This is a genomic window from Paracoccus sp. (in: a-proteobacteria) (genome assembly GCF_030604785.1).
Classification (GTDB): Bacteria; Pseudomonadota; Alphaproteobacteria; order Rhodobacterales; family Rhodobacteraceae; genus Paracoccus.
Map to the genome: position 1 here is coordinate 55,129 of NZ_JAUVVF010000002.1, position 54,093 is coordinate 109,221.

Annotated in this window: 58 protein-coding genes (1 of these 58 only partly in view); 30 read left to right on the top strand and 28 right to left on the bottom strand. The window is 69.2% G+C overall.

The window, feature by feature from the left end:
* Positions 1-661: the 5' end (the start) of a DUF5928 domain-containing protein gene (locus QAR72_RS01090; protein WP_304615509.1), read on the bottom strand. Its footprint begins 917 nt before the window's first position; only the first 661 of its 1,578 coding nucleotides appear in the window; it begins with the start codon at positions 659-661; its stop codon lies off the left edge, out of view.
* Positions 662-814: 153 nt separating this feature from the next.
* Between QAR72_RS01090 and QAR72_RS01095 the strand changes: the two genes are divergently transcribed.
* Positions 815-1,633, top strand: a complete 819-nt coding sequence (locus QAR72_RS01095; protein WP_304615510.1) for a sulfotransferase family protein — start codon at positions 815-817, stop codon at positions 1,631-1,633.
* A 15-nt stretch (positions 1,634-1,648) separates the two neighbouring features.
* Here the strand turns inward: QAR72_RS01095 and dps are convergent, their stop codons facing one another.
* The 5 genes from dps to ndk all read right to left on the bottom strand — a co-directional run bounded on the left by dps (position 1,649) and on the right by ndk (position 4,964).
* The gene (dps, locus tag QAR72_RS01100; RefSeq protein WP_304615511.1) at positions 1,649-2,128 is read right to left on the bottom strand and encodes a DNA starvation/stationary phase protection protein Dps; all 480 of its coding nucleotides are present in this window, start codon (positions 2,126-2,128) and stop codon (positions 1,649-1,651) included.
* Between the two features lie 148 nt (positions 2,129-2,276).
* A complete protein-coding gene (locus QAR72_RS01105) occupies positions 2,277-2,510 on the bottom strand; it encodes an acyl carrier protein (RefSeq protein ID WP_111299847.1) in 234 nt (77 codons plus the stop codon).
* Positions 2,511-2,679: 169 nt separating this feature from the next.
* Positions 2,680-3,417: a 3-oxoacyl-ACP reductase FabG gene (gene fabG / locus QAR72_RS01110; protein WP_331497635.1), complete on the bottom strand. Its 738-nt coding sequence runs from the start codon at positions 3,415-3,417 to the stop codon at positions 2,680-2,682.
* A gap of 61 nt (positions 3,418-3,478) precedes the next feature.
* The gene (fabD, locus tag QAR72_RS01115) at positions 3,479-4,405 is read right to left on the bottom strand and encodes an ACP S-malonyltransferase (protein WP_304615512.1); all 927 of its coding nucleotides are present in this window, start codon (positions 4,403-4,405) and stop codon (positions 3,479-3,481) included.
* Between the two features lie 136 nt (positions 4,406-4,541).
* Positions 4,542-4,964 carry a nucleoside-diphosphate kinase gene (gene ndk / locus QAR72_RS01120; RefSeq protein WP_304615513.1) on the bottom strand — a complete coding sequence of 141 codons (423 nt, stop codon included), beginning with the start codon at positions 4,962-4,964 and terminating at the stop codon, positions 4,542-4,544.
* A 184-nt stretch (positions 4,965-5,148) separates the two neighbouring features.
* Here ndk and QAR72_RS01125 point away from each other — a divergent pair, with 184 nt between their 5' ends.
* From QAR72_RS01125 to urtE, 15 genes are all read left to right on the top strand, one after another.
* Positions 5,149-6,246: an AI-2E family transporter gene (locus tag QAR72_RS01125; protein WP_304615514.1), complete on the top strand. Its 1,098-nt coding sequence runs from the start codon at positions 5,149-5,151 to the stop codon at positions 6,244-6,246.
* A 99-nt stretch (positions 6,247-6,345) separates the two neighbouring features.
* On the top strand, positions 6,346-7,101 hold the full coding sequence (locus QAR72_RS01130) for a GNAT family N-acetyltransferase (RefSeq protein ID WP_304615515.1): 756 nt from the start codon (positions 6,346-6,348) through the stop codon (positions 7,099-7,101).
* Between the two features lie 141 nt (positions 7,102-7,242).
* On the top strand, positions 7,243-8,058 hold the full coding sequence (locus QAR72_RS01135) for an urease accessory protein UreD (protein WP_304615516.1): 816 nt from the start codon (positions 7,243-7,245) through the stop codon (positions 8,056-8,058).
* Position 8,059: 1 nt separating this feature from the next.
* Complete coding sequence (locus QAR72_RS01140) at positions 8,060-8,374, top strand: urease subunit gamma (protein ID WP_304615517.1); 315 nt, start codon at positions 8,060-8,062, stop codon at positions 8,372-8,374.
* Positions 8,371-8,928 carry a HupE/UreJ family protein gene (locus tag QAR72_RS01145; protein WP_304615518.1) on the top strand — a complete coding sequence of 186 codons (558 nt, stop codon included), beginning with the start codon at positions 8,371-8,373 and terminating at the stop codon, positions 8,926-8,928. The genes QAR72_RS01140 and QAR72_RS01145 overlap by 4 nt, the downstream gene beginning before the upstream one ends.
* 1 nt (position 8,929) lies before the next feature.
* A complete protein-coding gene (locus QAR72_RS01150; RefSeq protein WP_304615519.1) occupies positions 8,930-9,235 on the top strand; it encodes an urease subunit beta in 306 nt (101 codons plus the stop codon).
* A complete protein-coding gene (gene ureC, locus QAR72_RS01155; RefSeq protein ID WP_304615520.1) occupies positions 9,232-10,917 on the top strand; it encodes an urease subunit alpha in 1,686 nt (561 codons plus the stop codon). Before QAR72_RS01150 ends, ureC begins: the two co-directional genes overlap by 4 nt.
* A gap of 14 nt (positions 10,918-10,931) precedes the next feature.
* Positions 10,932-11,468: an urease accessory protein UreE gene (locus QAR72_RS01160; protein WP_304615522.1), complete on the top strand. Its 537-nt coding sequence runs from the start codon at positions 10,932-10,934 to the stop codon at positions 11,466-11,468.
* Entirely contained in the window at positions 11,383-12,096 is a 714-nt protein-coding gene (locus QAR72_RS01165) for an urease accessory UreF family protein (RefSeq protein ID WP_304615523.1), read from the top strand. The genes QAR72_RS01160 and QAR72_RS01165 overlap by 86 nt, the downstream gene beginning before the upstream one ends.
* Positions 12,093-12,716, top strand: coding sequence for an urease accessory protein UreG (gene ureG, locus QAR72_RS01170; RefSeq protein ID WP_304615524.1), 624 nt, complete (start codon positions 12,093-12,095; stop codon positions 12,714-12,716). The genes QAR72_RS01165 and ureG overlap by 4 nt, the downstream gene beginning before the upstream one ends.
* Before the next feature lie 209 nt (positions 12,717-12,925).
* On the top strand, positions 12,926-14,185 hold the full coding sequence (gene urtA / locus QAR72_RS01175) for an urea ABC transporter substrate-binding protein (RefSeq protein WP_304615525.1): 1,260 nt from the start codon (positions 12,926-12,928) through the stop codon (positions 14,183-14,185).
* A 90-nt stretch (positions 14,186-14,275) separates the two neighbouring features.
* Entirely contained in the window at positions 14,276-16,168 is a 1,893-nt protein-coding gene (gene urtB / locus QAR72_RS01180) for an urea ABC transporter permease subunit UrtB (protein ID WP_442953535.1), read from the top strand.
* Positions 16,169-16,172: 4 nt separating this feature from the next.
* Positions 16,173-17,408, top strand: coding sequence for an urea ABC transporter permease subunit UrtC (gene urtC / locus QAR72_RS01185; protein WP_304615526.1), 1,236 nt, complete (start codon positions 16,173-16,175; stop codon positions 17,406-17,408).
* A complete protein-coding gene (urtD, locus tag QAR72_RS01190; protein WP_304615527.1) occupies positions 17,405-18,145 on the top strand; it encodes an urea ABC transporter ATP-binding protein UrtD in 741 nt (246 codons plus the stop codon). The genes urtC and urtD overlap by 4 nt, the downstream gene beginning before the upstream one ends.
* Before the next feature lies 1 nt (position 18,146).
* A complete protein-coding gene (urtE, locus tag QAR72_RS01195; RefSeq protein WP_304615528.1) occupies positions 18,147-18,854 on the top strand; it encodes an urea ABC transporter ATP-binding subunit UrtE in 708 nt (235 codons plus the stop codon).
* Between the two features lie 105 nt (positions 18,855-18,959).
* Here the strand turns inward: urtE and QAR72_RS01200 are convergent, their stop codons facing one another.
* Together QAR72_RS01200 and QAR72_RS01205 are read right to left on the bottom strand one after the other, a co-directional pair.
* Positions 18,960-19,409 (bottom strand): DNA polymerase III subunit chi, encoded by a 450-nt coding sequence (locus QAR72_RS01200; protein WP_304615529.1) that lies wholly within the window; start codon positions 19,407-19,409, stop codon positions 18,960-18,962.
* 229 nt (positions 19,410-19,638) lie between these two features.
* Positions 19,639-21,129, bottom strand: a complete 1,491-nt coding sequence (locus QAR72_RS01205) for a leucyl aminopeptidase (RefSeq protein ID WP_304615530.1) — start codon at positions 21,127-21,129, stop codon at positions 19,639-19,641.
* 108 nt (positions 21,130-21,237) lie between these two features.
* Between QAR72_RS01205 and lptF the strand changes: the two genes are divergently transcribed.
* Genes lptF through rsmA form a run of 6 tightly spaced genes read left to right on the top strand, consistent with a single transcriptional unit; the run spans position 21,238 to position 28,932 of the window.
* Entirely contained in the window at positions 21,238-22,353 is a 1,116-nt protein-coding gene (gene lptF / locus QAR72_RS01210; RefSeq protein WP_304615531.1) for an LPS export ABC transporter permease LptF, read from the top strand.
* Entirely contained in the window at positions 22,350-23,450 is a 1,101-nt protein-coding gene (gene lptG, locus QAR72_RS01215; RefSeq protein ID WP_304615532.1) for an LPS export ABC transporter permease LptG, read from the top strand. Before lptF ends, lptG begins: the two co-directional genes overlap by 4 nt.
* Positions 23,447-25,807, top strand: coding sequence for an LPS-assembly protein LptD (locus QAR72_RS01220; RefSeq protein WP_304615533.1), 2,361 nt, complete (start codon positions 23,447-23,449; stop codon positions 25,805-25,807). Before lptG ends, QAR72_RS01220 begins: the two co-directional genes overlap by 4 nt.
* A gap of 34 nt (positions 25,808-25,841) precedes the next feature.
* On the top strand, positions 25,842-27,116 hold the full coding sequence (locus QAR72_RS01225; protein WP_304615534.1) for a peptidylprolyl isomerase: 1,275 nt from the start codon (positions 25,842-25,844) through the stop codon (positions 27,114-27,116).
* A complete protein-coding gene (pdxA, locus tag QAR72_RS01230) occupies positions 27,116-28,081 on the top strand; it encodes a 4-hydroxythreonine-4-phosphate dehydrogenase PdxA (protein WP_304615535.1) in 966 nt (321 codons plus the stop codon). Before QAR72_RS01225 ends, pdxA begins: the two co-directional genes overlap by 1 nt.
* A complete protein-coding gene (gene rsmA, locus QAR72_RS01235) occupies positions 28,078-28,932 on the top strand; it encodes a 16S rRNA (adenine(1518)-N(6)/adenine(1519)-N(6))-dimethyltransferase RsmA (protein WP_304615536.1) in 855 nt (284 codons plus the stop codon). Before pdxA ends, rsmA begins: the two co-directional genes overlap by 4 nt.
* A gap of 76 nt (positions 28,933-29,008) precedes the next feature.
* On the opposite strand, the gene QAR72_RS01240 is transcribed toward rsmA, so the two are convergent.
* The 4 genes from QAR72_RS01240 to speB all read right to left on the bottom strand — a co-directional run bounded on the left by QAR72_RS01240 (position 29,009) and on the right by speB (position 32,928).
* Complete coding sequence (locus tag QAR72_RS01240; RefSeq protein ID WP_304615537.1) at positions 29,009-29,722, bottom strand: DUF4167 domain-containing protein; 714 nt, start codon at positions 29,720-29,722, stop codon at positions 29,009-29,011.
* A gap of 265 nt (positions 29,723-29,987) precedes the next feature.
* Positions 29,988-30,812 carry a peptide chain release factor N(5)-glutamine methyltransferase gene (prmC, locus tag QAR72_RS01245; protein WP_304615538.1) on the bottom strand — a complete coding sequence of 275 codons (825 nt, stop codon included), beginning with the start codon at positions 30,810-30,812 and terminating at the stop codon, positions 29,988-29,990.
* Positions 30,809-31,861, bottom strand: a complete 1,053-nt coding sequence (gene prfA / locus QAR72_RS01250; RefSeq protein WP_304615539.1) for a peptide chain release factor 1 — start codon at positions 31,859-31,861, stop codon at positions 30,809-30,811. Before prfA ends, prmC begins: the two co-directional genes overlap by 4 nt.
* Before the next feature lie 107 nt (positions 31,862-31,968).
* The gene (speB, locus tag QAR72_RS01255; RefSeq protein WP_304615540.1) at positions 31,969-32,928 is read right to left on the bottom strand and encodes an agmatinase; all 960 of its coding nucleotides are present in this window, start codon (positions 32,926-32,928) and stop codon (positions 31,969-31,971) included.
* Between the two features lie 242 nt (positions 32,929-33,170).
* Here speB and rpsF point away from each other — a divergent pair, with 242 nt between their 5' ends.
* From rpsF to bmt, 4 genes are all read left to right on the top strand, one after another.
* On the top strand, positions 33,171-33,593 hold the full coding sequence (rpsF, locus tag QAR72_RS01260) for a 30S ribosomal protein S6 (protein ID WP_304615541.1): 423 nt from the start codon (positions 33,171-33,173) through the stop codon (positions 33,591-33,593).
* Positions 33,594-33,606: 13 nt separating this feature from the next.
* Positions 33,607-33,834: a 30S ribosomal protein S18 gene (gene rpsR / locus QAR72_RS01265; RefSeq protein WP_103173059.1), complete on the top strand. Its 228-nt coding sequence runs from the start codon at positions 33,607-33,609 to the stop codon at positions 33,832-33,834.
* A gap of 13 nt (positions 33,835-33,847) precedes the next feature.
* The gene (gene rplI / locus QAR72_RS01270) at positions 33,848-34,435 is read left to right on the top strand and encodes a 50S ribosomal protein L9 (protein ID WP_304615542.1); all 588 of its coding nucleotides are present in this window, start codon (positions 33,848-33,850) and stop codon (positions 34,433-34,435) included.
* A gap of 167 nt (positions 34,436-34,602) precedes the next feature.
* Positions 34,603-35,592: a betaine--homocysteine S-methyltransferase gene (gene bmt / locus QAR72_RS01275; RefSeq protein WP_304615598.1), complete on the top strand. Its 990-nt coding sequence runs from the start codon at positions 34,603-34,605 to the stop codon at positions 35,590-35,592.
* On the opposite strand, the gene QAR72_RS01280 is transcribed toward bmt, so the two are convergent.
* Positions 35,589-36,686 carry a PA0069 family radical SAM protein gene (locus QAR72_RS01280; RefSeq protein WP_304615543.1) on the bottom strand — a complete coding sequence of 366 codons (1,098 nt, stop codon included), beginning with the start codon at positions 36,684-36,686 and terminating at the stop codon, positions 35,589-35,591. The two genes, bmt and QAR72_RS01280, sit on opposite strands and share 4 nt — an antisense overlap.
* A gap of 83 nt (positions 36,687-36,769) precedes the next feature.
* On the opposite strand from QAR72_RS01280, the gene yghU reads away from it, so the two are divergent.
* Positions 36,770-37,645, top strand: coding sequence for a glutathione-dependent disulfide-bond oxidoreductase (gene yghU / locus QAR72_RS01285; protein WP_304615544.1), 876 nt, complete (start codon positions 36,770-36,772; stop codon positions 37,643-37,645).
* On the opposite strand, the gene QAR72_RS01290 is transcribed toward yghU, so the two are convergent.
* Positions 37,630-38,352, bottom strand: a complete 723-nt coding sequence (locus tag QAR72_RS01290; RefSeq protein ID WP_304615545.1) for a GNAT family N-acetyltransferase — start codon at positions 38,350-38,352, stop codon at positions 37,630-37,632. The genes yghU and QAR72_RS01290 overlap by 16 nt on opposite strands.
* Positions 38,349-39,089 carry a competence/damage-inducible protein A gene (locus QAR72_RS01295; RefSeq protein WP_304615546.1) on the bottom strand — a complete coding sequence of 247 codons (741 nt, stop codon included), beginning with the start codon at positions 39,087-39,089 and terminating at the stop codon, positions 38,349-38,351. The genes QAR72_RS01290 and QAR72_RS01295 overlap by 4 nt, the downstream gene beginning before the upstream one ends.
* Before the next feature lie 102 nt (positions 39,090-39,191).
* On the opposite strand from QAR72_RS01295, the gene map reads away from it, so the two are divergent.
* Positions 39,192-39,989 carry a type I methionyl aminopeptidase gene (map, locus tag QAR72_RS01300; protein WP_304615547.1) on the top strand — a complete coding sequence of 266 codons (798 nt, stop codon included), beginning with the start codon at positions 39,192-39,194 and terminating at the stop codon, positions 39,987-39,989.
* Between the two features lie 179 nt (positions 39,990-40,168).
* On the opposite strand, the gene QAR72_RS01305 is transcribed toward map, so the two are convergent.
* Positions 40,169-40,750 (bottom strand): YqgE/AlgH family protein, encoded by a 582-nt coding sequence (locus QAR72_RS01305; RefSeq protein ID WP_304615548.1) that lies wholly within the window; start codon positions 40,748-40,750, stop codon positions 40,169-40,171.
* A gap of 104 nt (positions 40,751-40,854) precedes the next feature.
* Between QAR72_RS01305 and QAR72_RS01310 the strand changes: the two genes are divergently transcribed.
* A complete protein-coding gene (locus tag QAR72_RS01310; protein ID WP_304615549.1) occupies positions 40,855-41,652 on the top strand; it encodes a protein-disulfide reductase DsbD domain-containing protein in 798 nt (265 codons plus the stop codon).
* On the opposite strand, the gene QAR72_RS01315 is transcribed toward QAR72_RS01310, so the two are convergent.
* The 5 genes from QAR72_RS01315 to QAR72_RS01335 are packed head-to-tail and all read right to left on the bottom strand — an operon-like array spanning position 41,642 to position 48,501.
* The gene (locus QAR72_RS01315; RefSeq protein ID WP_304615550.1) at positions 41,642-45,001 is read right to left on the bottom strand and encodes an efflux RND transporter permease subunit; all 3,360 of its coding nucleotides are present in this window, start codon (positions 44,999-45,001) and stop codon (positions 41,642-41,644) included. The genes QAR72_RS01310 and QAR72_RS01315 overlap by 11 nt on opposite strands.
* Complete coding sequence (locus QAR72_RS01320; protein ID WP_304615551.1) at positions 44,994-46,370, bottom strand: efflux RND transporter periplasmic adaptor subunit; 1,377 nt, start codon at positions 46,368-46,370, stop codon at positions 44,994-44,996. The genes QAR72_RS01315 and QAR72_RS01320 overlap by 8 nt, the downstream gene beginning before the upstream one ends.
* A 55-nt stretch (positions 46,371-46,425) precedes the next feature.
* On the bottom strand, positions 46,426-47,241 hold the full coding sequence (locus QAR72_RS01325; RefSeq protein ID WP_304615552.1) for a uracil-DNA glycosylase: 816 nt from the start codon (positions 47,239-47,241) through the stop codon (positions 46,426-46,428).
* A 30-nt stretch (positions 47,242-47,271) separates the two neighbouring features.
* Positions 47,272-47,976: a response regulator gene (locus QAR72_RS01330; protein ID WP_304615553.1), complete on the bottom strand. Its 705-nt coding sequence runs from the start codon at positions 47,974-47,976 to the stop codon at positions 47,272-47,274.
* 6 nt (positions 47,977-47,982) lie between these two features.
* A complete protein-coding gene (locus QAR72_RS01335) occupies positions 47,983-48,501 on the bottom strand; it encodes a MarR family winged helix-turn-helix transcriptional regulator (protein WP_304615599.1) in 519 nt (172 codons plus the stop codon).
* 156 nt (positions 48,502-48,657) lie between these two features.
* Between QAR72_RS01335 and QAR72_RS01340 the strand changes: the two genes are divergently transcribed.
* Positions 48,658-49,527: a branched-chain amino acid aminotransferase gene (locus QAR72_RS01340; RefSeq protein WP_304615554.1), complete on the top strand. Its 870-nt coding sequence runs from the start codon at positions 48,658-48,660 to the stop codon at positions 49,525-49,527.
* A gap of 166 nt (positions 49,528-49,693) precedes the next feature.
* Here the strand turns inward: QAR72_RS01340 and QAR72_RS01345 are convergent, their stop codons facing one another.
* The 7 genes from QAR72_RS01345 to QAR72_RS01375 all read right to left on the bottom strand — a co-directional run bounded on the left by QAR72_RS01345 (position 49,694) and on the right by QAR72_RS01375 (position 54,019).
* Complete coding sequence (locus tag QAR72_RS01345; RefSeq protein ID WP_304615555.1) at positions 49,694-49,879, bottom strand: hypothetical protein; 186 nt, start codon at positions 49,877-49,879, stop codon at positions 49,694-49,696.
* A 59-nt stretch (positions 49,880-49,938) separates the two neighbouring features.
* Positions 49,939-50,403, bottom strand: coding sequence for a PTS sugar transporter subunit IIA (locus QAR72_RS01350; RefSeq protein WP_304615556.1), 465 nt, complete (start codon positions 50,401-50,403; stop codon positions 49,939-49,941).
* Positions 50,404-50,481: 78 nt separating this feature from the next.
* Entirely contained in the window at positions 50,482-51,057 is a 576-nt protein-coding gene (gene hpf, locus QAR72_RS01355) for a ribosome hibernation-promoting factor, HPF/YfiA family (RefSeq protein WP_304615557.1), read from the bottom strand.
* Between the two features lie 188 nt (positions 51,058-51,245).
* On the bottom strand, positions 51,246-51,986 hold the full coding sequence (gene lptB / locus QAR72_RS01360) for an LPS export ABC transporter ATP-binding protein (protein ID WP_304615558.1): 741 nt from the start codon (positions 51,984-51,986) through the stop codon (positions 51,246-51,248).
* Entirely contained in the window at positions 51,986-52,474 is a 489-nt protein-coding gene (gene lptA, locus QAR72_RS01365; protein ID WP_304615559.1) for a lipopolysaccharide transport periplasmic protein LptA, read from the bottom strand. The genes lptB and lptA overlap by 1 nt, the downstream gene beginning before the upstream one ends.
* A gap of 21 nt (positions 52,475-52,495) precedes the next feature.
* The gene (locus QAR72_RS01370; RefSeq protein WP_304615560.1) at positions 52,496-53,071 is read right to left on the bottom strand and encodes a hypothetical protein; all 576 of its coding nucleotides are present in this window, start codon (positions 53,069-53,071) and stop codon (positions 52,496-52,498) included.
* Positions 53,072-53,074: 3 nt separating this feature from the next.
* Entirely contained in the window at positions 53,075-54,019 is a 945-nt protein-coding gene (locus QAR72_RS01375; protein WP_304615561.1) for a KpsF/GutQ family sugar-phosphate isomerase, read from the bottom strand.
* Between the last annotated feature and the right edge of the window lie 74 nt (positions 54,020-54,093).

Consider the following 54,093-nt stretch of genomic DNA (forward strand, 5'->3'; position numbering starts at 1 on the left):
AGAACGTCTCGTCGGGGATCCAGGTCGTCGCGAAGAACCGCGTGATCTCGGGGCGCTGACGCACCAGTTCCAGGATCGCCTCGACCGTCTGGCGGCGCAGGCACCACCATTGCGACCCGATCATGACCTGCACGTCCTCGGGGATGCTGCGGGTCAGGCCAAGACGCTGCTGGATGTTGAAGCTGGTATAGAACAGCCATTTCTGGGTACGTTCGTTGAACCAGTGCCGATAGATCAGCCGCTCTTCCTTGAAGCCGGTCTTGATCCAGTCGCTTTCGAAGAAGTCGAAGCTTTCGATATAGTCACAATCCTCGCCGTCGAGGAAACTGCGCGCGAATTCTGCCGATTTTATGGGCATGCAATCGCCCGACAGCATGTAGAAATGCGTGGCCTGGGGAAAGGCGGCCTCGGCCGCCCTCAGCGCCTCGAGACTGGCGGCGACCAGTGACCATTCGCCCCAGCCGCATTTCAGCCGCCGTGGCGCAAAGACAACACTGGGATGGTTGCCAAGCGCGTCCTGCAATTGCTGATACATCGCCTGTGGCGCGCGCTTGTCGAAATGGATCGCCACGAAATCCCCGGTCGCGGTCAGGCGCTTTGCCTGCTCGATCACGCCCTGCGGGTCCTTGTGGGTCAGAAGAATGAAGGCTATGCGCGCCATGGGGCAGACCGGGCTCTGGTGGTTTCGTTACAGATCGACGTAAGGCGTTGAAAAACTCGTCCGGTTTTGCTTTGTCTGTGTAAACGTTTTTGCCAACGGGGCAAGCGAGGCATGCGCCGCCGGCAGATCGCCTAGGTTCGGAGTGAGAGCAGGATGGGTTTTCCCGGCGTCTGGATGACGGAAAGCGAAAGCATGATCTATCGGGTGGTGCCGAAATGCGCCTGCTCGACCATCGGACAGATCATGTTCTACTCGGATCACGGCCGGTTCTTCGACGGTGACATCCATGACAGCACCGAAGGCCTGCACAAATGGGCGCAGGATTACAGCCACGGCCCGATCGAACGGGCCGTGCATGCGCGCGATGCGGTGACCTTCACCTGCGTGCGCAACCCCTATGCGCGCATCCTGTCGTCGTTCTTCGACAAGATCGCCGGCATCCAGCGCAATGGCCGCCGCTATCGCGGCAATCTCGTGCCGCAGCTCATCCAGCGCTACGGCATCGATGTCGGCAGCCCCGAGAACGGGTTCGAATTCGACCAGATCGCCAGCTTCCGCCGGTTCCTTCTGTTCGCGCGCGACACCATCCGCTTTCGCAAGCCGATGGAGCCGGACATCCATTGGTCGGCCATGTCGGGCCATATCTCGACCTTCATCGTGAATGGCGGGCGCTACGACCAGATCTTCTTCACCGAGGCCTTCAACGACGGGATGGCAAAGGTGCTTGCCGCCGCCGAGACGCCCGTCAGGATCGATCTGGCCGAAGTCCCCCGCTTCAACGAATCAGAGGGTCATGGCCCCAAGCGCGCCCACCGGGTCAGCGACTATTTCGACGACCTGTCGCGGCACCTGATCTGGGAAATCTACAAGGACGATTTCCAGCTGTTCCGCTACGATTTCGACAATCCCGACAACAAGATGCCGTTGGGCGAGGTCGATCTGGACGAGGTCCACGCGAAACTGGGCCGCTGATCCCGCTCGGCCGCGTCAGGCGGCCTCGAGATGGCTCTCCATGAACCACAGATCCTTGTCGGCGGTGCGCGAGGCCGCGGTCAGGATGTCGGCGCTGTCCTCGTCGCCCGCATCGCCCACGGCGTCGATGCCCTTGCGCAGATTGGCGCCATGCGCCCGCATCCGCGAGCAGATCTCGCGCAGATGGTCCTCGGCGGCGGTCAGGTCGGTCGGATAGGGCTCCAGCCCCGATGCCCCGGCCACGATCTCGGCCGTGCCGCGCGCGGTGCCGTCCAGCTGCTGCACGCGCTCGGCGAATTCGTCCAGATGCACGTCCAGATTGGCCCGCACCGTGTCGAACAATTCGTGGACGGCGATGAAGTTGCGGCCCTTCACGTTCCAGTGCGCCTGCTTGATCGCCAGGGCCAGCGCCAGCCCGTCGGCCAGACGCGCATTCAGCTCGTCGATCGCCGTCTTGCGGGCATTGTCGGAAAGTCCTTCCAGATTGACCGGCATGATTTGCCTCCTGATGCTGATGGAATCGCTTCATCAACACCGGCGCGGCAAGGCCGGTTCCGGCAGGGACCCCGGCCATGAAAAAACGGCGCCTCGCGATGCGGGCGCCGTTCAGGTCATCGCCGCCGAGGCAGCGACAGAGGCGGGATCAGACCGCGCCCTTGATGAAGTTCACCGCATCGCCGACGGTCTGGATGGTCTCGGCGGCGTCATCGGGAATCTCGATCCCGAACTCTTCCTCGAAAGCCATGACCAGCTCGACGGTGTCGAGGCTGTCGGCGCCCAGATCGTCGATGAACGAAGCGGATTCGACCACCTTGTCCTCATCGACACCCAGATGCTCGACCACGATCTTCTTCACGCGATCAGCGATATCGCTCATGTCATATCCTCATTGTCGCGGGCATCCGCCCAAGTTTTGCACGCCCCCGAGGGAACGCTTCAGCACAGGGCGGCTCCCCTGCTGCTAAGGGCCGGGATATAGCACCGGGCGACGTTCATGCAACCGCTTTTGCAACAGGGCATGGCGGCGGGGCTGCGCCCGGCCCGGCTCAGATCATCGCCATGCCGCCATTCACATGCAGGGTGGCGCCGGTCACATAGCCCGCCTCGCGGCTGGACAGATACAGGACGGCGGCGGCGATATCCTCGGGGCTGCCCATCTGCCCGGCGGGGATCTGGGTCAGGATCTTGCCCTTCTGCTCGTCGTTCAGCTTGTCCGTCATGGCGGTGGCGATGAAGCCCGGCGCGACGCAGTTCACGGTGATGCCGCGGCTCGCGACCTCGTAGGCCAGCGATTTCGACATGCCGACCAGACCCGCCTTCGCGGCGGCATAGTTGCCCTGCCCCGGATTGCCCGTCGCCCCGACGACCGAGGTGATGTTGACAATCCGCCCCCACCGGGCCTTCATCATCCCCCGCAGCACGGCGCGCGACAGCTTGAAGACGCTGGTCAGGTTGACGTCCAGAACCTGCGCCCATTCCTCGTCGGACATGCGCATGAACAGGTTGTCCCGCGTGATCCCGGCATTGTTCACCAGGATGTCGACCGACCCCATCGCCTCGGCGGCCGCCTTGGGCAGCGCCAGCACGGATTCCGGATCGCCCAGATTCGCCGTCACCACATGCGCCCGCTCGCCCAGCCTGTCGGCCAGGTCGCGCAAGGGCGCCTCGCGCGTCCCCGACAGCGTCACGGTGGCGCCCGCCTGATGCAGCGCCTCGGCGATCGCGCCGCCGATCCCGCCCGAAGCGCCGGTCACCAGCGCGGTCTTTCCTGTCAGATCGAACATCCTGATGCCCTTCTTCGTTGTCCAAATACCCCGGGGTCCGGGGCAGAGCCCCGGTCCGCCCTCAACCCTTCAGCGCCGCAATATCCGCCGGGGCGCCGACATTGCGCACGACCGCGTCCTTGGCGATGCGCTTGATCATCCCCGACAGCGCCTTTCCGGCCCCGATCTCCCAGAACTCGGTGACGCCGATCTCGGCCATGTTGGCGACGCTCTCGCGCCAGCGCACGGTGCCGGTCACCTGCTCGACCAGCAGGCGGCGGATGGCGCCCGGCTCGGTGACGGGCTCGGCGCGGACATTGGCGAAGACCGGCACGGCGGGGCTATGGATCTCGACCCCCGCCAGCGCATCGGCCATCACGGCGGCAGCGGGCTGCATCAGCACCGAATGGAACGGCGCCGAGACGGGCAGCATCAGAGCGCGCTTGGCGCCGGCGGCCTTCATGGCCTCGGCGGCGGCCTCGACCGCGCCCTTGTGGCCCGAGATCACGACCTGCGCCGGATCGTTGTCATTGGCGGCCTGCACGACCTCGTCTCCGCCCACCTCGCGGGCGATGCGGTCCACCGTCTCGAAATCCAGACCCAGGATCGCGGCCATGGCGCCCATGCCGACCGGCACGGCCTCCTGCATGGCCTGACCGCGCAGGCGCAGCAGGCGTGCCGTGTCGGGCAGGCTCAGCGCGCCGGCCGCGCAGAGGGCCGAATATTCGCCAAGCGAGTGACCCGCAACGAAATCCGCATCCTTGATCCCGAAGCCCTCGGCCTCCAGCGCGCGCATCGCCGCGATCGAGGTCGCCATCAGCGCGGGCTGGGCGTTCTGGGTCAGGGTCAGCGTCTCGGCGTCGCCTTCCCAGATCAGCGCGGACAGCTTTTCGCCAAGCGCCTCGTCCACCTCGTCAAAGACCGCCTGCGCGGCGGGATAGGCCTGGGCCAGTTCGCGGCCCATGCCGATGGTCTGGGCGCCCTGGCCCGGAAACACGAATGCCCGCATGGCACCCCCCTGAAATCAAACCGTCCCGACGGGCATAGCCGCTGACGGGCCGTGCCGCAACCGACCCCCTTCGCCGCGCGCGCAAGGAAAAGGGGGCCGCAAGGCCCCCTGTCCGACGATCATGTCGGGCGAAAGGTCAGCCGACCAGTTCCAGCCCCGAGAAGAAGAAGGCGATCTCTTGCGCGGCGGTTTCCGGCGCGTCCGAGCCGTGGACCGAGTTCTCGCCGACCGACAGGGCGAATTCCTTGCGGATCGTGCCTTCGTCGGCCTGGGCCGGGTTGGTGGCACCCATCACTTCACGGTTCTTGGCGATGGCGTTCTCGCCTTCCAGGACCTGCACGACGACGGGCTCCGAGGCCATGAACTCGACCAGTTCGCCATAGAAGGGACGGTCCTTGTGGACCTCGTAGAACTTGCCCGCCTGCTCGGCCGACAGCTTGATGCGCTTCTGCGCGACGATGCGCAGGCCGGCTTCCTCGAACTTGGCGTTGATCTTGCCGGTCAGGTTGCGGCGGGTCGCGTCGGGCTTGATGATGGAAAGCGTGCGTTCGATGGCCATGATGTTCACCTTGTCCTGTATGGGTCGCGGAATCTGCAATGACGCGGGGGACGGGTCGTCCCGCCCGCGCCGATCCGCGCCCGGTTAACAGGCTTGCCGCCGCCCGGCAAGGCGTGGCCTGTCGGGAACCCTGCGGCCCCTGCGGGCTTGTCCCTGCGACATCCCCCGAAAGCACCGGTGCCCCATGACCGAAACCCCTGCCCCCGCGCTGCCCGCCCCCGCGCCGCCTGCGCAGCCCGCGCCCGAACGCGCGATCGCGCCGGCCTCGATTATCGCGGCGCTGCTGCTGGCGCTGCTGGCGGCGGCGATCTGGTTCTGGTCGGACGTGCTGCTGCTGACCTTCGGCGCGATCCTTCTGGCCGTCGCCGTGCGGGCGGGGGCGCGCAGCCTGCACCGGCTGGTGGGGCTGAACATCAAGATCGGCGTCCTGGCCGTCATCCTGGGCGTGCTGGGCGCGATCGCCGGCGTGGTGGCGCTGGCCGGCCCCGCCATCCGCGAGCAATTCGACGAGCTGATCGGATCGCTGCCCGATTCGTGGGAGGCGCTGAGCAACTGGCTTTCGGGCACGACGATGGGCGAGGCCGTGCAGGACCAGATGGAGAACGGCGCCGATCTGGGCGACAGCGCCGCCGAGATGGCGCAGCGCCTGCCCGACCTGATCGGCACCGTCTCGGGGGCGGTGAACGCGACGGTGGGCGGGATCATGTCGGTCTTCCTGATGCTGATCGTGGCACTTTACCTGGCGCTGGAGGCCGATCGTTACCGCGCGGGCGCCATCCGCCTGCTGCCGATCCGCCACCGCGCCCGCGCCTCGTCGATCCTGGACGAGATGGGCCACAAGCTGGGCTTGTGGCTGGGCGGGCAGGCGCTGGACATGCTGGCCGTGGGCATCATGGCGGGGATCGGGCTGTGGATCCTGGATGTGCCGCTGGCCTTCATCCTGGCGCTGATCGCGGCGCTGACAAACATCATCCCGATCATCGGGCCGTTCATCTCGGGCGCGATCGCGGTGCTGTTCGCCTTTACCCAAGGCTTCGACGTCGCGCTGCAGGTGGCGATCCTGTTCGTCGTGATCCAGCTGATCGACGGCGAGATCATCCTGCCGGTGATCCAGCGATTCGCCGTGCGCCTGCCGCCCGCGCTGACGGTCATCGGCATCATGGCCTTCGGCAGCCTGTTCGGTCTGGCGGGGGTGCTGCTGGCCACGCCCCTGCTGGTCGTGCTGATCGTGCTGATCCAGCGAGCCTATGTCGAGGATGTGCTGGGCGACGATCTGGACTGATGCCGAAACGGGCAAGGCGGCGCGCAGGGCGTTGACGGCTTCGTGATTGTGACACATGGATAGGCTAACACGGCGTCGGACTCACCAAGGGTGACAGGGATGCAGCCGATCCTCAGAGGCCATTACCGGGCGCGACTGGCGCAGGATGACGACGACCTGCGGGGCGCCCAACGCCTGCGCTGGCTGTGCTTTCACGGGCGCAACGGAATTCCGGATGACGGGCAGGCGCTGGACAGCGACGGGCTGGACGCGGAATGCCGCCACATGCTGGTCGAGGATGTGGCCACCGGCGCGCTGGTCTGCTGCTTCCGCTTCCTGCCGCTGGCCGACGGCTCGCAGATCGCGCGCAGCTACTCCGCGCAATTCTACGACCTGCGCGCGCTGGAAGGATTCGACGGTCCCATGGTCGAGATGGGGCGCTTCTGCATCCATCCCGACCACCACGACCCCGACATCGTGCGCATCGCATGGGCGGCCATGACCCGCTTCGTCGAGGAAAGCGGGATCGAGATGCTGTTCGGCTGTTCCAGTTTCATCGGCTGCGAGCCCGAGACCCATGCCGAGGCCTTCGTGATGCTCAAGGAACGCCATCTGGCGCCGCGCCGCTGGTGGCCGCGCGTCAAGGCGCCGCGCGTCTTCCGCTTTGCCCGCGCCTTCCGCCTGCGCCAGCCCGATGCGCGGCAGGCCATGGCCGCGATGCCGCCGCTTCTGCGCAGCTATCTGGCGATGGGCGGCTGGGTCAGCGATCACGCGGTCGTCGATCCGGCGCTGCGGACGATGCACGTCTTTACCGGGCTCGAGATTCGCGCGATCCCGCCCGCGCGCAGGCGCCTGCTGCAGGCGATGGCGGGCTAGGCAGCCGCGCCTTCGCCGATCGCCCGTCCCGCAGGCAGATCGCCCTTCAGATGGGCAGCAGCCCCGCCCCTGCCCGCGATCAAGGCAACCGTAGCCGCAGCGCCGATTGACCTTGCCCGCGCCGCGCCGCCCTCTGCCCATATGTTCGACACTTCTGCCCCCTTAGCCCCGATGCAGCGCAGCCAAGGAGCCGCGCATGTCGTCATGGGCGCTCGGGGCCTTGTGGATCTGGCGCAGCGTGGCTCGGCCAAGGCAATGCTGCCGCGCATGAATGCGGGCCTGCCCGAGATCGTCTTTCTGAACACATCCGGGGGGCTGGCCTCGGGCGACCGGCTGCGTTTCGCGGTGGACCTGCGGGCGGGGACCCGCGCGCTGGCCACCACCCAGACGGCCGAACGCGCCTATCGTGCCGAAGCCGCCCCCGCCCGCGCCGAGGTCGCGCTGAATGTCGGACCGGGCGCATGGCTGGACTGGCTGCCGCAAGAGACGATCCTCTATGAGGGCGCAAGGCTGGAACGCGACACGGTGGTCGAGCTTGCCGCCGATGCGGGCTGCCTGCTGCTGGAAATGGTCGTTCTGGGTCGTCTGGCGATGGGCGAACGCCCCGCCCGACTGCATCTGCGCGACCGCCGCACGATCCGCCGGGCGGGACGGCTGGTCCATCACGACGCTCTGGCGCTGGACGACGACGCGCTGACCCGCATCGACGGCGCCGCGATGACCGGCGGCGCGCCCGCCATGGCGACGCTGGCGATCATCGCGCCCCACGCGCCCGACCTTTTGACGCGCGCCCGCGAGACGCTGGCCGAGCCCGGCGTCACCGCCGCAGCTAGCGCCCCGCCCGGACGGCTGGTGATCCGCCTTCTGGCCGCCGATGGCTGGCCCCTGCGCCGGCAGATCAACCGGCTTCTGCGCGCCCTGCGCCCCGATCCCCTTCCCCGCATCTGGCAGGTCTGACATGAACCTTACCCCCCGCGAACGCGAGAAACTGCTGGTCTCGGTAGCCGCGATGGTGGCGCGCGGGCGCCTTGAGCGCGGCGTCAAGCTGAACCACCCGGAGGCCATCGCGCTGATCACCGATTTCGTGGTCGAGGGCGCCCGCGACGGGCGCAGCGTCGCCGACCTCATGCAGGCCGGCGCCCATGTGATCACCGCCGATCAATGCATGCCCGGCATTCCCGCGATGATCGAATCCGTGCAGGTCGAGGCGACCTTTCCCGACGGCACCAAGCTGGTCACCGTCCACCATCCCATCCGCGAGGTCCAAGAATGAAACGCCTGTTGCTTGCCGCCCTTGTTCTGCCCTCGGCCGCGCTGGCCCATCCGGGCCATGGGCACGATGAGGGCCAGTTCCTGCACGGCCTGATGCACCCGGTCGGCGGGGCCGATCACCTGCTGGCGATGGTCGCGCTTGGGCTTCTGGCCGCGCAGCTGGGGGGCCGGGCGGTCTGGGCGCTGCCGCTGACCTTCGTCGCGGCGATGCTGGGTGGCGGGCTTCTGGGGGCCATGGGCGTCGCGCTGCCGGCGGTCGAGCCGATGATCCTGGCCTCGGTCGTCATCCTCGGCGTGCTGGTCGCGATGGCCGCGCGCCTGCCGCTTTCGGCGCTGCTGCCGATGGTCGCGCTGTTCGGCGCGGCGCATGGCTGGGCGCACGGGGCCGAGGGGCCGGGCAGCGGGCTTGCGCTTTACGCCGCGGGCTTTGCGCTGGCGACGATGGCGCTGCATCTTGCAGGCATCGGCTTCGGCCGCCTGCTGGCGCGCGGGCCGGAACTGCGCGTTCTGGGCGGCGGCACGGCGCTGGCGGGTCTTGCCCTGACGGTGGCCTGACATGATCCCCGGTGAGATCCTTCCCGCCGACGGCACCATCGCCCTGAACGAGGGGCGGCGCACCGTCTCGCTGCTGGTCGCCAATACCGGCGACCGCCCGATCCAGGTGGGCAGCCATTACCATTTCGCGGAAACCAACGCCGCGCTGGATTTCGACCGCACGGCGGCGCGCGGCATGCGGCTGGCGATCCCCGCAGGCACCGCCGTCCGGTTCGAGCCGGGCCAGTCGCGCGAGGTGACGCTGGTCGATTTCGCAGGCGCGCGGGCCGTCCACGGCTTTCGCGGCCAGATCGGGGGTGCGCTGTGACGACTTTGTCCCGCGCCGATTATGCGGCGCTTTACGGCCCGACGACGGGCGACCGCATCCGCCTGGCCGATACCGAGATCATCATCGAGGTCGAACGTGACCTGACCATCCCCGGCGAAGAGGTCAAGTTCGGCGGCGGCAAGGTCGTCCGCGACGGCATGGGCCAAAGCCAGATCACCCGCGAAGGCGGCGCGATGGACACGGTCATCACCGGCGTCGTGGTCTTTGACCATCAGGGCATCGTCAAGGCCGATGTGGGCATCCGCGACGGCGTGATCGCCGGGATCGGCAAGGCGGGCAACCCCGACACGCAGCCCGGCGTCACCCTCATCATCGGCCCCGGCACCGAGATCATCGCGGGCGAGGGCCGCATCCTGACCCCTGGCGGCTTCGACTGCCACATCCACTACATCTGCCCGCAGCAGGTGGACCACGCGCTGCATTCCGGCGTCACGACGCTTCTGGGCGGCGGCACCGGCCCCGCGCATGGCACGCTCGCCACGACCTGCACCCCCGGCCCTTGGCACATCGCCCGGATGCTGGAGGCCTGCGCCGAGCTGCCCGTCAACATCGGCATCGCGGGCAAGGGCAACGCGTCCCTGGCCGCGCCGCTGGAGGAGCAGATCCGCGCCGGCGCCTGCGCGCTGAAGCTGCACGAGGATTGGGGCACCACGCCCAAGGCCATCGACACCTGTCTGTCGGTCGCCGACGCCATGGACATCCAGGTGATGATCCACACCGACACGCTGAACGAATCGGGCTTCGTCGAGGACACGATGGCCGCCATCGGCGGGCGCACCATTCACGCCTATCACACCGAAGGCGCAGGCGGCGGCCACGCACCCGACATCATCCGCATGGTCGGCATGGCGAACGTCCTGCCCTCGTCCACCAACCCGACGCGGCCCTACACGGCAAACACGGTCGAGGAGCATCTCGACATGCTGATGGTCTGCCACCACCTCGACCGCCGGGTGCCCGAGGACGTGGCCTTCGCCGAATCCCGCATCCGCAAGGAGACCATCGCGGCCGAGGACATCCTGCACGATCTGGGCGCATTCGCGGTGATCTCGTCGGACAGCCAGGCGATGGGCCGCGTGGGCGAGGTCATCACGCGCACCTGGCAGACCGCGTCCAAGATGCGTCAGCAGCGCGGCCGCCTGCCCGAGGAGCAGGGCCAGAACGACAATATCCGCGCCCGCCGCTTCATCGCGAAATACACGATCAACCCGGCCTTAGCGCATGGGGTCAGCCAGCATATCGGCTCGATCAGTCCGGGCAAGCGGGCCGATCTGGTCCTGTGGTCGCCGGCCTTCTTCGCCGCCAAGCCCGAGATGGTGCTGGTCGGCGGCCAGATCAGCGTGGCGCAGATGGGCGATCCGAACGGCTCGATCCCGGTCCAGCCGATCTTTTCGCGGCCCATGTGGGGGCATACCGGGCGTGCGTCGGCGCTGTTCCTGTCGAAAGCGGGGCTCGAGGCGGGCGCCGCGAGCGGCCTCTCCAAGACCCTGATCGCGGTCGAGGGCACGCGCAGCATCGGCAAGGCCGACATGATCCTGAACAACGCCATGCCCGCGATCGAGGTGGACTCGGAAACCTACGAAGTCCGCGCCGATGGTCATTTGCTAACCTGCGAGCCGGCGACGGAACTGCCGCTGGCGCAGCGCTATTTCCTCTTCTGAGGGAGGAGAAGATCATGATTGCAACCGCACATACCATCATCCGCAACGCGCCCGGCCCCTTTGATGCCGAGGTGTCGCTGGATTACGAGGGCCGCCTGCTGCGGCGCAAGCGGCTGGCCTGTTCGGGCGGCGATTTCCTGGTGGATCTGGCCGAAGTGACCAGCCTTGAAGATGGCGACGCGTTCGAATTGTCGGACGGGCGGATGATCGCGGTGCGCGCAGCACCCGAGCCGGTTCTGGTCATCCGGGGCCATCTGGCGCGGCTGGCCTGGCATATCGGCAACCGCCACACCCCCTGCCGGATCGAGGCCGACCGCCTGATCATCCGACAGGATCACGTTCTGGAAGCCATGCTGAAGAAGCTGGGCGCCGACATCTGCCGCAAGGAACTGCCCTTCCGCCCCGAAGGCGGCGCCTATGGCCATGGCCGCACCTTCGGCCATGATCACGGGCCGGACCGGGGGCATGGCGACGGCCATCACCACGCCCATTCCCATGATCACGGCAGCCACCACCATGACCATAACGGCCACAGCCACAGCCACGCCTGACGCGGCACGCCTGTTCCTGCAGCAGATCCTGTCGCCCGCCTTTCCGGTGGGCGGCTTCGCATGGTCGCAGGGGCTGGAATGGGCGATGGACCAAGGTGCGGTGACGCGCGCAACGCTGCCCGTCTGGCTGGCCGACTGGCTGGATCACGGCACGGGCCGCGCCGACGCGCTGCTGGTCGCGCTGGCGCTGCGGCCGGGGGCTGACCACGCGGCTCTGGACGATCTGGCCCGCGCCGCCTGTCTGACCAGCCAGCGCCTGACCGAGACGCAGGAACAGGGCGCCGCCCTGACCGCCAGCCTGGCCGCACTGACCGGGGCGGACCTGCCGCCGCTGACCCTGCCCGTGGCCTTTGGCCGGGCCTGCGCAGCGCTGCCCCTGCCCGGCCCCGAGATCGTGTCGGCCTGGCTGCTGGCGCAGGCGGCCTCGCTGATCAGCACGGCGGTGCGCTTCATGCCGCTTGGACCCTTGGAGGGGCAGCGCCTGCTGGCCGCCGCCCATCCCGCGATCATGGCCCGCGCCGCCTGGGCCTGCGCGGCCGATCAGGACGCGCTTGCCAGCGCCACATGGGGTGCCGATATCGCCGCCATGCGCCACGAAACCATGACCACGAGGATCTTCCGCTCATGAGCCAGAATGGACCCCTGCGCGTCGGCATCGGCGGCCCCGTCGGCGCCGGCAAGACGACGCTGACCGAACAGCTGGCCCGCGCGCTGGCGCCGCGCCTGTCCATGGCCGTCGTCACCAACGACATCTATACCCGCGAGGATGCCGAGGCGCTGATGCGCGCGCAGGTCTTGCCCGTCGAGCGCATCCGAGGCGTCGAGACCGGCGGCTGCCCCCATACCGCGATCCGCGAGGATGCCAGCATCAACCTGGCCGCCATCGCCGAACTGACCGAGGCCTTTCCCGATCTCGACCTCGTCCTGATCGAATCGGGGGGTGACAATCTGGCAGCGACCTTCAGCCCGGAACTGGCCGACCTGACGATCTACGTGATCGACACGGCGGCGGGGCAGGACATCCCCCGCAAGCGCGGCCCGGGCCTGGCGCGATCCGACCTTCTGGTGGTGAACAAGACCGATCTGGCGCCGCATGTGGGCGTCGATCCCGTGCAGCTTGAAAAAGATGCACATGATGCACGCGGCCCGCGCCCGGTCGTGATGGCGCAGCTTCGCCACGGCCAGGGCGTGCAGCAGATCGTCGATTTCCTGATCGAACAGGGCGGTCTGGCGCCGCGCGCGGCCTGAAACTGCCCTTGCGGCAGGCATCTGCCTCTGGCTATGCCTGCCGCCGCGCCAAAGCCTGCGCGACCCGCCCCCGGACTGCCCGAATCCTGTCCAGATGCCCGATTTGCGATTTTTCTGCATCTGCGAAGGCGCCGCCTTCCACAGGGACAACAGGGACATCCGGCCAGACCGGGGGAGTTTTAACGATGATCAAAACAACGCGACTGCTGATGACGACCAGCGCCCTTGCGCTGGCGGGCATGGCCCATGCGCAGGAAGGCGAGCCGATCAAGATCGGCGTGCTGCATTCGCTGTCCGGCACGATGGCGATTTCGGAAACCACGCTGAAGGACACCGTCCTGATGATGGTGGAACAGCAGAACGCCAAGGGCGGCGTGCTGGGCCGCCCGCTTGAGGCGGTCGTCGTCGATCCGGCCTCGGACTGGCCGCTCTTTGCCGAAAAGGCGCGCGAGTTGCTGACCGTCAGTGAGGTTGACGTGATGTTCGGCTGCTGGACCAGCGTCAGCCGCAAGGCCGTGCTGCCTGTGATCGAAGAGCTGAACGGCCTGCTGTTCTATCCGGTGCAATACGAGGGCGAAGAATCCTCGCGCAACGTGATCTATACCGGCGCCGCCCCGAACCAGCAGGCGATCCCGGCCGTGGACTACATGATGGAGGAGCTGGGCGTCGAAAGCTGGGCGCTTCTGGGCACCGACTACGTCTATCCGCGCACCACGAACAACATCCTTGATGCCTATCTCAAGTCGAACGGCGTCGCCGCCGAGGACATCTTCGTGAACTACACGCCGTTCGGTCATTCCGACTGGTCGCGGATCGTGGCCGATGTCGTGGCGCTCGGCGCGGGCGGCAAGAAGGTCGGCGTCGTCTCGACCATCAACGGCGATGCGAATGTGGGCTTCTACAAGGAACTGGCGGCGGCGGGGATTTCCTCGGACGACATCCCGGTCATGGCCTTCTCGGTCGGCGAAGAGGAATTGTCGGGTCTGGACACGACCAACCTTGTCGGCCACCTGGCGGCCTGGAACTACTTCCAGTCGGCGGACACGCCCGAGAACGCAGCCTTCATCGAGGGCTGGCACGCCTTTACCGGCGATACGAGCCGCGTGACCAATGACCCGATGGAGGCGACGATGATCGGCTTCAACGCCTGGGTCGCCGCCGTCGAAGCCGCCGGCACGACCGATGTGGACGCCGTGCGCGACGCCATCGTGGGCATCGAGGTTCCGAACCTGACCGGCGGCACCGCGACCGTCCTGCCGAACCACCACCTGACCAAGCCCGTCCTGATCGGCGAGATCCGCGCCGATGGCCAGTTCGACATCGTCAGCCAGACCGAGCCGGTGCCGGGCGATGCCTGGACCGACTTTCTGCCGGAATCGGCGGTTCTGGAAGCCGACTGGCCGGGCAAGGGCTGCGGCATGTGGAACATCGAGACCGAAAGCTGCGTGCAGATCCAGTCGAATTACTGATCGCTTGCGCGGGGCGGCATCACGCCGCCCCGATTGCCGAATGACCCAAAGGATACGCGCGTGCCCCGGTTTTTCCTGATCGCCCCGCTGATGGCGGTGCTGATGCTGGCGGGCCTTGCCGCCCCCTCTGCCGCAAACCCCGCGCTCGAGACGCTGATCTCCGAGAATATCGACCAGATCGACCAGCCCTCACGCCGGACGGTCGAACCTCTGGTGGCCAGCATCGCTGCCACCGGCCCCGAAGGTCTGGCGCTGCTGCAGGCCTGGGCCGACCGCAGGCTGGGCCTGCTGGACGGACGCGCGGTGATCGCCGATGGCGATGCGCTGACCGACGCCGCGACGGGCGCCCCGGTCACGGGCGATCCGAAGATGCTGCGCCCCAATTCCGGCGTGCGCGGCGTGATCGAGGCCGCCCTGGCCGCGGGGGCGCTGACCGATCCCGATCCCGCCCGCCGCGCCGCCGCGCTGGACAGCCTGTCGCGCAGCGCCGATGCCGAGGGGCTGGCCGCGCTGCGTGCCGCGTTGGACGATCCCGATCCCGCGCTGGCCGCACGCAAGGCGCGGCTGGAACGGCTGCTGACCATCCAGCACGACCCCGACAGCGCCGCCCGCGTGGCTGCCATCGAGGAAATGGCCGGCGATGTCGGGCTTGATTTCCGCGCCGCGCTGAACCCGCTGCTGGCGACCCGCCGCGTCGTCTCGACCACCGAGCCGCAGGGCAATATCGCCGACGAACTGAGCCCCGGCAGCCGCGACCTGCCGCGCGAGGCGGCGATTGCGCTGCTGATCCAGGAGGGCGCGCTGGACCCGGCCCTGACGCCCGCCGAACAGCGCGCCCGGCTGGCCGCCAACATCACGAATGGCAGCGTCGGCGGCATCCCCGTCGCGCAGCTGTCGGACCCCACCGCCCGCGACCGCGCCTACGAGGCGCTGGAGTCCGCAGGCGCCGTCCCCCCCGCCGCCACCGCCGCCGAGATCGACGCGGCGCTGGACGCGCACCGCTTCTTTGACCTCTATGCCGAAGCCGACCCCGCCGTGACCGATGCCGCCAAGGCCGCGCAGATCCGCGCGCAGGTGCGTCTGGCCGCGATGCAGGGCATCGATCTGGGGCTGGACGCGCTGTCCTTGGCCTCGATCTACTTCCTTGCCGCGATCGGGCTGGCGATCACCTTCGGCGTGATGCGCGTGATCAACATGGCGCATGGCGAATTCATCATGATGGGCGCCTATACGGGCTTTACCGTCCAGACGCTGATCGCGGACCGCACGCTGTCGCTGATCGTGGCGCTGCCTTTGGCCTTTGTCGTGACCTTCGGGGCCGGGGTGGCGCTTTACCGGCTGGTGATCCGCCATCTGGCGCATCGCCCGCTGGAAACGCTGCTGGCGACCTTCGGGGTGTCCATCGCGCTGCAACAATTGGCCAAGAACATCTTTGGCACGCAGGCCCGGCCGCTGACCGCGCCCGCCTGGCTGGAAGGGTCCATCGTCATCAACGACGTGATCGGGATCAGCTCGATCCGTGTGGCGATATTCGTGCTGGCGCTGCTGTTCCTGGGACTGTTCCTGTTCATCATGAAGCGCACCCGGCTGGGGCTGGAGGTCCGCGCCGTGACCCAGAATCCCGGCATGGCGGCCAGCATGGGCATCAACCCAGACCGCATCGCGATGATGACCTTCGGCCTTGGCTCGGGCATCGCGGGGATCGCGGGCGTGGCGATCGGCCTCTTCGCGCAGGTCACGTCGGAGCTGGGCCAGCAATACATCGTGCAGAGCTTCATGACGGTGGTCGTGGGCGGCGTCGGCAACATCTGGGGCACGCTGGCGGGCGCCACGCTGATCGGCGGGCTGTCCAAGGTCATCGAATCGCTGAACCCCAGCAACACGCTGGCGGCGCAGACCTTCATGATCCTGTTCATCATCATCTTCATCCAGTTCCGGCCGCGCGGGATCATCCCGCAAAAGGGCCGCGCGGCAGAGGTCTGAGCCCATGACACGCACCCCCTTCGTGCTGCGGCACCCCTCGATCCTGGTCGTCCTGGCGGTTCTGGCGGTCTTCACCGCCGCCGTCACGGCGGGCAGCGCGGCCTATGGATCGGGCGCGATCCCGGTCTCGATGATCAAGCTTCTGGGCAAGACGCTGTGCCTTGCGCTGGCCGCCGTGGCGATGGATCTGGTCTGGGGCTATCTGGGCATCCTGTCGCTTGGCCAGATGGCGTTCTTCGGGCTGGGCGGCTACATGATCGGCCAATGGCTGATGTATGCCCGGACCGAGACCATCGTGGCGGCCCAACTGGCCCAGCAGCCCATTCCCGCCACCGCGCAGGAATTGCAGGACGCGGTGACGAACCAGATCTTCGGCGTGGTCGGATCGTCGGACCTGCCGCTGGTCTGGTCCTTCGCCCATTCGCTGACCTTGCAACTGATCCTTGTTCTGGCCGTGCCGGGGCTTTTGGCGCTGGTCTTCGGCTGGCTGGCCTTCCGTTCGCGCGTGAACGGGGTCTATCTGTCGATCCTGACGCAGGCGATGACGCTGGCGCTGGCGCTGTGGCTCTTCCAGAACGACAGCGGGTTCCGGGGCAATAACGGCCTGTCGGGCCTGCAGAACATCCCAGGCCTGGATTACGTCGGGCAGGCCACGCTGTCGGTCTGGTTCCTCTGGGCCTCGGCGCTGGCGCTGGCCCTGGGCTACGCCTTGGCCGCCTGGCTGGTCAGCGGCAAGTTCGGCAGCGTGGTCCGCGCGATCCGCGACGACGAGACCCGCGTGCGCTTTCTGGGCTACCCGGTCGAGGGGTTCAAGCTGGTCGTCTTCACCGTCGCCGCGATGATGACGGCCGTGGCGGGGGCGCTCTATTACCCGCAGGCGGGGATCATCAACCCGGCAGAGCTTATGCCCATCGCCTCGATCTATCTGGCGGTCTGGGTGGCGATCGGCGGGCGCGGGCGGCTTTACGGCGCGGTGATCGGGGCGGTGATCGTGTCGCTTCTGTCCAGCTGGTTCACCGGCGGCCGGGCACCCTCGATCCATCTGCCGGGCTATGTGGTGAACTGGGTCGATTGGTGGCAGGTCGCGCTTGGCCTGACCTTCGTGCTGGTCACACTGTTCGCGCCCAAGGGCATCGCGGGCCTGTTCGACCGGCTGTCGGGCATCCTGCCGCCGCGCCGCCATGGCCGCGATCTGGGCCCAGGTCAGGGCGCCCTTCAGGAGAAAGAGGCCAAGGCATGAGCGCGCTTCTGGAAGTCAGCGGCATCAGCAAGACCTTTGACGGGTTCAAGGCGATCAACAACCTGTCCTTTTCCATTGGGGCGGTCGAACTGCGCGCGGTGATCGGGCCGAACGGGGCGGGCAAGACCACCTTCATGGACATCGTGACAGGCAAGACCCGCCCCGACGAGGGCGAGGTCCTGTGGGGCGAGGGGTCGAAATCGCTGCTGCGGATGAACGAGGCCCAGATCGCCCGCGAGGGGATCGGCCGCAAGTTCCAGCGCCCGACCGTCTTCGAGGACCAGACCGTCGCCGAGAACCTGACCATGGCGCTGAAGGCCGAGCGCGGCCCCCTTGCCGTGCTGCGCTGGCGCCCCGACCGCGACAGCGCGTCCCGCGTCGCGGAACTGGCCGCCGAGGTGGGTCTGTCCGATCACGTCGCGCGCAAGGCGGGCGAGCTGAGCCACGGCCAGAAGCAATGGCTGGAGATCGGGATGCTCTTGGCCTCGGCCCCGCGTCTGCTGCTGGTGGACGAGCCTGCGGCGGGCATGACCCTGGCCGAGCGCGAGCAGACGACGACGCTGCTCTGCCGTCTGGCCGAGACGCGGGCCGTGGTGGTGGTGGAACACGACATGGATTTCGTGCGCCGCCTGAATTGCCGGGTGACGGTGCTGCATCAGGGTTCGGTCCTGGCCGAGGGCTCGCTGGACCATGTGACGCGCAATCCCGACGTGATCGAAGTCTATCTGGGGCGATGAGATGCTGGAAGCCACGAACCTGACCCTGCATTACGGCGGCAGCCAGATCCTGCACGGGATCGACATCATCGCCCGGCCCGGCGCGGTGACCTGCGTGATGGGCAGCAACGGGGTCGGCAAGACCTCGCTGATGAACCTGCTGGCGGGGCGGCATCCCCGGTCCGGGGGGGAGCTGTCGCTGGACGGCAAGCCCCTGGGCCGGGTCAGCGCGCAGGCCATGGCGCGGATGGGCGTGGGCTATGTCCCGCAGGGCCGCGCGATCTTTCCGATGCTGACCGTGCGCGAGAATCTGGAGACCGGCTTTGCCTGCCTGCCGCGCGCCGAGCGCGCCATTCCCGACGAGATCTTCGAGAGTTTTCCTGTGCTTGCCGAGATGGCGCATCGGCGGGGCGGCGATCTGTCGGGGGGCCAGCAGCAGCAGCTGGCCATTGCGCGGGCACTGATCACGCGGCCGCGCGTGCTGCTGCTGGACGAGCCGACCGAGGGGATCCAGCCCAACATCATCGCGCAGATCGGCCGCGTCATCGCCGCCCTGCGCGACCGGGGCGACATGGCCATCGTCCTGGTCGAGCAGTTCTTCGATTTCGCCTGGGATCTGGGCGACGCCTTCCTGGTGATGGAGCGCGGCCGCGCGGTCGTCCAGGGGCCGAAGGAGCGTCTGTCCCGCGACGATCTGCACGGGCTTCTGGCGGGCCATCAGGCAGCCTGAGGGACGTTGCCGCGGGCGGGGAAAGGGGGGCTGGCTGCCCCCCTCTTGGCCTGCGGCCAATTCACCCCCCGTGGATATTTGAGCCAAGGCAAAGGCCGAACTGGCCTAGCGTTTTCTTTCCCAACGACCTGATTCCTCGGACCAGTATTCGGCTTCGATGCCGGCGGCGGAGAGCTGGCGCCATTGGTCGCGGGCGGTGGCGAGGGCATTCGCGTCGCCGCCGTCGAAGAGGATGCAGCTGCGTTCGAGCGCGCCGATCCGGGCCGGGTCGAGGGGCGGGCCGTCCAGCGTGATCAGGCAGGAGGGTGCGTTCGTCGCTGGCTGGTCGGGCAGGGTCAGGAGGACCGGCTGGCGGTCGTCATGGGGGCCGCCCGCGAGGCCGTGGGGCAGGAAGCCGTCGCCCTGCCACAGATGAAGGTCGAGCCGGTCGAGGCGGGCGGGGGTCGTGGCGCGCAGTTCCACGCGCCAGCCCGCCGCAAGGGCGCGGGTGAGGAGTTGCGGCAGGAGGTCCTCGGCCGGGGAGCGGGTGAGGTGGTAGAAGAGCGCCTTGCCCATCGTCAGGCCGCGCGGGTCTGTTGCGCAACGGGGGCGCGCGGGGGGTGTTGCGCGGTGACGGGCGCGGGGGCGGTTTTGGCCAGCGATTGCTGGATTTCGGCGCGCACGGGGCGTGCGCCGGGCGTGCACCGCGGGTGCACAGGGCGTGCACCGCTTGCGCGCGCCCCGCGGCGGGCGGGGCCGCGCCGGGGGGCGCGGCCTGTCGACAGGTGGTGGCGGGGGGCGAGGGTCACTTGCCCTCGAACCGGTCGCGGACGAGGCGGTCGAGCGTCATCACGCCCCAGCCCGTCGCGCCCTTGGGCGCCAGATCCGTGGCCGAGGGCGGCAGGGTCACGCCCGCGATGTCGATATGCGCCCAGGGCTGACCCTCGGCGATGAAACGCTGCAGGAACTGCGCCGCCGTGATCGAGCCTGCCGCGCGGCCGCCGGTATTCTTCATGTCAGCCAGACGCGACTTGATCAGGCTGTCATAGGACGGACCCAGCGGCAGGCGCCATGCGCCCTCGCCCTCGGCCCTTGCGGCCGAGAGGATGCCGTCGGCCAGCGCGTCGTCATTGGCGAAGACGCCCGCATTGTCATGGCCGAGCGCGATGATGACCGCGCCGGTCAGGGTCGCCAGGTCGATCACGGCGGCGGGCTTGTATTCCTGCTGGGCATACCAGAGCACATCGGCCAGGACGAGGCGGCCTTCGGCATCGGTGTTGATGACCTCGATCGTATCGCCCTTCATGGATTTCACGATGTCGCCGGGGCGCTGGGCGCGGCCGTCGGGCATGTTCTCGACCAGACCGACAAGGCCCACGACATTGGCCTTGGCCCGGCGCAGGGCCAGAGTGCGCATGACGCCCGCCACGACGCCCGCGCCGCCCATATCCATCGTCATCTCTTCCATGCCGGCAGCGGGCTTGATCGAGATGCCGCCCGAATCGAAGACGACGCCCTTGCCGACCAGCGCCAGCGGGGCCTGATCGCCCGCGCCGTTCCAGCGCATCACCACGACCTTGGAGGGCGATTCGCTGCCCTGCCCCACCGCCAGAAGCGCGCGCATGCCCAGCTTGGCGAGCTTCTTCTCTTCGATCACCTCGACCTCGAGGCCCAGTTCGCGCATGGCCAGCAGGCGGTCGGCGAAATCGGTCGTGGTCAGGACGTTGGCCGGTTCGTTGACCAGATCGCGGGTGAAGAACACGCCCTCGGCCAAGGCGGCGGCGTCGGCCGCGGATTTCGCCAGCGATTCGGGGTCCTTGACCATGAAGGTCACGCGGGGCTGCGGGGTTGCGCCGTTCCCGTCGCCGTTCTCGTCATCGTCGCGCTTGCTGCGATAGGCGTCGAAATCGTAGCCGCGCAGCGCAAGGCCCAGCGCGATGTCGCCCGCGCGCTTGTGCGCGCCCGCCATGACCAGCATGTGCTGGCCGCCCAGCCGCGCGCCGATGGCCGCGCCCGCGCGGCGCGCATCAGAGACCGAGGCGCCGGCGGGCAGGTTGACCAGCAGCAGCATCTCGGCCCGCAGGCCCGCCGGGAAGGCCAGTTCCAGCGCCTGACCGGGTTTCAGCGCCTTGCCCGCCTTGGAGCCCAGCGCGCGGGTCGCGGCCTCGCGCAGGGCGCGCGGCAGGCGGCCGGGCAGCTTGCCGTCGGCGCCCAGGATCAGGGCGGCGCGGCCTTCATGCGTGGCAAGCCGGTCGGCGGCGGTTTCGGTAAAGCTGATCTGGACGGGCTGTGTCATCGTTGTCCTCACGTCTGGTTGCGCATGACCCTAGACCCGCGCCCGGCCCTTTTCCAGAGCCGCCCTTGCGGCTAAGCAGGGCGGAATGTCACGCGGCAAAGGGCCGGGATGCGCCAGATCGACCGATACATGCTTGGCCTGCTGACGACCCTTTTCGGGTTCTTCGCGCTGGTCCTGGTCTCGGTCTACTGGATCAACCGGGCGGTGCGGCTGTTCGACGACCTGCTGAATGACGGGCAGACCGCGCTGGTCGTGCTGGAATTCACGGCACTGACCCTGCCCATCGTGATCGCCACCGTCCTGCCGGTCGCGGCCTTCGCGGCGACGGCCTATGGCACGAACCGGCTGTCGAACGAATCCGAGCTGGTCGCCATGCAGGCGGCGGGGCTGTCACCCTGGCGGCTGGCGCGGCCGGTGGCGGTCTTCGGCGTGATGGTCGCGCTGATGGTCGCGGTGCTGGTTCACGGGCTGGTGCCGATGGCGCGGGCGCGGCTGGCCGACCGGCAGGCCGAAATCGCCGAGAACGTGACCGCGCAATTCCTGCGCCCCGGCGCGTTCCAGTATCCGGCGCGGGGGATCACGCTGTTCATCCGCGACGTGGCCGCGGACGGGCGGCTGCTGGACCTGTTCATCGAGGACCGGCGCAATCCACGCGCCGCCGTGACCTATTCCTCGGAGGAGGCTCTTGTCGTGCGGACCGAGACCGGGCCGGTCCTGGTCCTGCTGAACGGCATGAGCCAGTCGCTGCGCGAGGACGGGCCGGGTCTGGCGGTCACGCGCTTTGCCGAGTTCAGCTATGATATCGGGGCGATGACCGGCGGCCGGTCCGAGCGGGGGCGCGATCTGCGCGATTACGGCACGCTGCACCTGCTGGCGCCCGATCAGGCGCTGCTGGAAGCCACCGGCGCCAGCGCGGGCGCCGCTCGGGCCGAGGCGCATGAGCGGATCGCCCAGCCGCTTCTGTCGCCGGTGGCCGCGATGCTGGGCTTTGCGACGCTGCTGATCGGCGGGTTCTCGCGCTTTGGGGTCTGGCGGCAGGTGGGCTGGGCAATCCTGGGCCTGATCCTGGTGCAGTTCCTGACGAATGCCGCTGCCGGGCAGGTCGGGCGCAATCCGGGCCTGTGGCCGCTGCTTTACGTGCCGGCGCTGGTCGGCGGAGGCCTTTCGGTCGCGCTGCTGTGGCTGGCCGGGCGGGCGCGCGGGCCGAAAGGGGGCGCGTCATGATCCTGGCGCGGTATCTGGCGCGGCGCTATCTGCGGGTCCTGGCGCTGATCGCGGCGGTCTTCGGGCTGATCCTGTTCCTGATCGACATGATCGAGACCGTGCGCCGCTTTTCGGGCCGCGGCATCGGCCTGTCCGAGGCCGCGGGCATTGCCGCGCTGAACGTGACCGGCAGCTTCTATTCCATCCTGCCGCTGATCACGGTCCTGTCGGGGATCGCGCTGTTCATCGGGCTGGCCCGATCCTCGGAGATGGTGGCGATCCGCGCATCCGGGCGGTCGGCCCTGCGCTGCGTGGCGGTGCCCGCGCTGACCGCGGCGGCGGTGGGGGCGCTGGCGGTCGCGCTGCTGAACCCGCTGGTCGCGGTGACGGGCGGGCTTTACGACGATGCGGTCGCGGCCATCGACCGGGGCGGGCAGCAGACGGTCAGCCTGGGCGAAAGCGAGGTCTGGCTGCGTCAGGGCTTTGAGCAGGGCGGCGGGCAGGTCGTGATCCGCGCCGCGCGGACCAGCCCCGATGCGGCGGTGCTGTATCAGGCGAGCTTCCTGATCTTTGACGAAAGCCGTGGCCCCGTCCGCCGGATCGAGGCGCGCGAGGCGCGGCTGGAACCGGGCGAATGGGTGCTGACGGGCGCGCGCGACTTTCCGCTGGATGCTCCCAATCCGCAGGCCGCGATGGTCGAGCACGAGACGCTGCGCCTGCCCTCGGAGCTGACGGCCCAGCGCATCCGCGAAGGCTTCGGGCGCCCCGATGCGGTGCCGGTCTGGCAATTGCCCGCCTTCATCGACGGGCTGGAGCGCGCGGGCTTTTCCGCCGCCCGCCACAAGGTCTGGTTCCAGATGGAGCTGGCGCGGCCCGCGATGATGGCCGCGATGATCCTGATCGCGGCGGCCTTCACGATGCAGCATGTGCGCGGCCGCAATACGGGCGCGGCGGTGCTGATGGCCTTTGGCGGGGGGATTGCGCTGTTCTTCCTGCGCAATCTGGCGCAGGTTCTGGGCGATAACGGACAGATCACGCCGGAAATGGCCGCATGGACCCCGCCCGCCGTGGGCGCGGCCCTGGCCGTCGCCCTGATCCTGAAGCGAGAGGACGGATGACCCGCAACCGCCTGATCCTGACCTCGGCGTTGGCCCTGATGATCGGGGCCGCGGCCGCATCGGCGCAAGACGGACCCGACGTCCCGTTTCTGGACATGTCGGGCATGAGCGGCACGCCCTTGGCCGATCGCAGCGGCGGCGCCGCGCTGGCCCCCGCCGCGCAGGAGCTGGGCAGCGCCCCGGTGGGCGACCGCACACCCACGCCCGCCCGCCCCGAGACGGCCGATCCCGACCAGCGCGTCACCCTGCCCGGCTCGGCCGGAGCGCGGCAGGGCGGCGCGGCCACGGTGCTGGCCGATCACGTCGCGCTGCAGGGGGACCGGACGCTGATCGCCTCGGGCGGGGTGGTGGTCTGGTATCAGGGCGCGCGTCTGGTCGCCTCGCGCATCATCGTGGACGGGGCCACGGGCGATCTGACGCTGGAAGGGCCGATCCACCTGTCGCGGCCCGGCGCCTCGGATCCCGATGCCGAGGCCGTGCTGATCGCGGATGCGGGCCAGATCGACGGCGAATTGCAGGACGGCATCCTGCGCGGCGCGCGCATGGTCATCGCCCGCGAATTGCAGCTGGCCGCGACCGAGGCCGAACGCAGCCAGGGCGGCCGGATCACCACGCTGCGCCGGGTTGCGGCCTCGTCCTGCCAGATCTGCGCGGGCGATCCCGCCCCCCTGTGGGAGATCCGTGCCCGCAGCATCACCCACGATGCCGAGACGCGGCGCCTGTCCTTCGAGCATCCGCAATTCCGCGCCTTCGGCGTGCCGCTGGCGCAGGCGCCCTTCACGATCACCGCGCCCGATCCGACCGTCCTGCGGCAGAGCGGCTTTCTGCGCCCGCAGTTCCGCACGACCTCGGGGCTGGGCTTCGGGATCAAGCTGCCCTATTTCCAGACACTGGGCGATCAGGCGGATGTGACGCTGACGCCCTATCTGTCCTTTGGCCGCACGCGCACGCTGGAGGCGCGCTATCGCCACGCCTTCGTCAACGGCGCGACCGAATGGAACGGCGCGATCAGCCGCGACGACCTGCGATCGGGCAGCACGCGCGGCTATGTCTTTGGCGCGGCGCTGTTCGAGCTGGCGCGCGGCTACCGGCTTGCGGCGCAGCTGCAGGCCGCCTCGGACCGGGCCTATCTGCTGGATTACGGCGTCACGAATGCCGATCGGCTGTGGTCGGGCGTCTCGGTCGAGCGGGTGCGCCGCGACCGGCTGTTCTGGGGCCGGGTCGGGAATTACCATTCGCTGCGCGAGGACGAGGACAACGCGACATCGCCCGCCCAGGTCGCCACCGCGATCTGGATGCGCCGGATGAGCCCCGACCTGATCGGCGGCGAGGCGCTGCTGGAATGGTCGGTCCATGCCCATCGCCGCCCCTCGGACGAGAACATCGTCGGGCGCGACGTGGCGCGCGGTTCGGTCGGGGTCGATTGGCGGCGCCATGCGATCCTGCCGGGCGGCGTGGTGGCCGCCGCGCTGACCTCGCTGCAGGCCGATCTCTATCGGATCGCGCAGGATGACGGGTTCGAGCCGGTCGTGGGGCGGCTGGACCCGCTGATCGGCGCCGAACTGCGCTGGCCGCTGGCGGGCGGCACGGGCGCGGCCACCCATCTGGTCGAGCCGGTGATCCAGCTTCTCTATTCGCCGCAGGGCAATGACGACGACATCCCAAACGAGGACAGCCGCCTGATCGAGTTCGACGAGGGCAACCTGTTTTCCGCCAATCGCTTTCCGGGCTGGGATGCGCGCGAGACGGGCCTGCGCGCCAATGTCGGCGCGACCTGGACGCGGCTGGACCCGGCGGGCTGGTCGATCGGGCTGACGGGGGGACGCGTCTTCCGGGCACGCAGCCAAGAGACATTCTCGGAGGCGGGGCCGCTGGCGGGGCGGCGTTCGGACTGGCTGCTGGCGGCGCATTTCGACAGCAATGACGGCCTGGCCATCGCCAACCGGGCGCTGTTCGACGATTCGCTGACCGTGTCGCGCAACGAATTGCGGCTGGGCTGGCTGCGGCCCGACCTGCAGATCTCGGCCGGGCATCTGTGGATCGCCAGCGATGCCGAGGAAGGCCGCGCCAGCGACACGAGCGAACTGGCCGCCACGGTGGGCTGGCAGATCGCCGATGGCTGGTGGGGCGCGGCCGAGACGCGCTATGACTTTGCCGCCGACCGCGCGCAGCGGGCCTCGCTGCGGGTGACCTATCGCAACGAATGCCTGGCGGTCGAGACGGGCGTGACGCGGCGCTTTACCTCGTCGGATCTGGTGCGGCCCGAGACCAGTCTGGACCTGTCCGTGCGGCTGGCGGGTTTCGGGCAATCGCCCGGCGGTCCCGGCACGGTGGCGCGGCGCAACTGCATGCGCTAGATTGCGCGGCAAGACGAATGAAAGAGGGCGGCGAATGCGGCATTTCCTATCCGGCATGATCCTGGCGGCGGCTCTTGGCCTTCCGCTTGCGCTGCCCGTGGCGACCCCGGCTGCGGCCCAGGGGCTGTTCCAGCCGGTCATCTACGTCAATGACAGCGCCGTGACCCGCTACGAGGTCGAGCAGCGGCAGCGCTTCATGCGCTTTCTGGGCGCGGGCGAGACCAGCATGGCCGATGCCCAGAACGCGCTGGTCGATGACCGGCTGCGCCTGCAGGCCGCCCGCCGGCTTGGCATCGAGATCACCCCCGAGGGCCTGGCCGCCGGGCAGGAGGAATTCGCCGGCCGCGCGGGCCTGACCACGGACGAGCTGATCCAGCGCCTGGCGCAGGGCGGGATCGAGCCGCAGGTCTTCCGCGACTTCATCGAGGCCGGCACCGTCTGGCGCGAGGTCGTGCGCGCGCGTCTGCTGGCGCAGATCAGCGTCTCGGAGGCCGAGGTCGAACAGGAGCTGCGCCGCGTTCTGGAAACCCCGATCATCGACCGCGTGGCCCTGTCGGAACTGATCATCCCTGCGCCTCCGGGGCAGGAGGCGCAGGCCATGGCCATCGCGCAGCGGATCGCGGCCTCGAACCCGACCGAGGCGCAATTCGCCGCCGCCGCGCGCGAATTCTCGGCCGTGCCCTCGGCCGAGCAGGGCGGGCGGCTGGACGTGGTGCGGCTGAACGAATTGCCGCCCTCGCTGGTGCCGATCATCACGGCGCTGCAGCCGGGCCAGGTCACGCAGCCGCTGACGGTCGAGGGCGCGGTGGTGCTGTTCTTCCTGCGCGACGCGCTTGGCACGGTGCGTCCCGGCGCGCGCGCCGAGGTGCTGGATTACATGACCCTGCGCCTTGCTACCCAGGCCGAGGCCGCGCGGCTGGCCCAGATCACCCGGAATTGCGACGACCTTTACACCCAGGCGGGCGCGGCCGCCCCGCAGATCCGCCGCCAGACCCAGGCGCCCGAGGCGATCCCGGCGCTGATCGCCACGCGGCTGGCCTCGATGGACCCGGACGAGGCGACCTCGCTGCCCCTGGGCGACGGGACGGCGGAGCTGGTGATGCTGTGCTCGCGCCAGCCGGCGCTGGCGCCGCTGCCGCCCCCGAACGTGCCGGTGACGGCCGAGCAGCCCGACGGGATCGGCACGACCCCCGAGGGCGTCCCCGCGCGCGAGGACATCCGCAACCAGGTCTTCAACCGCAAGATCACGGCGGCGGCGGACAATCTTCTGGCCGATCTGCGCGCCGATGCGCTGATCCGGCGTCCCTGATGGCCGGTCGCATCCTGCTGACTTCGGGCGATCCGGCAGGGATCGGCCCGGAACTGGCGCCGCTGGCGCTGGCCTCGGGCGTCGATCTGGTCTGGCTGGGCGATCCGCGTCACCTGCCGCAGGGCGCGCCGGTGGCCGAGATCGCCGAACCCTCGGACCCGGTTCCGCCCGGTCATCTGCCGGTGCTGCGCCATGACTTTCCCGCCCTGGCGCATCCCGGCCAGCCCGACCCGGCCAATGCGGCGGCGACGGTCGCGGTGATCGAGCGCGCGGCCCGGCTGGCGCTGGCGGGCAAGGTCGCGGCGATCACCACCGCGCCGATCAGCAAGGAGGCGCTGCAGACAGGGGCGGGCTTTGCCTTTCCGGGCCATACCGAATTTCTGGCCCATCTGGCAGGCGATGTGCCGGTGGCGATGATGCTAGCCTCGACCACGGTCACGCCGCCCTGCCGGGTCGTGCCCGCGACGATCCACATTCCGCTGGCCGATGTGCCCGGCGCGCTGACGGAAGCGGCGCTGGAGCAGGCGATCCGGTTGACCCATGCCGGACTGATCCGCGATTTCGGCATCCGCGCGCCCCGGATCGCGGTGGCCGGGCTGAACCCCCATGCGGGCGAAGGCGGACGGATGGGCCTGCAGGAGCAGCAGATGATCGCGCCCCTGATCGCGCGGCTGCGGGCCGAGGGGCTGCATGTCACCGGCCCCCTGCCCGCCGACACGATGTTTCACGCCCCTGCCCGCGCGCATTACGACGCGGCGATCTGCGCCTATCACGACCAGGCGCTGATCCCGATCAAGACGCTGGATTTCGCGGGGGGCGTGAACGTGACGCTTGGCCTGCCCTTCATCCGGACCTCTCCCGATCACGGCACGGCCTTCGACATCGCGGGCAAGGGGCTGGCCGATCCCTCCTCCACGATCGCGGCACTGAAGATGGCCGAGGCGATGGCAAAGGCCCGCGCATGAGCACGATCGACGACCTTCCGCCGCTGCGTCAGGTGATCGCCACGCATGACCTGCGCGCCAAGAAGCAGCTGGGACAGAACTTTCTGCTGGACCTGAACCTGACGGCCAAGATCGCGCGGCAGGCGGGCGATCTGACGGGCTGCGACGTGCTGGAGATCGGCCCAGGCCCCGGCGGGCTGACCCGAGGCCTGCTGGCCGAGGGGGCGCGCCATGTGCTGGCCATCGAAAAGGACGAACGCGCCCTGCCCGCCCTGGCCGAGATCGCCGCCCGCTATCCGGGCCGCCTGACCGTGATCCATGGCGACGCGCTGCAGATCGACCCGCTGGCGCATCTGACGCCGCCGATCCGGGTGGCGGCGAACCTGCCCTATAATGTCGGGACGGAATTGCTGATCCGCTGGCTGACGCCGGCGCAATGGCCGCCCTTCTGGGAATCGCTGACGCTGATGTTCCAGAAGGAGGTCGCCGAACGCATCGTCGCGCGGCCCGGCGACAAGGCCTATGGGCGACTGGCGCTGCTGGCGCAATGGCGGGCCGAGGCGCGGATCGTCATGCATCTGGCGCCCGAGGCCTTTGTCCCCGCGCCCAAGGTCCATTCGGCGGTGGTCCATCTGACCGCCCTGCCCGAACCGCGCCATCCCGCCGATCCGGCGGTCCTGTCGCAGGTGACGGGCGCGGCCTTCAACCAGCGGCGCAAGATGCTGCGCGCGGCGCTGAAGGGGTTGCATCCGCAGATCGAGGCCCTGCTGGAGGCCGCCGGCATTCCGCCCACCGCCCGCGCCGAAGAGATCGGGCTGGACCGGTTCTGCGCGCTGGCCCGCGCGCTGGCCGAGGCGCGCCGCCCGGCCTGACGGCTTTCCTCTTGCCGCGACGAAAAAGGCCGCAGCGCGGGGCTGCGGCCTTGGCATTGGTGCAAAAAGGCGGAGCTCAGTCCCCGGATCCTTCGGCGGGCGCGCCCGCGGCGGCGGCGGGCTTGCGCCGGCTGCGGGTCGCGGTGCTGCGCGGCGCCGTTTCCTCGCCGCCGGCGCTGCGCGGGCGGCTGCTGCGGCGCGACCGGGGCTTGGCTTCGGCGGTGTCCGGAGCCTCGGCGGCCTCGGCAGCTTCGGGGGTCTCGACCGGGCCGGTCTCGACCTCGTCGCCGACGGGATCGGGCAGGGCCGGCGCATCCTCGGCCGGGGCCGGTTCGGGACGGGGCTCGGGGCGCTGCTCGGTTCGCGGCTCGGGCGCGCGGGGCGCCTGTTCGCGGGGCTGGTGGTCGCGGGGCTGATGCTCGCGCGGCTGGTCGTCGTCCTGGGCGCGGCCCTGCTGGGCGTGGCCGCCCTGATGACCGCCGTTCTGGCCGCCCTGATGGCCATGCTGCCCGTTGCCGTTCTGCTGGGGCTGGCGTTCGGCCATCTCGCGCTGAGCCTCGCCCAGCATGCGGGTGTAGTGCTCGGCATGCTGCAGGAAGCTCTGCTCGGCCACGCGGTCATGGGACAGCTGGGCGTCGCGCGCCAGCGTCAGGTATTTCTCGATGATCTGCTGGGGCGTGCCGCGCACCTTGCCCTCGGGGCCCGAGCTTTCGAACACGCGGTTGACGATGTTCCCAAGGGAACGCTGGCGGTTCGACTTGCTGCGCGAACGTGATTTGGATGATCTCATCAGTCTGTCTGTCAGGTTGTCGGGTCGTCTTGGCAGAGGCTTCGACGCACGGCGTTGGATGACGGCAGCATCGGCGTCTATGCCAATGCGCTCAGCCCTGCCTCGCCCCTCGATGGGCGCGCATGGCGCCCCTTGCGGTATCGGCATTGTCAGGCTGACCGATGCGAGGGGTTCCCCCCTCGTCACGCAGCCGACTAACCATGCCTGTCGCCCCGAGACAAGCGAAATCTTGGCAAAATGGCGCAGATGGGCGGCAATTGGCGGGTCAGGCGGGGAATTCGGCCACAACCACCCGGTCGCGCCCGTCCAGATCGGGCCGGATCGAGACCCGTGCCCCGGCCGCCGCGAAGATCGCCGCCACATCGGCGCCTTGGCTTGCGCCGATCTCGACCAGGACATGCCCGCCCGGCGCCAGATGCGCCCGGCAGCCCGAGGCAATGGCGCGATAGGCCGACAGCCCGTCGCCGCCATCGGTCAGGGCGGAATGGGGCTCCCAGTCGCGGACATCGGGGGCAAGGCCCGCCATCTCGGAGGCCGCGATATAGGGAGGGTTCGAGACGATCAGGTCGAAGACGCCCTCGACGCCCTGAAACCAGTCGGCGCGGCGGAAGCGGGCATCGACGCCGATCCGGCGGGCATTGTGGCGGGCCACTTCCAGCGCGGCATCCGAGAGGTCGGTGCCGGTGCCGCGCGTCCCCGGCCGCGCGGCCAGAAGCGAGATCAGGATCGCGCCCGTGCCGGTGCCCAGATCCAGCGCCGTCCGCCAGGGAAGGGTCAGCGCGGCCTCGACCAGGGCCTCGGTCTCGGGGCGGGGGTCAAGCGTGTCGCGCGTGACCTTGAAGCGATGCGCCCAGAAATCGCGGTAGCCCACGATCTGGGCGACGGGCTGGCGCAGCGCCCGGGCGGCGATGCCGTGATGGAAGGCGGCGGCCTGATCGGCGGTCAGGGCGCGATCCTCGGTCATCCGAAGGGCGCCGGGTTCGATTTCCAGGACGGCGGCCAGGATGCGGTCGGCGTCGCGCGAGGCGCCCTCGATCCCTGCGGCGCGCAGAAGGGCCGCGCCTTCGGCCTGGGCGTCCGACAGCCTCATTGCGCCATGGCCAGACGGGCCGCCTGATCATGGGCGGTCAGCGCGTCGATGATCTCGGACAGGTCGCCCGCCATGATCCGGTCCAGCGCGTAGAGCGTCAGGTTGATTCGGTGATCGGTCATGCGGCCCTGCGGAAAGTTGTAGGTGCGAATGCGTTCGGAGCGGTCGCCGCTGCCGACCTGGCTCTTGCGGTCGGCGGCGCGTTCGGCATCGGCGCGCATCCGTTCGGCATCGTAGAGCCTTGCGCGCAGGACCGCCATGGCATTGGCGCGGTTCTGGTGCTGCGATTTCTCGGAGCTGGTCACGACGATGCCGGTGGGAAGGTGCGTGATCCGCACCGCCGAGTCGGTCGTGTTGACGTGCTGGCCGCCCGCCCCCGAGGCGCGCATCGTGTCGATGCGGATATCAGAGGCCGGGATGTCGATATCGACCTCTTCCGCCTCGGGCAGGACCGCCACCGTCGCGGCCGAGGTATGGATGCGCCCGCCCGATTCGGTCTCGGGGACGCGCTGGACGCGGTGCACGCCGGATTCGTATTTCAGCCGGGCAAAGACCCCCTCGCCCGCGATCCGCACGACGGCCTCGCGCACGCCGCCCAGTTCCGTCCGCGTCAGTTCGAGGATCTGGAAGTCCCATCCCTGCATCTCGGCATGGCGGCGATACATGTCCAGAAGATCGCCCGCGAACAGGGCGGCCTCGTCTCCGCCGGTGCCGGGGCGGATCTCCAGGATCGCCGGGCGCGCATCGGCCGCGTCCCGGGGCAGCAGCGCGATGCGCAGGGCCTGTTCCAGCGCGGGAAGCTCGGCCTCGAGCCGGCGCAGCTCGTCGGCGGCCAGATCGCGCATCTCGGGATCGGCCAGCATCGCCTCGGCTTCGGCGCGGCCCGCCTGACCGGCGCGCCACAGGGCGATCTGCTCGACCACGGGCTTCAGTTCGGAGTATTCGCGGCTGATCCGCGCGATCTGGTCGGCGGCGGCGCCGGCATTCAGCTGCGCCTCGAGAAACTCGAAACGCTGGACGATCTGGATCAGGCGGTCTTCGGGCAACATCGGACCGGATTACAGCCAGGCCTGCCGCAGGACAAGCCGCGCCGAGACGATGCGGCGGCGGGGGTCCGGGGGGCGCCCCAGCCCCCCGGCACGGCGCGGGACGCAGATCAACGCCGGTTCCAGCCCAGCAGCGCGATCAGCTCGACTGCGACATGCGCCCCCGCGATCGCCGTGGCCCCGGTCGTGTCATAAGGCGGCGAGACCTCGACCACGTCGCCGCCGATCAGGTCGATCCCCGCCAGCCCGCGCAGCAAGGCCGCCGCCTGCCAGCTGGCCAGCCCGCCCCAGACCGGCGTGCCCGTGCCGGGCGCAAAGGCCGGGTCCAGCGCGTCGATGTCGAAGGTCAGGTAGCAGGGCCTCTCGCCCACGACCGCCCTGATCCGCGCCAGCGTGGCGTCGATCCCGTCGCGATGGATCGAGGGCGCGTCGAGGATCGTCACCCCCATCGTGTCGGGATTGTCGGTCCTGATCCCGACCGAGACGGTGCCCGCCGGGTGCACCAGCCCCTCGCGGATGGCCTTGTAGAGGAAGGTGCCGTGATCGATCCGCGCGGGATCGTCATCGGCCCAGGTGTCGGAATGGGCGTCGAACTGGATTAGCGCCACCGGCCCGCGCCGCGCCGCCACCGCCCGCAGGATCGGCAGCGTGACGAAGTGGTCGCCCCCCAGCGAGACCGGCGCCGCCCCCGCATCGAGGATCGCGCCCAGATGCGCCTCGATCCGGGCGGGCACGTCATGGACCGCCGCATAATCGAACGCCATGTCGCCGTAATCGACGATGTCCAGCAGGCTGAACGGATCGCAGCCCCAGCCATAGGGCGCGTCGAAGGCCTGCAGGGTCGAGGCCTCGCGGATCGCGCGCGGCCCGAACCGCGCGCCGGGCCGGTGCGTCACCGCCTGATCGAAGGGGATGCCCGTGACGGCCACATCCACCCCGGCCAGATCCTTGCTGTAGCGGCGGCGCAGGAAGCTGACGGCGCCGCCAAAGGCGTTCTCGTAGGACAGGCCGCGCAGGCTTTCGCGCGTGAAGGCCTGATCCACCTGGTTCTTCGCGTCTTCCAGCGCCATCGCATCCTCCTGCTTGCCGCCGCCACTCTGCGGCGCGGCCCGGGGACCCGCAAGCTCGATTGCGGCTCGGCCCCGTGCCGCAGGGCGCGCCCGTGGGCCCGAATCGCCTTGCATTTCCCGGCCGCGCCCCTATAAGACCCCATCCTTCCGCCGCGATTTGACTCAATCGGCGCAGCCTCTCGTGACGGGATGCGGAAGGTCAGCCCGTCGATGAAATGCGCCCGGACACAGAAAGGATCGCCATGCCTCTGTATGAGCATGTGCTGATCGCCCGTCAGGACCTGTCGAACACGCAGGCCGAAGGGCTGATCGAACATTTCTCGACCGTTCTCGCCGACAATGGCGGCAAGGTCGTCGAGCACGAATACTGGGGTGTGCGCACCCTCGCCTACAAGATCAACAAGAACCGCAAGGGCCATTACGCCTTCCTGCGTTCGGACGCCCCTTCGGCCGCCGTCCAGGAGATGGAGCGTCTGGCCCGTCTGCATGACGACGTGATGCGCGTGATGACCGTCCGCGTGGACGAGCATCAGGACGGCCCGTCGGTCCAGATGCAGAAGCGCGAAGAGCGCGGCGAGCGTGGCGACCGTCCGCGCGGCGACCGTGGTGATCGCGGCGACCGTGGCGATCGCGCTGACCGCGGCGAACGCCGCGAGCGGAACTGAGAGGATCTGAACCATGGCGAACAAACCCTTCTTCCGCCGCCGCAAGGTCTGCCCGTTCTCGGGTGAGAACGCGCCCGCGATCGACTACAAGGACACGCGCCTGCTGCAGCGCTACATTTCCGAACGCGGCAAGATCGTGCCTTCGCGCATCACCGCCGTCTCGGCCAAGAAGCAGCGCGAGCTGGCCCGTGCGATCAAGCGCGCCCGCTTCCTCGCCCTGCTGCCCTATGTCGTGAAGTAAGGAGACCTGAGAGATGCAAGTCATCCTGCTGGAACGTGTGGCCAAGCTGGGCCAGATGGGCGACGTCGTGAACGTCAAGCAAGGCTATGCGCGCAACTTCCTCTTGCCGCAGGGCAAGGCGCTGCGCGCCTCGGAAGCCAACATCAAGGCTTTCGAAGGCCAGAAGGTGCAACTGGAAGCCCGCAACGCCGAGACCAAGGCCGAAGCGCAGGCCGTGGCCGAGAAACTGGACGGGCAGACCTTCGTGGTCATCCGTTCGGCCTCGGATTCGGGCGCGCTTTACGGTTCGGTCACGACCCGCGACGCGGCCGATGCCGCGACCGAAGCCGGCTTCTCGGTGGATCGCAAGCAGGTCGTCCTGCGCGCGCCCATCAAGGAACTGGGCATGCATGACGTCAGCGTCGTGCTGCACCCCGAGGTCGAGGCGACGATCACCCTGAACGTCGCGCGTTCCGCCGAAGAGGCCGAACTGCAGGCCCAGGGCAAGTCGATCCAGGATCTGGCCGCCGAGGCCGATGCCGAGGCCGAATTCGAGATCGCCGAGCTGTTCGACGATATCGGCGGCGCCTCGTCGGACGAGGACGGCGACGACCGCAACTGATCTTTGTCAAAAAGGTCAGACAATTTGCCGCGCCGGGAAACCGGCGCGGTTTTCATTTGTTGAACGCCCGTCTCCACCTGCAATTGTGAAAACGGACGGCGCGACCTATCATGGACATGATGATCGGACAGACCGGGGCCATGCATGTCCCGGCAGGGAACCTGGCGATGACGGATGCCTTGAGCCGCCTTCTGGCGGAACGCGACTGGGTGATGGCCGACGGGGCGACCGGCACGGCGCTGTTCAACATGGGCCTGGATGCGGGCAGCCCCGCCGAATTGTGGAACGCGACCCGACCCGAGGCGATCCTGACGCTGCATGCCGACGCGCTGGCCGCCGGGTCCGACCTGTTCCTGACCAACAGCTTTGGCGCGAATGCGGGCCGGTTGCGCCTGCACGGCCTGTCGGATCGCGTGGCCGAGCTGAACCGTCTGGCCGCCGGGCTGGGCCGCGAGGCCGCCGACCGCGCCGGGCGTCCGGTCGTGGTGGCGGGCAGTATGGGACCGATCGGTGACTTCATGGCCCCGATGGGCAGCCTGACCCATGCCGCCGCCGTCGAGATCTTTCACGAACAGGCCGAGGCGCTGCGCGAGGGCGGGGCCGACATCCTCTGGGTCGAGACGCTGGCCTCGCTGGAGGAATTGCGCGCCGCCGCCGAGGCTGCGCAGCGTGCGGACATGCCGTGGTGCGGGGCGCTCAGCTTCGACACGGCGGGGCGGACGATGATGGGCACCACCCCCGCGCAACTGGCCGCCGCGGTCGAGCGTCTGCCGAACCCGCCCGTCGCCTATGGCGCGAATTGCGGCGTCGGCGCGTCGGACCTGTTGCGGACGGTGGCCGCGCTGGTCGCCTCGGGCAACGAACGCCCGCTGATCGCCAAGGGCAATGCCGGCGTCGCGCGGCTGGAGGGCGGGCATCTGCATTACGACGGCACGCCCGAATTGATGGCCGATTACGCCTGTCTGGCGCGCGATCTGGGCGTGCGCGTGATCGGCGGCTGCTGCGGCACGATGGCCGCGCATCTGCGCGCCATGCGCGAGGCGCTTGAGACGCGCCCGGCGGGCCCGCGCCCAACGCTGGACCAGATCGCGGCAAGGCTGGGCGCCTTCAGCGCCGGGTCCGAGGATGACCGCCTGACCATCGGCCGCCGGAACTAGAACAGCGACAGCTGGTCCCCGGCGCGGGGCGGCGCCCCGAAGCGCGAGCAGTCCAGCGCGGGCGAGCCCTCGGCATAGCCCAGCCTGCGCCGCGCCAGCCGGAAACGCTGGCGGGCCAGATCGGCCTCGATCCCCTCGCCCCGGAAGCGGTGGCCGAAGCGCGGATCATTGTCGCGCCCGCCCCGCATAGCCTGCACGCGGTTCATCACATGCGCGGCCATGCCGGGCCGGTGCCGTTCCAGCCAGTCGCGGAACAGGGGCGCGACCTCGTGCGGCAGGCGCAGGGGGATCATGCTGGCCGTGGTCGCGCCCGCCTCGCGCGCGGCGGTCAGGATCGCCTCGATCTCGGGCTCGGTCAGGACGGGGATGACGGGGGCGACCATCACCCGGACGGGCACCCCCGCGCGGGCCAGCGCGCGGATCATCTGCAGCCGCGTGGCGGGCGCGGGGGCGCGGGGTTCCAGCGCGCGGGCGAGCCCCGCATCCAGCGTGGTGACGCTGATCCCCACCGCGGCCAGATCGCGCGCGGCCAGTTCCGCCCACAGGTCCAGATCGCGCAGGACCGTCCGCCCGCGCGTCACCAGCGTCACCGGATGATTCCAGTCGCGCAGCACCCGCAGGATGCCGGGCATGATCTCGAGTTTCGATTCCACCGGCTGATAGGGGTCGGTGTTCGTGCCAAGCGCGATGGGCGCGGGCTTGTAGGCGGGCCGCGCCAGTTCGCGTTCCAACAGGCGGGCGGCATCGGGCTTGGCGGTGATCTTCGTCTCGAAGTCCAAGCCCGGCGACAGGCCGAGATAGCCGTGGCTGGGCCGCGCATAGCAATAGATGCAGCCATGTTCGCAGCCCCGATAGGGGTTGATCGAGCGGTCAAAGGAAATGTCGGGCGAGGTACTGCGCGTGATGATGCTGCGCGGCTGTTCAAAGGCCAGTTCGGTTCGCAGCAGCGTCTCGTCCTCGGGGATGTCCCAGCCGTCGGATTCGCGCAGCCGCGTCTGGGTGTCGAACCGCCCGGCCGGGGCCGAGGCGGCGCCGCGCGCCTTGAGGCGCAGATGGGGATCGCGGGGCGGCAGCATGCGCGCAGGATAGAACATTCACGGAACATCGCCAAGTCCCAAGCGGGTTGATCTTGGACGCCCGCATTCACATCTTGCAGATCAGGCAATGAGGGAACGCGATGAGCACCGATTACACCCCGCCCAAGGTCTGGACCTGGGACAAGGAAAACGGCGGCCAGTTCGCCAGCATCAACCGCCCCACGGCAGGGGCGCGCTTTGACCGCGAGCTGCCGCGCGGTGATCACCGGTTCCAGCTGTATTCGCTGGCCACGCCGAACGGGCAGAAGGTCACGATCCTCTTCGAGGAATTGCTGGAGGCGGGCCATGACGCGGAATACGACGCCTGGCTGATCAGGATCGGCGATGGCGACCAGTTCGGCAGCGGCTTCGTGGCGGCCAATCCCAACAGCAAGATCCCTGCGCTGATGGATCACGGCACCGACCCGGCGCGGCGCGTGTTCGAATCGGGCGCGATCCTGCTGTATCTGGCCGAGACCTTCGGGGCCTTCCTGCCGAAAGACCCGGCGGCGCGGACCGAGGCGCTGAACTGGCTGTTCTGGCAGATGGGATCGGCCCCGTTCCTGGGCGGGGGTTTCGGGCATTTCTACGCCTATGCCCCGACCAAGATCGAATATGCGATCGACCGCTACGCGATGGAGACCAAGCGCCAGCTCGACGTGCTGGACCGGCATCTGGCTGCCAACCGCTTCATGGCGGGCGATGAGTATTCCATCGCCGACATGGCCATCTGGCCGTGGTATGGCCAGCTTCTGGCGGGCAAGCTGTATGGCGACGCGGCGACCTTCCTTGACACCGCCAGCTACGGCCATGTCCGGCGCTGGCAGGAAGAGATCGCGGCCCGACCCGCCGTGCGGCGCGGCGTGATGGTCAACAAGACCTCGGGTCAGCCCTCGGAGCAATTGCACGAGCGGCATTCGGCCTCGGATTTCGAGACCATGACCGAGGACAAGCGCGCCGCTCAGACCGGGGCGTAATAGCCGTATCCTGCGGCCTCGGTGAAGCCGAGGCCGCGATAGAGCGCGCGCGCGGCGGCATTGCCCTCGGACACGGCAAGGGCCAGCCGCGCGGCGCCCTGTTCGGCGGCCCAGAACGCGGCCTGCCGCACCATCCAGCCGGCCAGACCCTGCCGGCGGAAGTCGGGCAGCACCTCGAGCCCGTGCAGCATCGCCACATCGCCCGCAGCCGCGACGAAGCCCGCCGCCGCCGCGCGGTCATGCAGGCGCCCGAGCAGAGCGGCCTTGGGCAGGGCGACACGATCCATTACGGCCTGACGGGCGGGGTTGATGTTGCCCGCCTCCCAGATGCGGCGCTGGATCGCCAGAGGCGGCCAGAGCGCAAAGCCCGTCACCGGCGGCAGCGGCCGGTCGGTCAGCGCGGCCACGGGCGCCTCGAGCACCAAAGTCGGGATTTCCAGGCCGTAGCCCCGGTCGGTCAGTGCCGCGATCAGCGCCTGATCGGCATTCCAGGCGCGAAAAAGCGGGCGCTGGCCCCATTCGCGGTGCTGCGCCTCGGCCAGGGGAATGTCGTCCGGCCGCCAATCCGGCAGGGCGCGGGCGGAACTGACGCGGCCTCCGGCGCCCTCGCCCAGCCCCACCAGAAAGCCGCCCGCCCGTTCGGTCCGGGCGGGCGGCCAGCTTGCCTCGAAGGCATGGGCCAGGGCGGGGTCGGGCAGGCGCGTCACAGTCCGATCCGGGCGCGCAGATCGGCCATCGCGGCATCGACGCGCGCCTGATCCAGCCCGCGCACGACAAGGTTCGTCCCCCAGCCGGTCGCGTCATGGAAGGGATAGCTGCCAAGCGACAAGTCGGCATATTCGGCGGCCACGGCCTTCAGCTCTTCGGCCACGTCGCTTTCGCCGCGCCGCACCTCGACCGTGGCCGAACAGACCGGCCGCCCGGCCGAAAGGCGCGGCAGAAGCCAGTCCACCATCGCGCGGAACACTTCGGGCACGCCCGCCATCACATGGGTGTTGCCGATGGAAAAGCCCGGCGCGGCCGAGACCGCATTGTCGATCAGCGTCGCGCCGACCGGGATGCGCGCCATCCGCAGGCGGTTCTCGGTCAAAACGGTGCCCATCCGGTCGCAACGGGCCTGAAGCAGGGCGCGGGCCTCGTCGTTGATCTCGATCCCGGTGCCGTGGGCGGCGGCGACGGCATCGGCGGTGATGTCGTCATGCGTCGGCCCGATCCCGCCCGAGGTGAACAGCAGGTCGTAATCGCCGCCCAGGCTGCCATCCAGCGCCCGGATCGCCGCGACGATGCGGTCATGGTCGTCGGACACCACGCGGATCTCGCGCAGATCGAAGCCCGTCGCCGACAGGACCTGCGCCAGATGATGCGCATTGCCCTCGCGGGTGCGCCCCGAGAGGATCTCGTCCCCGATGACAAGGATCGCTGCGGTGGGATTGTCGGACTGCATTTCCTGCCCTTTTCGATGATGCCCCTTCTTCTAAGCGCCCGTGCGGGGCTGGAACAAGTGCGGCATCGCGTCTATCTAGGCGGGATGACGAAAGGAACCGCAATGGACGAAGGCCGCATCACCCGCGAGGGCATCCGCATCCACCTGGCCGAGGATTTCGAGGGGATGCGCAAGGCAGGCCGGGTCGCGGCGCGGATCCTGGACGAGGTCGGGCCGCTGGTCCAGCCGGGCGCCACGACCGGCGCGCTGGACGATTTCATCCGCACCCGGATCGAGGAACTGGGCGTCACCTCGGCCACGATCGGCTATCGCGGCTACCAGCATGCCAGCTGCATCAGCGTGAACCATGTGGTCTGCCACGGCATCCCCGGAGACAAGGTGCTGCAGGACGGCGACATCCTGAACATCGACGTGACCGTGATCGTCGAGGGCTGGTTCGGCGATACCAGCCGCATGTATGTGGCCGGCCGCGCGCCGCTCAAGGCGCAGCGCCTGATCCAGGTGACGCATGATGCGCTGATGAAGGGGATCGAGGCCGTCCGCCCCGGCGCGACCTTCGGCGATATCGGCCACGCGATCCAGAGCCATGCCGAGGGCCACCGCATGTCGGTCGTGCGCGATTTCTGCGGCCACGGCATCGGCAAGGTGTTCCACGCGCCCCCGAACGTGCTGCATTTCGGCCGCCCCGGAAAGGGCCCGGTCCTCGAAGAGGGCATGATCTTCACCATCGAGCCGATGATCAATCTGGGCAGGCCCGAGACCAAGGTCCTGGCGGATGACTGGACGGCGGTGACGCGCGACAAGTCGCTCTCGGCGCAGTTCGAGCATTCGATCGGCGTCACCGCCGACGGCTGCGAGATCTTCACCCCGTCAGAGAAGTTCTTCCCAGACTTCAGCTGAGGCGCGATTGCGTCCCGCGAAGCCCCGGGGGGCTGCACCCCCGGTCCCCCCGAGCGCGCCCACGCCCCCGCCAAAGCCGATCGGCACCAGCGCCCTGTCACGGCGCGGACTTCTTCTTCACTGAAATATCCTCGGGGGGTCCGGGGGGCGAAGCGCCCCCGGCCATCGCGGGACGCAAGTCAGGCGCGGCCTGCCGTGCCTGACAGAAGCGAGGGGTCGATGCCCTGCGCCTTCAGCGCGCGGCTCCACTTGTCCTCGTGCGAGGGGGCGAAGATCAGGTCCTCGGCGCCGTCACCGGTCAGCCAGCCATTGGCCAGCATCTCGGCCTCCAGCTGGCCCGGACCCCAGCCCGAATAGCCAAGCGCCAGCACCGCCGGCTGCGGCCCCTCGCCCGAGGCGAGATCCTCGAGGATGTCGCGCGTCGTCGTCATCGCCAGACCGCCCGAGATGCGCAGCCGCCCCTCGGGATCGCTGCCATGTTCGGGAACCTTGTGCAGCACGAAGCCGCGCCCCGGTTCGACCGGGCCGCCGGATCGCACCTCGATGATGCGAGCGCCGTCATCGGCCTCGATCCCCAGCTGGTCCAGCAGGTCGTCGAATCGGATCTCGGGCAGGGGGCGGTTCAGGATCAGGCCCATCGCGCCCTCGACGGAATGCGCGCAGATCAGCACGACCGACCGCTGGAATCGCGGGTCGGCCATGCCCGGCATGGCGATCAGGATCTTGCCCGTCAGGTTCTCGACCTTGTCATTCGGCGTCATCGCGTCTCCTTTCCATCACAAGATCGGCACGGGACGCGCCCGATGCAAGCGCCGCGCGGCATTGTGACTTCTCAGACGGTCGCGGCGGGCGCTATGTCAGTGCCATGCTGCGCCTGTCCCTTGCCCTTGCCTGTCTTCTGGCCCCGCCCGCCTGGGCGCAAATGCGCCTGCCCGAGGGCGAGATGCCGCTTGGCCTGGTCGATGCCCGGCTGCTGCCCGGCTGGACCGACGAGGCGGGCAACCGGATCGCCGCGCTGGAACTGGTGCTGGAGCCGGGCTGGAAGACCTATTGGCGCAGCCCCGGCGATAGCGGCCTGCCGCCCAGCTTTGCCTGGGACGGGTCGGACAATCTTGGCGATGTGGTCTTTCACTGGCCCGCGCCCGAATCGATCAGTTCCGGCGGCGCGCAGGAGCTGGGCTATCACGAGCATCTGGTCCTGCCCTTCACCGCCAGCCCCGCCGATGCCGCGCGCCCGGTCACGCTGCACAGCCAGATCGAACTGGGCCTGTGCGAGAATATCTGCGTGCCCGCCCAGCTTGACCTCAGCGCCCCGCCGCCCGGCACCCTGCCCGACAGCCGCATCAAGGCCGCCATGGCCGAGACGCCGCGTCTGGTCGAGGACCTGCCGGAATGCCGGATCGAGGCCATCGCCGACGGGTTGCGCGTCGAGATGGCGCTGCCCTCGGACGCGCCCGAACTGGCCGCGATCGAGGTCGAGGGCAAGCCCGACCTCTGGGTCTCGGGCGCCGAGATCGAGATGCGCGCCGATGGCCCCGTCGCCGTGGCCGAGATGGTCGGCCCCGAGGCCGCGCCCTTTCCGCTGGACCCCTCGGCCCTGCGGCTGACCGTGGTCAGCGCCGATGATGCGGTCGAAAGCTTCGGCTGCCGTCTCAGCCCCTGATCGCGGGCGCGCGGCGCAGCGCCCAGAGCCCCGCGCCCAGCACCACCGCCAGAAGCATCAGCGCATAGGCGCCAAGCGCCGCACCGACCGACCCCGCCACCGGCCACCAGCCGGGCAGCCCCAGCCCCATCGCGGGCAACAGCGTCACCGGCAGAAGCGTCAGCGCAAAGGCCAGCACCGCGCCGCCGGTCGCCGCCCGGATCACGCCCGCCACCGGCTGCGCCCGGCGGCTGCGGCGAAAGGCCTGCCGCGCCCGGCCCAGATCGGCGCCGATGGCCAGCACCGCCGGAACGACCAGCAGCACGATCAGCATCCCGAAGCCCAGCCCATAGACCAGCGTCACCACCGTCGGCTTCAGGAACAGCGCCTGCGACGAGCGTTCATAGAGCAGCGGCGCAAGGCCCAGCACCGTGGTCGCCGTGGTCAGCAGCACCGGCCGGAACCGGTCGCAGACCGCCGCGACGATGGCCGGGCGCAGGCCGCGCTGGCGGGTATATTCGTCGATGGTCGAGATCAGCACGATGGAATCGTTGATGATGATCCCCGACATGCCGATCAGCCCCACGATCGAGAACATCGTCAGCGGCAATTGCCAGATGTAATGCCCCCAGATCGCGCCGATCAGGCCGAAGGGAATGACCGACATGACCACCAGCGGCCGCGTCCAGCTGGCAAAGATCCAGGCCAGCACCATGTAGATCCCGGCCAGCGCCAGGCCGAAGCCCAGGACCGCGTCGCCCAAGAATTCCTGCTCCTGTTCGGCAAGCCCCGTGATCGTGTAGCTGATGCCGAATTCGGCGGCGATGTCGGGCATCAGCTCGGCCTGAAGGGCCTGCGTTATCTGCGCCGCGCGCGCCGGGTCGTCATCCGAGATGTCCCCCGTGACCGAGATCATCCTCTCGCCATTCTCGCGCCGCACGACCGAGAAGCCGGCCGCCGTCTCGACGGTGACGATATCGGCCAAGGGCACCCATTGCCCCGAGGCCGCGCGCATCATCATCCGGTCGAGGAAATCGCCCTGACGTTCCTCGGGCGGCAATTCGACGTTGATCGCGCCCGACCTCGTGCCGACCGGGAAGGTTGCGGCCTCAATCCCGCCCAGGCGCTGGCGCAATTCGCGCGCAAGGCCCTGCGTGGTAAAGCCAAGCGCCTCGCCGCGCGCGGTCAGGCGCAGGGCCAGCTCGTCCTTGTCGTAATCCATGCTGTCTTCCAGCGCGGAGACCTCGGGGAAAGCCGACAGGCGCAGCTTCAGCGCCTCGGCCGCATCCTTCAGGACGGTCGCGTTCGCCCCCGTCATCCGGACCGAGATCGCATCGCCCCCCGGCCCCGACCGGAAGCCGCGGAAGCTGATCACCTCCAGCCGGGGATCGGTGGGCATGGCCTCTTGCAGGGCGGCGACGAATTCAAAGCTGGAATAGGGACGGAAATCGGGGTCGATCAGCTCGATCTGGATGGCGCCCAGAAGGTCGGCCTCCTTGGTTTCCGCGCCGGGCAGCGGGCGGCCCGAATTGCCGCCCAGAAGCGTCATGGAATGGGTGATCGGGTTGATGCCGTATTCGGCCTCGTAGCGGGCGGCGACGCCGTCCACGGCCTCTTGCACCATGCCCATGACGCGTTCGGTATCGGCGCGGCTGGCGCCGGCCAGCATGGCGAAATTGCCCGTCACGCTGCCCTGTTCGGGTGCGTCGAAGAACCGCCACGGCACCTTGCCCGTCATCAACGTGGCCGCCGACCAGGACAGCGCCACCACCGCGAAGGCCAGCGCCGGATAGCGCCAGGCCAGGACCAGCCGCGCCACCGGGCGCACCACCACCGCGACGAAGCGGTCCAGCCAATGGTTCACGAAAGCCGAGGGGCGGTCATACCAGCGCTCGCGCGCAGAATGAGCCAGCGCATGGGCCATGTGGTTCGGCAGGACGAGGAAGCATTCCACCAGCGAGGCGATCAGCACCATGATCACCGTCCAGGGAATGTCGCCGATCATCTCGCCGAAGCGGCCGCCCACCGTCACCAGCCCGGCAAAGGCGATGATCGTGGTCAGGGTCGAGGACACGACCGGGGCGCCCATCCTCTGGGCGGCGCGTTCGGCGGCGACCTGCGGCGGCTCGCCCAGCTTGCGGTGGCGGTAATCGGCATGCTCGCCCACCACGATCGCATCGTCCACGATGATGCCAAGCGTCAGGATCAGCGCGAAAAGCGAGATCATGTTGATCGTCATGCCCGCCGCATACATCAGCGCGACCGCGCCCAAGAGGGCGGCGGGGATGCCCGCCGCGACCCAGATCGCGGTGCGGGCGTTCAGGAACAGGAACAGCAGCCCCAGAACCAGCGCCAGACCCAGAAGCGCATTGTCCAGAAGCAGCGTCAGCCGGCCCGCGATCAGCTCGGCCCGCGCGCGCACCAGATCGATCTGGACGCCTGCGGGCAGGGTCGGTTGCATCTGGGCGACGACCGCCTCGACCTCGCGCTGCATGCCGATCGCGTCGCCCGAGGCGCTGCGCTCGACCCCCAGCATCACGGCGGGGTTGCCCGCGACGAAATAGGCGGTGCCCCGGTCGATCCCTTCGGCGGTGACGTCGGCCACATCCCCCACGGTCAGCTGCGTGCCGTCGGGCAGCGCCTTGAGGACCAGCGCGGCCACGCCTGCCGGATCGCGCGTCTCGGCCCCCGTGCGGACCCGCGCCGCCCCCGAGGCCACGTCGCCCGCCGGGATCGGCGCCGCCGCCGCCCCGATGACCGAGGCGACCTGCTCCATCGTCAGATCGTGGCGGATCAGGTCGGCCATGCGGATCTGCACCAGCGTCTCGGGGGCCGAGATGCCGGTGACGGAAAGCCGCGTCACGCCCCGCGCATAGAGGCGGTTCGACATCTCGTCGGCGATGCGCCCCAGCTGGTCCAGCCCGACCGGCCCCGAGATCACCACATCCGCCACCCTGTCGCGCCAGGCGCGGCGGGTGATCTGCGGCTCTTCGGTGCCTTCGGGCAGGTTGCCCGCCCCCGCGATGGCGGTCTCGACCTCGGCCATGGCGCGGGACATGTCCCAGCCCGGCTCGAATTCCAGCCGCAGCCGGGCCGAGCCCTGCACCGCCTGCGACGAGGTCAGGGCCACGCCCTCGACCCCCATCAGCGCGGGCTCCAGCACCGCGACGACCGACTGGTCCACATCATCCGCGCCCGCGCCGTCCCACCGGACCGAGACGTCGATTTCCTGCACGACCGTATCGGGGAAGAACTGCGCGCGCAGCTTCGGCGCGCTGTAGAGACCCGCGACCACCATGACCGCCAGCACCAGATTGGCCAGCGTGCGGTGGCGCACGAACAGCGACAGAAGGCCCCTCGGCTCAGCCACGGCCAGCCCCTTCGCGGCGCGCCTGCTGCCCCTCGGGAGGCGGATCGCCGCGCCGTGCGGCGGGGGCGGTGGCGTCGTCGCCGGGCGGGGACGGGCGCGCGCCCACGTCGCGCACGCGGATGCCGGTGCCCAGTTGCGGCGCGCGTTCGGCCACGATCGTCGCCCCCGACAGCGAGGCCGGGACCGCCACGATCAGGTCGTCGCCCTGACGGCGCAGCACCTCGACCGGGGTCGATGACAGCCGCCCCTCGTCATCGGCGACCAGCACCGCCCCGTCGCCGCCCACGGCCGAGGCCGGGATCTGCGCGGCCTGTTCCAGCGGCGGCTCGGCGATCTGGACGCGCACGAAATCGCCCGGCCGCAGCGGCGTGTCGGCATCCTGAAGGCGGGCAAAGACCTGACGGCCCGCGCCCCCTTCGGCCACCGAGGCGGCGGAGCGGTCCAGCACGGCCTCGATCACGACCTGCCCGGCCGTCCCGTCCAGCACCACACCGACAGGCACGCCCTCGATGGCGCGCCCGCCCGCCAGAAGCCGGGCGAACTGGTCCAGCGACAGGGGGATCTGCACCTCGAGCGCGGCGGGGTCGATGATCGTGGCAAGCTGTTCGTTCATGCCGACCAGACCGCCCTCGACCGCGCTGACGGCGGTGACGCGGCCATCGAAACCGGCGCGCAATTCGGTATCGGCCAAGGTGCGGCGCGCCTCGGTCAGGGCGATCTCGGCGCGGCGCAGGGCGTTCTCGGCGGCGGTGACGGCGCTTTCGGCATCGGCCAGGGCGGCGCGGCGGCTGATCACGGCCTGCTCGGCGGTCGAGGCGGCCAGCTCGACATTCTCGCGTTCGGTGCTGGTGCCAAGGCCGCGCCCGGCCAGATCGCGCTGACGGGCGACGGCGGCCTGCCGCAATTCATACTGCCGCTCGGCCGCCGCCAAGTCCTCGGCGGCGATGGCCACGCTGCGGCGGCGGTCGGCCAGATTGCCCTGCGCGTCGTCGCGTTCGGCCTCGCGGCTGTCCAGGGCGGCCTGCGCGGCCGAGGGGTCGATGCGGACCAGAACCTGCCCCGCCGTGACTGCGCCGCCTTCCTGCATGGCGGGGTCGAGGAACACGATCTGCCCGGCGGCGCCCGCGCGCAGTTCAAGCTGGCGGCGCGACTGGATCGTGCCGAAGACCTGCATCTGCGGGGTGATGCGCGTGGGTTCCAGCGTGATCAGCCGGGCGGTAAAGACCTGTTCGGCGGGGCGAAAGCCCGGACCCCCGCCCGCGCGCCGCTGTTCGGCGGCCTGCCAGAGCTGGAACACCGCCAGAAACAGCAGGCCGAGCGTGATGAAGGTCAGAAACAGCCCGGCAAGGCTGCGCGTCAGGAATCGCATGCGTACAGGTCCATCTGTTGGACGTTCCGGTTAGCCCATGATGCGGAAACCGAACCTAAACGGAAAGGGCTTCCAGACGCGCGGCCAGCGACAGAAGGTCCGCCCATGCCTCGCGCTTGGCGGCGGGGTTGCGCAGCAGATAGGCGGGATGCGTCATCGGCAGGGCGGGACGCTCGAAAGCCTGCACCCATTGGCCGCGCAGGCGCAGGATGCCCCGCCGGCCGACGGCGGCCTGGGTCGCGACATTGCCCATCAGCACGACCAGATCGGGCTGCGCCAGCTGGATATGGCGCCGCACGAAGGGCAAGCTCACGGCAATTTCATCGGGGCTGGGGTCGCGATTGCCCGGCGGACGCCAGCCGAGGACATTGGTGATGTAAAGCGCGCGTTCCGCATCGACCGCGTCGCGGGCCAGCCCGATCGCGCCGAACATCCGGTCCAGAAGCTGCCCGGCCCGGCCCACGAAGGGACGGCCCTGTCGATCCTCTTCATCGCCCGGCGCCTCGCCCAGGATCAGCACGCGCGCCCCGGCCCGGCCATCGGCGAAACAGAAGCGGCGGGCGCCCTTCTTCAGCTCGATCCCGTCGAAACCCTCCTGCGCGGCGGCCAGGGCATCCAGCGTGTCGGCCGCAGAGGCCAGCGCCTCGGCCTCGGCGATGCGGGCGGGCAGGTCATCCGTGTCCGAGGCGGCGGCGACCGGCGGGACGGGCTGGGCCATCGGAATGGCGGGCGCGGCCTGCGCGGGCAGGTCGAACCGGTCCACCGGATCATCCAGCAGAGGCGTGTCGGCGCCCATCTCAAGCTGCCATTCCAGCAGCGCCAGCGCAGTCTGGGCGTCCAGCGCGATTCCCTGATATGTCGCCTGATCCATCACCGCCAAAGGCTAGGGCGAATGGCCGCCCTAGTCCACCACCAGCATGTAGCCCGTGCCGCGCACGGTCTGGATATAGCGCGGCTCGCGCGGGTCGGTCTCGATCTTGCGGCGCAAGCGGGTGATCTGAACGTCGATGGCGCGTTCGCTGTTCTCGCCCTCGTCGCCCGTCCCACGGCCCAGATCCTCGACCAGCTCGGCCCGGCTGACGGGCTGGCCCCGGCTGGAGGCAAGCCGCCGCATCAGCGCGGCCTCGGTCCCGGTCAGGCGCAAGGGCTGGTCGCCCTGCCACAATTCGCCCTTTTCGGTGTCGTAGCGCAGCGCGCCCAGGGTCAGGAATTTCGGCTGCGTCATCTCGACCACCGGCACGCGGCGCAGGATGGCCGCGATCCTCAGCAGCAATTCGCGCGGCTCAAAGGGCTTGGGCAGGTAATCGTCAGCCCCCGATTCCAGCCCGGCGATCCGGTCTTCGGTCTCGCCCTTGGCAGTCAGCAGCAGGATCGGCGTGTCGATCCGGCGGCGCAGGTCGCGCGTCAGCGCAAGCCCGTCCTCGCCCGGCATCATCACGTCCAGGACGATCAGGTCGAATTCCAGCCCCGCCAGCAGCCGCCGCGCCTGAGCCGCGTCGCGAGCGAGGCTGACCATATAGCCGCTTTTCCGCAGGAACTTGCCCAGAAGCGAACGGATACGTTCGTCATCGTCAACGATCAGGATATGGGCATCGGGGGCGGTCATGGCGGATCAGCGGTCCTCGGGCAGTTCCTTGAGGGCCTGATACTGCGCCCGCGTCTCGGGGTCCATCATCGCCTCCAGCACCTGCCGGAAACCCGCCACCGCCTGCGGCCCGGCCTTCCGATAGGCCGACCGCATCCGCGCGCGCTGCGATTCCGACAGCCGGCGTTCCAGCGCGGTGCCCTGGGGGGTCAGGTAAAGCTGCCGCTCGCGCCGGTCGCGCCGGCCCACGCGGCTTTCGACCAGGCCATCGTCGATGAGGGTCCGCAACACGCGGTTGAGGCTCTGCTTGGTCACGCCCAGAACAGCCAGCAGCGCGGTCACGGTCAGGCCCGGATCGCGGTTGACGAAATGCAGCGCCCGGTGATGCGCGCGGCCGTAATCCAGATCGGCCAGGATCAGGTCGGGATCGGCCGTGAAGGCGCGATAGGCGAAGAACATCGCCTCGATCCCGCGGCGCAGCTGATCGTCGGTGAGGAACAGAAGATCCTCGCCCACCATGGCCTGGATCCGCGCCTTTTCCTGCATTCCTGACATCCTCGCATCCTGGATCGCCGATATGGCAGCGTTGTTGACTTTCTAACCGCTGATTGCTAGCCGTCAAGCATCTTGCGTAACAAATGGACTGTTCTGCCCTGTCAGGCGCAAGAATCGTACAGATCGGGCGGCGGAGGAAGAATGAACATGACGGCGGCATATGACGATCGGGACGGCTGGATCTGGATGGATGGCGAACTGGTCGCCTGGCGCGAGGCGAAGGTGCATGTCCTGACCCACGCCATGCACTACGCCAGCTCGGTCTTCGAGGGCGAGCGTTGCTATAACGGCAAGATCTTCAAGAGCCATGAACATTCGCTGCGCCTGATTGAATCGGGCCGCCTGCTGGACATGCCGATCCCCTATACGGCCGACCAGATCGACGCCGCCAAGGAAGAGGTGCTGCGCGCCAACGGCTTCGAGAACGCCTATGTCCGCGTCGTCGCCTGGCGCGGCTCGGGGCTGGATATGGGCGTCTCGGCCGCGCGCAACCCGGTCCGCATGGCGGTCTGCGCCTGGGAATGGGGCAGCTATTACGGCGACGCGAAATGGCAGGGCGCGAAGCTGGACGTCGCCAAGTGGAAACGCCCCTCGCCCGAGACCATCCCCACCGCCGCCAAGGCCGCCGGCCTCTACATGATCTGCACCATGTCCAAGCACGCCGCCGAGGCCAAGGGCTGCTCGGACGCGCTGTTCATGGACTGGGAGGGCTATGTCGCCGAAGCCACCGGCGCCAACATCTTCTTCGTCAAGGACGGCGAGATCCACACGCCTCTGGCCGACCGTTTCCTGAACGGCATCACCCGGCAGACGATCATCCAGATGCTGCGCGACAAGGGCTTCACCGTCCACGAACGCCGCATCCTGCCCGAGGAGCTGGAAGGCTTCAGCGAATGCTGGCTGACCGGCACTGCGGCCGAGGTTACGCCGGTCGGCCAGATCGGCGACTGGCATTTCCAGGTGGGCCAGATCACCCGCCAGGTCGCCGAGGATTACGAGGCGCTGGTCCGCGCCTGAGACCGGGAAGGGGGCTCCGCCCCCATCGCTTCGCGATTCCCCCGGGATATTTGGACCAAGGCAAAGCACAGGTCCTGTCTTTGCCTTGGCCGGAAATATCCTCGGGGGGAAGGCGCAAGGCGCCTGGGGGGCAGACAGCCCCCCTTCTTCTTTCGTCTTGGTGCCGTCAGGCGGAATGGCCGCGCATGATGCGGGCATATTCGACCGCGCGGCGGCTCTCGTCCCGGGTCTGGGGCCTCTTGTGCAGGCTGGTGATGCTGGGATGGGGTCCGGCCTCGCGGTCCTGACGGACGAAGGCGCGCAGGCGCGCCGTGCCGGTGCTGCGGGGTCGGTCGGTCACGTGCTTCTTCATGGTCGATCCTCCTGTCGCGGGGGGACAGTATAGGACCGAATCGGACCGATTAGAACCCGTCAGGCCGCGCGGATGCCCTGTGCGGCGGCCAGGACCGCGTGCAGCGCCACCGGGTCGTCATTGGCACGCAGCTTCGCGCGCAGATCGGCGTCGCGCAGCGTGCGCGAGACCAGGGCCAGCGCCTTGAGGTGATCGACGCCACCCGTTTCGGGGGCCAGCAGCGCGAAGACCAGATCGACGGGCTGGCGGTCCACCGCGTCAAAATCCAGCGCCTTGTCCAGCCGGATGAACAGGCCCGCGACCATGTCCAGCCCGTGCAGCCGCGCATGGGGCAGCGCGACGCCCTGTCCGACGCCCGTCGGCCCGAGGCTCTCGCGTTCCTGGAGCGCGTCGAGCACTTCGGGGGCGGGAAGCCCGTATTCTGCCTGTGCCAGTTCAGCCAGTTCCTGGAACAGCCTCTTCTTCGAGGTGAGCTGTCCGAGCGAGCGGACGGCTCCGGGCTTGAGGATTTCGGCAATCTGCATGCGGTCGCGACTTTCCCAAGATAGGCGCCCCCGCCACTGGTGGCGGGGGCGTTTTCTTCGTCTGCGGCGCGAGGCGGACTAGCCGTTTCCGCGCGGGTCGATCCAGCCCACATTGCCGTCGTCGCGGCGGTGGACGACGTTCACGCCGCCATGTTTCTCGTTGCGGAACACCAGAAGCGGCGCCCCTGCCAGTTCCATCTGCATCACCGCGTCGCCCACCGACAGCGTCGGGACGCGGCTTTCCATCTCGGCGATGATGATGGGTTCGAGGCTGTCGCCCGTCGATTCCCACTCATCCTCGTCGGCGGCCAGCACATAGCTGCCGGCCTCGCCAAAGACAACAGGCTCGACGCGGTCCTTGTGATGGTCCTTGAGGCGGCGCTTGTAGCGGCGCAGCTGCTTGTCCATGCGCTCGCGGCAGGATTCGAAGGCGGCATAGACCTCGGTCGCGGCGCCCTTGGCCTGAACGGTCAGGCCGGTGGACAGATGCACCACCGCGTCGCAGGTGAACTGATGTGCATCCTTGGAGAAGGTGACCGTCGCATCGGTGGGGCGCTGCGAGTATTTCTCGATCGTCTCGCCCAGTTCGGATTTGACATGCGTGGTCAGGGCGTCCCCGACATCGATGTGTTTTCCGCTGATCGTGTAGCGCATCATGCCTCCTCTTCGGTTGCCCGCGCCGTGACGGGACGGCCCGCGGGCCGCCGCGCGTCTGCGCGGGGTGCGCGCAGGGGGGCCGAGGCCGCCCCTGCATATCTCAATTTGGTGACAGCGCGCCCCTCCTGTCAACGGCCAGCCACGGCGGCGTGATCGAAAAAGCGGTCCTTTGCGCGAGGGGGCGCCTAGGCCATGCGGAAGCCTTCGCCCAGATAGACCTCGCGGACGCGGGGATCGGCGACGATCTCGTCGGTCGTGCCCGACATCAGCACATGACCGTCATGCAGGATATAGGCGCGGTCCACGATGCCAAGCGTCTCGCGGACGTTGTGATCGGTGATCAGCACGCCGATTCCGCGCGATTTCAGATCGTGGACCAGACCGCGGATCTCGCCCACGGCGATGGGATCGACGCCCGCGAAGGGCTCGTCCAGCAGCAGGAAGGCCGGGTTCGAGGCAAGGCAGCGCGCGATCTCGGCCCGACGTCTTTCGCCGCCGGACAGGGCCAGGGCCTGCGCCCCGCGCAGATGGGTGATCGAGAAATCGGCCAGCAATTCCTCGAGCCGGTCGCGACGGTGGCGCGGATCGTCCAGCGCGACCTCGAGCACGGCCATGATGTTCTGCTCGACGGTCAGGCCGCGAAAGATCGACATTTCCTGCGGCAGGTAGCCGATGCCCATGCGGGCGCGGCGGAACATCGGCAGGCGCGTCGCGTCCTGGCCGTCGATGATGACCTGACCCGCATCGGGCACGACCAGCCCCGCGATGCAGTAGAAGCATGTCGTCTTGCCCGAGCCGTTCGGCCCCAGCAGCGCCACGACCTCGCCCCGGCGCAGATCGACCGACACCTCGCGGATGACCAGCCGGTTGCGATAGGACTTGCGTAGCTTGCGGACCTGAAGACCGTCCCGGGGCGCGTCGGGCATCAGTTCCCCCCGCCCTGCTGGCCAGGTTGCAGAATGGTGCGGACGCGGCCCTCGACACGGGCGGCGCCGGTGGCCAGATCGACCTCCATCCGCTGGCCGGTCAGCACGTTGCCGCCCTGCGCCAGGATCACGTCGCCGATCAGCGTGACCTGCCCGGCCTCGACATCGTAAAGCGCCTCTTGCGCCTCGGCCGCGTCGTCGCCCGAGACCAGCGTCACGTCCCCTTCGGCCCGAAGAGAGCGGATGCGGGTCGTGCCGCCCTCGGCATAGGTCACGTCGACGCGGCCGGCCGACAGCCGCATCGCGCCCTGCCCGATCACGACATTGCCGGTGAAGACCGCCGTGCCGTCGGACTGGTTCACCGCCAGCGCATCGGCGGCGATCTCGACCGGGGCCGAGGTATCGGCGCGCATGCCGCCGAAGGTCAGGTTCTGGCCCCAGGCCGGAAGCGCGACCACAAGGGCCAGAGCGGGCAGATAGCGAAGCATCTTTGTCATCCTTCGGGCGGCTCAGGGCTGGTATATCAGACGCACACCGCCCGAGAAATTCAAGACCGCGGCACCCGTCGCGCCCTCGTCGCCGGGTTCCAGCCGCATCCGGCCGGCGCTGATCCGGCCAAAGGGCGCCTCGGCCTCGATCCCGTCATCGGCGGCGATCTCGGACCGGTCGGTGGCCGCGTCGATGCGCGGCGCATCCATCTGCCAGCCGGTGCTGGTGGTCATGCGAACCCCGCCATCCAGCCGGATGCGGCCATCGGCCAGCCCGCCGGTCGGCGCGACCAGCATCGCGGCCAGGCCGTCGGGGCGCTGCCAGTCCAGTTGCAGCGCCTCGGCCTCGGCCCGCTCTCGGTCGGGGCGCGCGGCGCTGGCCGTCAGGCTGATCCGGGCGCCGTCCTCGGTGACAGCGGCATATTCGGGCGCGACAAGGCGCGGATCGCGGGCCATCGCCTCGGCATCGACCTGCGCATAGGGGATGCGCGATTCGGTCTCGGAGCCGCGCGAGAACAGGAACAGCGTGGACAGCATCGCCAGCGCCGCCAGAGGCAGGATCACACGCAGCGACCGAACGATGCGAGTGCGGTCCATGCGTCACACCAACCCGGCGCGCAGGCAATCGTGAATGTGCAGGATGCCGACCGGGCGGTCGTCCTCGACCGTGAAGAGGCAGGTGATCTTGCGCGCCTGCATCTCGGCCAGGGCGGCGGCGGCCAGGGCCTCGGGCTCGATCACGCGGGGGCTGCGGGTCATCACCTCGTGGGCGCGACGCGACAGCAGGCCCTCCATGTGGCGGCGCAGGTCGCCATCGGTGATGATCCCGGTCAGACGCCCGTCCGCATCGGTGACGCCGGTGACGCCGTAGCCTTTCTGGCTGATGACCAGAAGCGCCTCGGACATGGGGGCGTCCTGCGCGACAAGGGGCAGGTCGCGGCTGGCCAGATCGCCGACCTTCGCCAGAAGCGCACCCAGCTTGCCGCCGGGATGGAAGGTGCGGAAATGTTCGGGGGTAAAGCGGCGATGCTCCATCAGGGCGATGGCCAGCGCGTCGCCAAGCGCCAGCGTCATCGTGGTCGAGGTCGTGGGCACGATCCCGTTCCCGCAGGCTTCCTGAGCCTGGGGCAGGACCAGCCCCACGTCCGATTGCCTGAGCAGCGTCGAGCCGGGCCGCGAGGCGACGCCCACCAGCGGGATCTTGAAGCGCCGCGTATGGGCGATCAGGTCGGCCAGTTCCGGCGTCTCGCCGCTATTGGACAGGACCAGCGCCAGATCGGCCTCGGTCACCATGCCCAGATCGCCGTGGCTGGCCTCGGCAGGATGGACGAATTGCGCCGGCGTCCCGGTCGAGGCCAGCGTGGCCGCGATCTTGCGCCCGACATGGCCCGACTTGCCCATGCCCGAGACGATCACCCGCCCCCGCACCTGAAGCATCATCGCGACCGCGCGCGAGAATTCGGCCCCCAGACCCGAGGCCAGGGCCTCGAGGCCCGCGATCTCGGTGGCGATCACACGCCGCGCCGTTTCGATGTAATCCGCCACGCGCCCGCTCCTGCTTTCGGTCGTCACAATCTGTCGGGGCCGGGCGCATCGCGCCCGGCGGCCCGGTTTCGGCC

Bases quoted from the DNA above. Each gene is read 5' to 3' on its own strand.
- QAR72_RS01095 (WP_304615510.1), top strand. From the start codon at position 815: ATGGGTTTTCCCGGCGTCTGGATGACGGAAAGCGAAAGCATGATCTAT.
- dps (WP_304615511.1), bottom strand. From the start codon at position 2,128: ATGCCGGTCAATCTGGAAGGACTTTCCGACAATGCCCGCAAGACGGCG.
- QAR72_RS01105 (WP_111299847.1), bottom strand. From the start codon at position 2,510: ATGAGCGATATCGCTGATCGCGTGAAGAAGATCGTGGTCGAGCATCTG.
- fabG (WP_331497635.1), bottom strand. From the start codon at position 3,417: ATGTTCGATCTGACAGGAAAGACCGCGCTGGTGACCGGCGCTTCGGGC.
- fabD (WP_304615512.1), bottom strand. From the start codon at position 4,405: ATGCGGGCATTCGTGTTTCCGGGCCAGGGCGCCCAGACCATCGGCATG.
- ndk (WP_304615513.1), bottom strand. From the start codon at position 4,964: ATGGCCATCGAACGCACGCTTTCCATCATCAAGCCCGACGCGACCCGC.
- QAR72_RS01125 (WP_304615514.1), top strand. From the start codon at position 5,149: ATGACCGAAACCCCTGCCCCCGCGCTGCCCGCCCCCGCGCCGCCTGCG.
- QAR72_RS01130 (WP_304615515.1), top strand. From the start codon at position 6,346: ATGCAGCCGATCCTCAGAGGCCATTACCGGGCGCGACTGGCGCAGGAT.
- QAR72_RS01135 (WP_304615516.1), top strand. From the start codon at position 7,243: ATGTTCGACACTTCTGCCCCCTTAGCCCCGATGCAGCGCAGCCAAGGA.
- QAR72_RS01140 (WP_304615517.1), top strand. From the start codon at position 8,060: ATGAACCTTACCCCCCGCGAACGCGAGAAACTGCTGGTCTCGGTAGCC.
- QAR72_RS01145 (WP_304615518.1), top strand. From the start codon at position 8,371: ATGAAACGCCTGTTGCTTGCCGCCCTTGTTCTGCCCTCGGCCGCGCTG.
- QAR72_RS01150 (WP_304615519.1), top strand. From the start codon at position 8,930: ATGATCCCCGGTGAGATCCTTCCCGCCGACGGCACCATCGCCCTGAAC.
- QAR72_RS01160 (WP_304615522.1), top strand. From the start codon at position 10,932: ATGATTGCAACCGCACATACCATCATCCGCAACGCGCCCGGCCCCTTT.
- QAR72_RS01165 (WP_304615523.1), top strand. From the start codon at position 11,383: ATGGCGACGGCCATCACCACGCCCATTCCCATGATCACGGCAGCCACC.
- ureG (WP_304615524.1), top strand. From the start codon at position 12,093: ATGAGCCAGAATGGACCCCTGCGCGTCGGCATCGGCGGCCCCGTCGGC.
- urtA (WP_304615525.1), top strand. From the start codon at position 12,926: ATGACGACCAGCGCCCTTGCGCTGGCGGGCATGGCCCATGCGCAGGAA.
- urtB (WP_442953535.1), top strand. From the start codon at position 14,276: ATGGCGGTGCTGATGCTGGCGGGCCTTGCCGCCCCCTCTGCCGCAAAC.
- urtC (WP_304615526.1), top strand. From the start codon at position 16,173: ATGACACGCACCCCCTTCGTGCTGCGGCACCCCTCGATCCTGGTCGTC.
- urtD (WP_304615527.1), top strand. From the start codon at position 17,405: ATGAGCGCGCTTCTGGAAGTCAGCGGCATCAGCAAGACCTTTGACGGG.
- urtE (WP_304615528.1), top strand. From the start codon at position 18,147: ATGCTGGAAGCCACGAACCTGACCCTGCATTACGGCGGCAGCCAGATC.
- QAR72_RS01200 (WP_304615529.1), bottom strand. From the start codon at position 19,409: ATGGGCAAGGCGCTCTTCTACCACCTCACCCGCTCCCCGGCCGAGGAC.
- QAR72_RS01205 (WP_304615530.1), bottom strand. From the start codon at position 21,129: ATGACACAGCCCGTCCAGATCAGCTTTACCGAAACCGCCGCCGACCGG.
- lptF (WP_304615531.1), top strand. From the start codon at position 21,238: ATGCGCCAGATCGACCGATACATGCTTGGCCTGCTGACGACCCTTTTC.
- lptG (WP_304615532.1), top strand. From the start codon at position 22,350: ATGATCCTGGCGCGGTATCTGGCGCGGCGCTATCTGCGGGTCCTGGCG.
- QAR72_RS01220 (WP_304615533.1), top strand. From the start codon at position 23,447: ATGACCCGCAACCGCCTGATCCTGACCTCGGCGTTGGCCCTGATGATC.
- QAR72_RS01225 (WP_304615534.1), top strand. From the start codon at position 25,842: ATGCGGCATTTCCTATCCGGCATGATCCTGGCGGCGGCTCTTGGCCTT.
- pdxA (WP_304615535.1), top strand. From the start codon at position 27,116: ATGGCCGGTCGCATCCTGCTGACTTCGGGCGATCCGGCAGGGATCGGC.
- rsmA (WP_304615536.1), top strand. From the start codon at position 28,078: ATGAGCACGATCGACGACCTTCCGCCGCTGCGTCAGGTGATCGCCACG.
- QAR72_RS01240 (WP_304615537.1), bottom strand. From the start codon at position 29,722: ATGAGATCATCCAAATCACGTTCGCGCAGCAAGTCGAACCGCCAGCGT.
- prmC (WP_304615538.1), bottom strand. From the start codon at position 30,812: ATGAGGCTGTCGGACGCCCAGGCCGAAGGCGCGGCCCTTCTGCGCGCC.
- prfA (WP_304615539.1), bottom strand. From the start codon at position 31,861: ATGTTGCCCGAAGACCGCCTGATCCAGATCGTCCAGCGTTTCGAGTTT.
- speB (WP_304615540.1), bottom strand. From the start codon at position 32,928: ATGGCGCTGGAAGACGCGAAGAACCAGGTGGATCAGGCCTTCACGCGC.
- rpsF (WP_304615541.1), top strand. From the start codon at position 33,171: ATGCCTCTGTATGAGCATGTGCTGATCGCCCGTCAGGACCTGTCGAAC.
- rpsR (WP_103173059.1), top strand. From the start codon at position 33,607: ATGGCGAACAAACCCTTCTTCCGCCGCCGCAAGGTCTGCCCGTTCTCG.
- rplI (WP_304615542.1), top strand. From the start codon at position 33,848: ATGCAAGTCATCCTGCTGGAACGTGTGGCCAAGCTGGGCCAGATGGGC.
- bmt (WP_304615598.1), top strand. From the start codon at position 34,603: ATGACGGATGCCTTGAGCCGCCTTCTGGCGGAACGCGACTGGGTGATG.
- QAR72_RS01280 (WP_304615543.1), bottom strand. From the start codon at position 36,686: ATGTTCTATCCTGCGCGCATGCTGCCGCCCCGCGATCCCCATCTGCGC.
- yghU (WP_304615544.1), top strand. From the start codon at position 36,770: ATGAGCACCGATTACACCCCGCCCAAGGTCTGGACCTGGGACAAGGAA.
- QAR72_RS01295 (WP_304615546.1), bottom strand. From the start codon at position 39,089: ATGCAGTCCGACAATCCCACCGCAGCGATCCTTGTCATCGGGGACGAG.
- map (WP_304615547.1), top strand. From the start codon at position 39,192: ATGGACGAAGGCCGCATCACCCGCGAGGGCATCCGCATCCACCTGGCC.
- QAR72_RS01305 (WP_304615548.1), bottom strand. From the start codon at position 40,750: ATGACGCCGAATGACAAGGTCGAGAACCTGACGGGCAAGATCCTGATC.
- QAR72_RS01310 (WP_304615549.1), top strand. From the start codon at position 40,855: ATGCTGCGCCTGTCCCTTGCCCTTGCCTGTCTTCTGGCCCCGCCCGCC.
- QAR72_RS01320 (WP_304615551.1), bottom strand. From the start codon at position 46,370: ATGCGATTCCTGACGCGCAGCCTTGCCGGGCTGTTTCTGACCTTCATC.
- QAR72_RS01325 (WP_304615552.1), bottom strand. From the start codon at position 47,241: ATGGATCAGGCGACATATCAGGGAATCGCGCTGGACGCCCAGACTGCG.
- QAR72_RS01330 (WP_304615553.1), bottom strand. From the start codon at position 47,976: ATGACCGCCCCCGATGCCCATATCCTGATCGTTGACGATGACGAACGT.
- QAR72_RS01335 (WP_304615599.1), bottom strand. From the start codon at position 48,501: ATGCAGGAAAAGGCGCGGATCCAGGCCATGGTGGGCGAGGATCTTCTG.
- QAR72_RS01340 (WP_304615554.1), top strand. From the start codon at position 48,658: ATGACGGCGGCATATGACGATCGGGACGGCTGGATCTGGATGGATGGC.
- QAR72_RS01345 (WP_304615555.1), bottom strand. From the start codon at position 49,879: ATGAAGAAGCACGTGACCGACCGACCCCGCAGCACCGGCACGGCGCGC.
- QAR72_RS01350 (WP_304615556.1), bottom strand. From the start codon at position 50,403: ATGCAGATTGCCGAAATCCTCAAGCCCGGAGCCGTCCGCTCGCTCGGA.
- hpf (WP_304615557.1), bottom strand. From the start codon at position 51,057: ATGCGCTACACGATCAGCGGAAAACACATCGATGTCGGGGACGCCCTG.
- lptB (WP_304615558.1), bottom strand. From the start codon at position 51,986: ATGCCCGACGCGCCCCGGGACGGTCTTCAGGTCCGCAAGCTACGCAAG.
- lptA (WP_304615559.1), bottom strand. From the start codon at position 52,474: ATGCTTCGCTATCTGCCCGCTCTGGCCCTTGTGGTCGCGCTTCCGGCC.
- QAR72_RS01370 (WP_304615560.1), bottom strand. From the start codon at position 53,071: ATGGACCGCACTCGCATCGTTCGGTCGCTGCGTGTGATCCTGCCTCTG.